The sequence below is a fragment of the Elongatibacter sediminis genome (genome assembly GCF_037892215.1).
Classification (GTDB): Bacteria; Pseudomonadota; Gammaproteobacteria; order Xanthomonadales; family SZUA-36; genus Elongatibacter; species Elongatibacter sediminis.
The window spans coordinates 230,685-288,355 of the sequence record NZ_JAZHOG010000005.1; the positions used below are offsets into that span (position 1 = coordinate 230,685).

Genomic DNA, 57,671 nt, shown 5'->3' on the forward strand with positions numbered 1-57,671 from the left:
ACACAGCTCGGAGATTCCGTGGGCCGCAATACGTTCGCAAATCAGGTCGTCTGGATTACCGGAGCGTCCTCGGGCATTGGCGAGGCACTGGCCGTCGAGTTTGCCCGGCAGCGGGCTCGGCTGGTTCTGTCGGCACGGCGGCGAGATGAACTCGAGCGGGTACGGCAGCGATGCCTGGATACGGACGCCGGCCGTGGAACCATCCTCGTTCTGCCTCTCGACATCACCGACCACGACGCGATGCCGGCCGCCGTCGAAGAAGTCACCACGACAATCGGCCCGGTCGACCTGCTGATCAACAACGCCGGCATCTCACAGCGCTCGAAATGCCTCGACACCGATTTGGCGGTGTACCGCAGGCTGTTCGAAATCGACGTCTTCGGCCAGATCGCACTGACCCGGGCCGTGCTGCCCGGCATGCTGGCGCGCAGCAGCGGCCATATCGCCGTCACCTCCTCGGTGGCCGGCAAGGTCGGCGCACCCTTCCGCACGGGTTACTGCGCCGCCAAGCACGCGGTGATGGGCTTTTTCGATGCGCTGCGTGCCGAGGTTGACGAGCACGGCATCGAGGTCAGCACCATCGTGCCCGGCTTCATCCGCACCAACATCTCCAAAGCGGCAATCACCGGCACCGGCGAGGCATTCGGCCGCACCGACAGCAACATTGCCGGCGGCATGGACCCCGATGCCGCAGCGCGCGTCATCGTCAAAGGCCTGGCGCGCGGCAAAATGGAAATCCCGGTCGGCAAGGGCATGGAAATGCATGCCCTGTGGCTCAAACGCTTCTTTCCCGGACTGGTACTCCGGCTGGCCAGCCGGATTGGCCGGCCGGATGAGTAATTGTCCTCCTGAAACACCAATTCCCAACCTTCCATCAAGCTGAAAGACTGGGTTCTACCCCGGCGCCGGGGAACGGGCTTGCAGGTCCCATTCCGCGCCGGCTCCGCGGTCCCGGCTCTGCGAGCCGTGACTGCCCTCGCGTCCGGGCGCTTTGACGGGGTCGGTCCGACAGGGCATCCTGCCCTGGCTGACCTCGATTGGGCATCCCGCCCAATCGCCCCCTAAGCACCCTCCCGCTCGGCGCGGCCCGGATTGCGCGGAACAGGACCTGCAAGCCCGTTCTTCCACGTTCATGCGACGTAATGCAGCCGCCCGCGACAAGCCTTATTCGTTAGGCAATGTTGAATGACGGGAAAATCGGTTCATCGACATCCGCCCGAGGGATCAAGATCACCGGAAGTTGGATTCGGCTGGTCGGACGCCGGCGCGGAATGGGACCTGCAAGCCCGTTCCCTCTGCGCCAAACGAGGATAATCAGCGATAAAACCAGCCCGCTCCGATCAGTGCAGAGCGGGGGTTCAAAGGTTCAGAACATCGAAGAACTGTCGATTTCCTCTTCCTGGGTCGTCTGATCGCGCGAGGGAATGAAATCGCCGGTGATCATCTGATCGTAGGTGAGGCCGGGGCCGACCATCGGGTACACGCCGGCATCCGGATCGATGATGACTTCGAGGAAGGCCGGGCCCGGATACTCGATCCATTCGCGGATCACGGACGCGACGTCTTCCTTGCGATCCAGGCGTTTGGCGAACTCGAAGCCGTCCGCTTCGGCCGCCTTGATGAAGTCCTTCTTGCGCAGCGACTTGTCACTGGCCGACATGCGGCCCTTGTAGTACAGCTTCTGCCACTGCTTGACCATGCCGTCACCGTAGTTGTTGAGCACGACGATCTTGATCGGCAGGCCGTAAGTGGTGGCGGTTTCGAGCTCACCCAGGTTCATGCGGATGCTGGCGTCGCCATCCACGTCGATCACCAGCCGGTCGGGCCGGGCGAACTGGGCACCGATGGCCGCCGGCAGGCCGAAGCCCATGGTGCCCATGCTGCCCGAAGTCAGCCACAGGCGCGGCTCGCGGAAATCGAAGTACTGGGCCGCCCACATCTGGTGCTGACCCACGCCGGTCGAAATGACGGCGTTACCATCGGCGATTTCGTTGATGGCTTCGATAACCTCGTAAGGCTGAATCTGATCGGATTCACGGTCGAAGTTCATACCGTACCGGGTCTTCAGATCACGGATCTCGCCATGCCAGTCACTGAAGTCCGGTTGTTTGCCGTGACGCTTGCCCCAGGCGGTCAGAATGCCCAGGTCCTCGTTCAGACAGCCCACGTGCGACCAGTCCACGGACTTGACCTTGCCAATCTCGGACGGGTCGATGTCGAACTGTGCGATATGGCGGGCACTGGGCGCGAACTTCGAAGGAACGCCGGCCACCCGGTCGTCGAACCGGGCGCCGATCGCGATCAGAAAATCGCAATCCTCGACCGCGTAATTGGCGCAGGCGGCGCCGTGCATGCCCAGCATGCTCAGCGAGAGGTCGGAGCCGGTATCCACCGCGCCGATCCCCATCAGGGTGGTGGTTACCGGAATATGAAACGTATCGGAGAATTCCCGCAGGGTTTCAGCCGCGTCGCCGTTGATCACACCTCCACCGGCGTAAATCAGCGGACGGCGGCTGGCTTCGAGCATGTCGAAAAAGGACTTGCAGCCCTCCTCGCCCAAACGGTTGTCGCGAATCCGGACCATCCGCTGACGGTAACCCGGAACCGGCAACAGACCTTCCCCGCGGAATTCGCCGGTCCAGTTCTGCACGTCTTTCGGCAGGTCGACCACGACGGGACCGGGACGCCCCGACCGGGCAATCTCGAATGCCGTCCGGATGGTCGTCTCCAGCCGGTCGGGATCGGTAACGAGGAAGGTATGCTTGGAACACGGACCCAGGCAACTGGAGACCGGAGCCTCCTGGAAAGCGTCCGTACCGATCGCCTGAGTCGGCACCTGGCCACAGATCACGACGATGGGCGTGGAATCGGCCATGCAGTCACGCACCGGGGTGACGGTATTGGTGGCGCCCGGACCGGAGGTGACCATGACCACCCCGACCTTGCCACTGGCCCGGGCGTATCCGGCCGCCATGAATCCGGCCCCCTGCTCGTTGGCGGGGACGATCAGTGGCATCGGCTCCGAACCGTCTGCCGCCTGGTTCTCGCTGTTGTAGCGGAACACCGCATCGTAGGTCGGCAGGATGGCCCCGCCGCTGTATCCGAAAATCAGGTCCACGCCTTCGTCGGCCAGCACCTGGATGATCATCTCGGCGCCCGTCATGCGGGTGCCGGCGAGCGGGTGCTGCGCCAGGGTCGTGGCCTTTTCGCTCTGGTTCATTACACTCTGTTGCCTGTCAGTTTCCGTGGTTCACACCGGGCATTGAAGCGAAGCGGATTCAGGTTCCGCCGCGCCTTTCCGGCCGGCCGCGATAGTCCAGTGTCCGGTAATCAAAAGCGCATTGCAATAGGTGGAAAACTGCGCCACCATGGCCGCTTATCGATTCCGCAAGCAATGGGTTCCGGGTTTACCAGCCATGAGGCACATAATTTCCATCCTGCTCCAGAACGAAGCGGGGGCGCTGGCCCGAGTGGCCGCGCTGTTCTCTTCCCGCGGCTACAACATCGAATCACTCAGCGTCGCCCCGACAGAACACAATGAGTTGTCCCGGCTGACCCTGGTGACCACCGGATCCGAAGAGGTCATTGAGCAGATCGTGACCCAGCTGGAAAAGCTGGTTGACGTGGTCAGCATCGCCGACATGACGCAGGACGCACACATCGAGCGGGAATTGCTGCTGTTGAAGCTGCGACTGAACCCAGGCGGCGAAGCCGCCATGGCCCCACTCGTGGATGCGTTCGAAGCCCGGGTCATGGACGACGCCGCTGCAAACTACACGGTAGAACTGACCAGCGCCAACGATCGGATCGACGAGTTCATCGGCAAGGCGGTCAAATGCGGCGAAATTGTTTCCGTGGTGCGCAGCGGCGCCATGGCCGTCGCGCGGGGTCAGCAGGTTTTGCGTACGCGCTGATCAGCCTGGCGGCAACTTGGGGGCCGCACTCCGCTCCCTTACCCGTCGCCGTCACCTACCCCTCTTGCCCGAAACCGGCCGGGCGTACACCGCATATGACGGGTGAATGCCCGTGAGAAATGGCTCTGATCGTGGTACCCGCAATCCAGGGCGATTGCGGCCAGCGACCGGTTGGCGTCCCTGAGCATCACGCAGGCCCGCTCGACCCGAAGTCTCCGCGCCGCCGACCCCAGAGTCTCGCCCGCCGCCTGGCGGAAGCGGGACGCCAACCGGGCTTCGGGCAGTCCCAGCCTCGCGGCCAGGGCGGCATAATCCGGGGCATCGGGAAAGGCTTCCTGCTGCGCCTCCCGTACCGCCGCCACCAGACGGTCATCCGCCACCGGCCAGCCGTACCGCTTTTCCCGCCCCAGGTGGGCCAGGAGGAGCAGCAGCAGGCCACGCAACGCCATTGGCGTATGTGGGTCATTGCGCTGCATTTCGTCCCGCATCTCCAGCACGATGTGCCGCAGCTTCGGCGCCCGAAACGTGCATCGGCGGCGCGGCAGAAGCCGCTCCACGTCCGCGCGGAATTCCGAATCGGGCGCCAATTCCATCTGCAGGCTGCGGACCGCATGCCGGCCGTGCCGAACCTCGTGCCTGTCCCCGGACGGATGCCAGGTCAGATCGTTCGGCGCGCACCGGTTCCAGGTATCCGACCCACCCTCATCGTAGGTTCCGTCACACAGGAACGAGAGAAACGGTTGGGCGTGCTCATGCCATGGCAGGCGGATCCCCGCGCCGCACTCGGTCCATGCGAACCGGGCCGAACCCGCCAGGCCCGTTTGCAGCACGCTGCCGGAGAAATCGCTCATTTCGCGCTCCATCATCCCATTCGTCGCCGAGCATAGCCGGAACGGGGCGGCAGCTCGCCCCCACTCGCGCCGGAACGTGTACGGGGGCCGATGGACGGAATGTACAACCGGTCGCGAATCGTACAAGACGGACAGAGTCCACCCCGGCAGGCTGGGCCTTCGAACCCGACCGCCACGGAGGTCTCATCCATGTACGCCAGTTCCGATCCGATCCACTCCGGCCCCGCCCCGTTGGGCCGCGCCTGCCGATTCATCGCGCTCGCAGTATTCATCGTGACTTCACCACTCGCAGGCGACATTGCCGCCGACGAGGCGCAGCGGCTGATCGATGCGGCGCTCACCGCGCACGGAGGCCGGGCCCGGCTGGAGCGCATCGAATCGATCGCATTTGAACTCGCCGGCTACCGGATCTCCCGCCACCAGAGCCGCCGCACCGAACCGCCCTGGGACCGCATCCCGGTGCGGGGTTTCACCGCGATCGACCTGAAACAGGGTTGGAGCGTGCGCGACGGGGTCGGCAGCTACCCGGGGGGCCTGGTGTTTCCCTACCGGTCCATCATCGGGCCCGAAGGCGAGTGGACCCTGGACACCGGGCAGCGCACCCGTTTCGGCGGCATGGTGATGGCCGGCGCCGATGCCGTGCAGGGCTATGCGACCACCATGATGACACCGCTGCTGGTGACGGAGTTGGCGGACCGCCGGGATTCGCTCGAGCTGGCGGAAGCGACCGAGCTGTTCGGCACCCGCTACCCCACCGTCACCGACGGCGAAACCGACGTTTTGTTTCATCCGGTCACCCACCGGGTGCACGCCACCCGCACACGACGCTGGGACATGACCCGGGCCGGTTCCATCGACATGTTTCGGATCTACCCGGAATACCGCCAACACGAGGGCATCGCCTTCCCTGCGGCGATTTTCGAATACCTGCCGGATGAGCCTGCGTTCACGGCCGACTTCCGACTCACCCGATTGAGCCTCAATCCCGACATCACGCCCTGGCTGAACCTGCCCGGCGATTTCGCCGACGCCGTCAACAACCCGCACATCGGCTACGGCAATCCGGGCGGAATTCAAACGCGCGAGATCGCCGATGGCGTGTGGCTGGCTGGCGATCACGGTACCAACGTGCTGTACGTCGAGTTCGACGATTACTTCGTCGCGATGGAAGCCGGCGGCATGCCGGGCTACGTGAAAGACGTTTACGAGGCCATGCGCCCGCACATGAAAGACAAGCCCCTGCGCTACATCGTGCCCACCCACTACCACGACGACCACGCGGTGGGACTGCGGTTCTATACCCGCATTGGCGCTACGGTTCTGACCACACCCGGGAAGGCGGGCTATCTGCGAGAACTGGTCGGCGCGGTCGACGACGGGGCCCTGCTGGATGAGCTGCGCTTCGAGTGGATCACCGGCCAGGGCCACCGTTTCGAGGATGACACGGGAGTCCTGGACGTGCGGGTCTACGCCGACGCGCCCCACACCGAAAACCTGCTGGTTGGCTGGCTGCCCCGCGCGGCGGCGGTATTCACCGCGGACATTTTCGTCGGCTGGGGCACGACACCGCAGATTCGCCAGGGCGGCGGCTTTGGTCTGCGGCATTATGCGGCCTGGCTCGAGCGCACCGTCGAGGGCGGACTGGACGGCATCGACTGGCATCTGCCGGCGCACGGCCGCCCCTACTCGGCGAACGAGATCGCCGCGATGCTGAGCCGGCCGCGCACCTTTGTCACCCTGCCCGCCGGCGAGGTCGTCAACGCCGACGACTGGTTCCAGGCCTACGGGCTGCACGACGAGACCCTCAGCGGCAGGCGCAATACCTGGAAACCTTTCGACTGACCGGCAAGCCCGGTCGACCGGGAAAGGGCCGAAACGGCCGACTGAGACGCAAAGCCCGGCCGAAGCCGGGCTTTGCGGGAGCGTTCTCCGGGACGGAGACTCAATACCGGATACTGAACTCCACGCCGTAACGCCGTTCGGCGCCGGGGTGATCGAAATTGCCGCCAAATTCCGGCGCGGGGATCACTTCCTCGAGGTAATGCTCGTCGGTCAGGTTGGTGACAAAGCCGGTGACGGACCAGTTATCACCACCGATGCCGACCCGCAGGTCGACAATGGCGAATTCATCCCGCCGTGCGACATCGTACTCGGCGATACCCAGGCCGCCGGCGCCAGGCCCGAAGCCGAGCTCGAACAACGGCATGAAAATGGTTGGACGCTGCCCTTCCTGCACCGTGTGGAACCAGGTCTTGCCGACGAAGCGTGCGTCGGCCCGGGCGATCAGATTCAGGCTGTCGGTGATCGGGTAGTTCATGTCCGCCGCCAGGTTAATGGTGTATTCCGGCGTGTAAGGCGCCTCGTTACCCACGGTATCGGGACGCGTCGTGCTTTGCTTGATCTCGCTGTCCAGCCAGTTGGCGCCGGCGTAGAAACGCCAGTTTTCGGTGGGCGCCCAGTCGGCCGCCAGTTCCAGGCCGGTGATTTCCACCTTGTCGATGTTCGAAACCACGCGAAGCAGGCCGAAGGTGCCGACGAAAAACTCGAAGAACTGCATGTCCGTCACTTCCGTGTAATAGGCCGCGCCACTCAGGCGCAACTGGCCCCCGGCCACCACGCTGTTGAAGCCCAGTTCGAAGGCGTCTGAGGTTTCCTTGTCGTATTCATCCGAGATCACCGGCAAGGTCACGCCGAGCTGGTCTGCAAAGCAGATTCCCAGCGGATTTCCGCAGTTGATGAACCCGTTGATGAAGATGTTCACCGTGGCCGCGCTGCCGGAGTTGTTGAACCCACCGGCTTTGAAGCCCACACCATAACTGCCGAAGATCGACGTCGATTCGGTCACATCCCAGCGTGCCGAGAGCTTGGGTTGCAGTTCGGAAAAGGTCTCGCTCTGATCTGGAATGATGCCATCCGGATTGATCAGGCTGCTCAGCGCCGGGTTCACCGGATCGTTGAAGACACCGTCGAAATTCAGGTCGATGAAGGACTGACGAGCATCAAACGGCACCAGGCTGGAAACTTTGCGTTTTTCATTGTCGTAACGCAGCGCCAGCGCCAGCTCAACCGTGTCGGTCACGTCGTACTGTAACTGCCCGAACAGCGCGAAGACCTCGCTGTCGAATTGATCGTGCACCAATGAGGCGGTGGAGTTCGGGCCAGGCTCCGGCTGGAACAAGCCCCGGATCGGCAGCGCACCGCTGTCACGATTGAGCGAAACGCCCACCTGGCGGTCGATATCGAGGTAGTAGGCGCCAATCATCCATTGCAACCGCGCATCGGTGTCGGAAGCCAGGCGCAGCTCCACGCTCAGGTCTTTCTGGTTACGCAACTGCTCCTGGATGCCATCGCAGGTGGTGGGCGTGTAGGCGCCCAGGAAGGATCCGTTGACCGGGTCGAAAATCACGCCAACGGGGGAATTACCGATGAACTGCGGTGGCAGCAGCGGGTAGCCGGTCAGCTCCGCCACGGTCTGCTGACACATCGGATCACTGTTGTAGAAGCCGAAAGCGGCCGAGGTGCCATCCGACATCAAGTCGTTCTCGATATCGCTGTACAGGAACCAGCCGGTCAGGCTCATGCCATCGAGTTGCTGATCGATCTTGGTCGAGAATTCAAAGGCATCCTGATCGTTGTCCGACACGATGTTGGCGTCGAACTGGAAGTCGAAGTCATTGACGTCCTGATAGGCCTGCGGATTGTTCAGGCCCGCCGCGAACACCGGCAAGGCGAAGGTCGAGTTGAACGTGATCGACGAGGCATTGACCGAACCGACACGCACTTTCGAATCGATGGTCAGGGTGTCGCTGGCCTCCCACACCAGTCGCCCGTGCACGTTCCAGCCTTCGTAGGTATCGACGATGGCGGCACCGTCCTGAAACTGATTGCGGTAGTAGCCGTCCGAATCACGCCAGTCGGCGGACAGCCGAAAGTACAGTTCATCCTCGATCAAGGGTCCGGAAAAACTGGCCTTGGCCAGGTAGGTGCTGTCCCCGGCCACGCTGAGGGTGGCATTGGATTCGCGCTCGTTACCCGGGGTGGTGGTGGTGACGATGATGGCCCCGGCCGCGGCATTACGCCCGTAAATGGCGCCCTGCGGGCCCTTGAACACCTCGATCTGACGCAGGTTGGTGTACTCGCGATTGAACGCGGCGGGATTGGTATAAAGCACCCCGTCCAGAATGAAAGCGAAACTGTTCTCGGCGTCACGGGCACCGTTGATGCCGCGGATATTCACCTGGGTGTCGCCGACTTCAGCCGCGTCGACCATGGAAACGCCCGGGGTCAGGGAGATGAAATCATCAGCGCGCTGCACGCCCGCCCGCTCGAGGGTTTCCGATGACAGGGCCGTGACCGTGCCGGGCACGTCCTGCAGGCTTTCCTCCCGCCGCCGGGCCGTGACGATGATTTCCTCGATGGCACCGGCCGCCTGTTGACCGGACTGAGCGCGCGCCTCACCGTGCCAGAGACCGAACGCGCCCAGCGCGATCGCGATGGATGATGTCAGAATCTGTCGTTGCATGGTCATTTCTCCTATGCCCGATTGTCGATATCCCACACTTCAAGACTAGTCGGCCCGCAGGCCTTGTTCAGGAATGTCCGCTCTAACCGGCCACACCGTCGATCACATCCTCGAGCCGCAACACATCCGCATACTTGGCGTTGAGGTCGAAAAGATTGGCTTCATGGGCCTGCGGATTACGGTCACCCGTCGCCTCGCGCGGCACCACGACCTTGTAATCGTGCTGCAGGCCGTCCACGGCCGTCGCCCGCACGCAACCGCTGGTGGTGAGACCGCAGACCACCAGGGAATCGGCGCCCGCTTCGCGCAGCCGTTCGTCGAGGTCGGTGCCGAAAAAGCCGCTGGCCCAGCGTTTCTCGATCACCGGCTCGCCTTCACGGGGCCGCAGCCGGTCATCGACCCGCACCCAGCGTGAATCTGGGGTAAGAACATTCAGAGCCGGCAAACGATCGCGGAACACACGTGCCTGGCGTTCATCGCGGTAGATGACCGTGGTGTAGAACACCGGCAGCCCGCGATCACGGAACGCCTGCAGCAGACGCCCGCAGGCCGCAACCACGTCATCGGCGGCCGAGCCCAGCGGACATTCGGGATTGGTGAACCCCTCGATCATGTCGACCAGCACCAGCGCCGGGCGCCGGCCCAGGCCCTGACCCTGCCGGTCGAGGTCGCTCATCCCGATTCCGCGCTCGCGGCCCGGATGAAGGTTGGGGTCACCGGCGGATCGAGATGGGTTTCCTCGCGGCAGCGCGCCTTGATTTCCTCGATCGTGCCGCCAAAGTCGAACAATTCCGGCTCGCCGCGTTCGCGGCGGAGCTTCTCGCGAAGCGCCCCGGTCGCCGCCGCATCGACCGAACCGTCATCGGCGATGACGACGCCGTAGCGACGCGCACCCTGCGCGCTGACCAGGCCGCGGTCGACGTCGGCGCACACGGCCTCCGGATCACGTTCAAAGGGGTCGCCCCAACCACCGCCGCCCCAGGTATTGAAGTACAACAGGTCGCCTTGTTTCACCTTGATGCCTTCGGCCTTGGAAGGCAGCCATTCCTCGCTGCCGTCGCCGCGCACCAGGCGCTTGGTCGAACGCATGCCGGGCTCGCCGCCGCGCACACCCCAGGGATAGGTCATCCAGCGCTCATCGTGCACCGAAATCGTGCCATCGGCGAGGAACCGGTACGCCACCGACAGTCCGTTGCCACCGCGATGCAGGCCGGCACCTCCGGAGTCGGGAATGGTTTCATACTGCTCGATCCGCAACGGGAAATACGCTTCGACGAATTCGTTGGGCACGTTGGTGAAACCCGGCCACAGCGAGTGTCCGTCCGGGCCGTCGCCGACCGGGCGTCCGGGAATGCCCCCGAAACCGATCTGGAACAGCTGAAACCATTCGCCCTTGTCGTCGTAACCCGCGTAGAACAGGTGCGGGGAATCCGAAAATCCCGCTGCGTTCATCGCGTCCGGCGCGCTCTGGCCCAGTAAGCCACCCATCACGTCGAATATCCGTCCGAGGGCATGGGTGCGCCCGGAAAGGGCCGCGGGATAGTTCGGTTTGAGCAGCGTGCCCTGCGGTATCCGCACGTCAACCAGTTCGTAGAAGCCGTCGTTGAACAGAATCTGCGGGTCGACCAGATTGATGGTGAACGAGCCGAAGAACATTTTGAACATGTCTTCGTTGAGGTAGAAATTGATCGAGCTTTGCGCCTGCGGGTCGGTGCCTTCGAAATCGAAAATGGCTTTCGAGCCTTCGCGCCACATTTTGCAGCGAATTTTGTAGGGTCCCATGCCGACACCGTCATCGCACAGGTAGTCCTCGAAGACCCGCGGTTCTTCCGGCACGATCATCTCGATGATGGCTTTCATGGCCAGATAGTTGCGCTCTAGCATGACCTCCATGGTGGAATGGAACACATCGTCACCGAAACGCGCGGCCATTTCCTGGCAACGCCGCGCCGCGGTGTTGCAGGCCGCCACCAGCGCGTTCAGGTCGAATCGGTTCCACTGCGGCGTGCGCACGTTGTGCAGGATCAGCTCCAGCACATCGGACTGCAGTTCACCCTTCTTGTAAAGCTTGGTTGGCGGAATACGAATGCCTTCCTGGAAAATGGTCTCGGCCTGGATGGGAATGGAGCCCGGCACCATGCCGCCGTTGTCCGACATGTGGCCGAACATCGCCGACCACGCGATATGCCGGCCGTCCTTGAAGATCGGCACGAGCACGATCCAGTCCGGCAGGTGCGACACGGCCGCGTTGCACATGTAGGGGTCATTGGTCAGGATGACGTCGCCTTCCTCGATGTCGGCGTCATAAGCCTGGGTGAAGCCGTGGATGAACGATCCGAACTGGCCCACCACCATCTTGCCGTCGCGGTTGGCGATCATGGGGAAACAATCACCCTGCTCGCGAATACCCGGGCTCATGGCGGTGCGAAACAGCACCGCGTCCATTTCCACCCGGGCGTTGCGCAGCGCGTTCTCGATGATGTCGACCGTGACCGTGTCGACTTCGATGCGCTGGAAGGGGGCGTCGTTGGTTTCGATGATTCTTGCTGGCATGTCCGATACCTCCTTACGCGACCGGATTGATCAACAGGTTGCCGATCGCATCCACGGTGGCCTCGTGGCCCGGCAACACCACCGTGGTGGAATCCATCTCGATGACGACGGCCGGCCCGGGAACCTGCATCCCCTCGGCCAGTTTGCCGCGGTCGTAGATCACCGCGTCGTGCCATTCGCCCTCAACGTAAATGCGTGAGTCGTGCACTTTGCACTCCGCCAGGCTGCCACCCTTGCCTTCGGCGCCGGCTTCGGCGATGTCCCGCGTGCGTGCCCGGACGATGGCGCGAATCATCACCAGTTCATGATCTTCACCCAGGGCGAACGTAAAGAGTTGTTCGTGTTCCCGGTCGAAGCGCTCGGTGAGCAGCGCCAGACCATCGGCCATCAGTTCCTCACCGGTGAAGTCCATGGTCAGTTCGAACGCCTGACCGGCGTAGCGAACGTCGGCCTGGTAGGTGACCTCCTGGTTCTCGGCCGCGATGCCGTCGGTATTCAGTGACACCGCGGCGCGGTCGCGCAGTTCCTCCAGATCAGCCAGCAACTGCTCCGGCGTCAGGTCGTCGGCCCTGGAAACGTAGGTGCGCGAGGCCTCGTCCTGCACTGCAGTGGTAGCATCGCCGTAGGCGCACAAGACGCCCGGCCCCGGCGGCACGATGACCGGCCAGGACTGCGCCAGCTTGCCCATGGCATTGCCGTGCAGCGGCCCGGCGCCGCCAAAAGCAACCAGCGCGAAATCACGCGGGTCGAAGCCCTGTTCGACCGAAACCAGGCGCAGCGCGCCGAACATGGATTCGTTGACGATCTTGATGATGCCTTCGGCGGCTTCCATCAGGCCGATACCCATGGCGTCGGCGATTTTCTGCACCGCGGCTTCGGCGGCCTCTTTGTCGATGGCCATGGCGCCGCCGAGCTGAACGTCGGAGGGGAGATAGCCCAAAACCACATTGGCGTCGCACACCGTGGGTTCGGTGCCGCCTTTCATGTAAGCCGCGGGCCCGGGTTCGGCGCCGGCGGAGTCCGGGCCGACCCGCAAGGCTTTGGTCAGCTCGGGCACGAACGCGATGGAGCCACCGCCCGCGCCGACCGTGCGTACGTCCACCGAAGGGGCGCGCACCGTGACGTCACCCACCCGCGTCTCGCGACGAATGCGCGCCTGTGCATTCTGGATCAGAGCCACGTCCGTGGACGTGCCACCCATGTCAAAAGTCAAAACGTCATCGTGACCGGCCCGGCTGGCGAACCAGATCGCGCCGGCCACCCCGCCTGCGGGTCCGGACAACAACAGATTGACCGGCGAGTCGGCGGCCGCCCGGGAACTGGCGAGACCACCGTCCGAGCGAAGAATGGAAAGCTGCACGCCGTCACCCATTCGCTCTTCCAGCGACTGCTGCAGGTTGTTGATGTAGCGTGAAACCTCCGGCCGCACATAGGAATTGACCACCGTCGTCTCGGTGCGCTCGTATTCCTGCATCTCGGGAACCACGTCGGACGAGATGGAGATCGGAACGTCGCCAAACACTTCCTGTGCCAGTTCGCGCGCCTGCTGTTCGTGTTCCCCGTTGACATAGGCATTGATGAAACAGATGGTCAGCGCCTCGACTTCGCCCCGATCGCGCAAACGCTCCAGATCGGCGCGCAGCGATTGCGTGTCCAGCGGCCGCACAACCGAGCCGTCGGCACCGATTCGCTCATCCGCTTCGATGGTGAGTTCCAGCGGCGCCAACAGCGGCTTCTTCACGTAGCTCACCCACCCCCCCAGACCACCGGGACAGAACGAACGAGCCACCTGCAGGGTCTGCTTGAAGCCCCTGGTGGTGACCAATCCCACCCGCGCACCCTTGCCCGTCAGCACGGCGTTGGTCGCCACCGTGGTGCCGTGCATCACGCGATGTATTTTCTTCGGATCCACACCGGACTCCGTGCAGATGCGTTCCACGCCATTGAGTACGCCGATGGAGGAATCCTGCGGGGTGGAAGGCACCTTGGCGGTTCGCGTCTCACCGGTCGCCTCGTTGATCAGCAACAGATCGGTGAATGTTCCGCCGACATCGACGCCCAATCGATAACTCATCGTGTTCTCCCTTCGGGTCTTCCGTCCGCGCCGTCCCCGGGCGGACATGCCATTTCTATTGCGATTGCGATCCCGGTGCGCAGGTTCATGCGGCCGCCCGGCGTTCCAGGTGTCGCTTGAGCCAGGCCATCGAGCGGCCACCGGGTGCCGTGCCCGTCAATTCCCGGGCCCGTTCCGCCGCGTCGACCAGCGCCGCGAGATCAATGCCGGTGGCGAAACCCATCTGCTCCAGCATCATCACCACGTCCTCGGTGGCGACGTTACCGGTGGCGCCCGGCGCGAACGGGCAGCCGCCCAGACCACCAATTGACGCGTCGAATCGGCGGACACCGGACTCCAGGGCCGCGAAAACATTGGCCAGTCCCATGGCACGCGTGTCGTGAAAATGGCAGGCCAGGCGCTCCGGTCCGTGGTCTTCCACCAACCGGTCCATCAGGCCGCGCACCTGCGCCGGATTGGCGGCGCCAATGGTGTCCGCAATCACGAACTCGTCGACGCCCTGCGCCAGAAAGTCGGCGGCAATGCGTGCGACCACATCCGGATCGGTGGGCCCGTCGAAAGGGCACTCGAAGGCAACGGCGATGGTGGCCGCCACGCGCACCCCGTCCGTCCTGGCACGCTCGAGAATGGCCGTTGTCGCCTCTTCCGCCTGCTGCAGACTCATGTTGACGTTTTTCCGGGCCATGCCGTCACTGCCGTACAGCACCATCGCGACATGCCTCGCCCCGGCAGCCGTGGCCAATTCGTAGCCCTTGAGGTTTGGAATCAGCACCGAATAGTCGGCGCCGGCGACCTGTGGCAGACCCGCGATCACCCGGTCGGCTCCGGCCATGGCCGGTACGGCGCGGGGCGATACGAACGCCCCCACCTCGATGTGGCGCACGCCCGCCGCCAGCAAAGACTCGATCAGTTCAAGCCGCTGTCCGGGCTCCAGCACCTTCGACTGGTTCTGCAGCCCGTCGCGCGGACCCACATCATTGATAACGACCCACTCACTCATCAGGCGATCGCTCCTTCAGCGCGCAGCCGGCCGATGGTTTCCTCGTCGTAGCCCAGCAGACCACCCAATACGCCGTCGGTATGCTGGCCGACGTGCGGTGCCGGGGTGAACTCTTCGGCCGGAGTCCGCGACAGTTTGATCGGATTACCCGGCCCACGCGTCGATTTTCCGTCCGGGTGTTTCAATTCCACCACCATGTTGCGGTGCACCACCTGCGGGTCGCTCAAAGCCTGGCTGAAACGGTTCACCGGGGCACAAGGGATACGCTTCGCTTCCAACTGCTCCACCCAGTAGGCCGTGGTGTTTTCCTTCAGGATGGCGTTGAGGCGTTCCTCGATCATCGCCCGGTCAGCCCAGCGGCCCGGCTGCGTGTCGTATTTCGGATCATCGAAATCCGGGCACGATACGACGGACTTCAGGTTCTGCCAGAAGTTGTCGGTAATCACGGCGATGACGACGAAACCGTCGGACGTTGTAAATGTATTGTATGGGACGTGTACGAAGTGTGAATTTCCGATGGGATACGGATCTTCCCCCGACAGGAAATACATGGTCGCCATGTAATTGAGCATCGAGATCTGGCAATCCAGCATGGAGATGTCCACGTGCTGACCACGCCCGCTCCGCTCCCGCTCGTACAGCGCGGCCAGGATACCCATGACACCGAACATTCCGCCACCGAGATCACCGATGGGAATGCCGGAACGCACCGGATGATCCCGGTCCGGGCCGGTGATCGACATGCCACCGCCCGTGGCCTGGGCCACCTGGTCGAACGCCGGACGTTTCGGCCTGGGGCCGTCGGAACCGAAGCCGGTGACCGTGCAGGTGATGATGCGCGGATTGATCGCGCTCAGCGATTCGTAATCGATCTTCAGCCGCTCCGGCACACCCACGCCGAAATTGCTGACCACGATGTCGGCCTGGCGCACGAGGTCGTAGAATACCTCCCGACCCTTCTCGCTCTTCAGGTCGATGGCCACGCTGCGCTTGTTGCGGTTGAGGGTGATGAAATACGCACCGAACCCGTCGAGCGAATTACTGGGGTCGGAGGCCAGAAGTTTGCGGGTGCCTTCGCCCTGCGGGGGCTCGACCTTGATGGTCTCGGCCCCGAGATCCGCGAGAATCATGGCGCCATAGGGACCGGACAGCATGTGGGTCAGGTCCAGGATGCGGACGCCGGCCAGTGGTGTTTTGGATCCGGAAGTCATGGTCTACCTGTTGGCTTGCGGATGGGTCAGGCGCATTCCGAGCAACAGGAATCCGCACAACCCGAACCATGATTGTATACAACGATTGAAGATAATCCAATATTTTTGCCGGATTGCCCATTCTTTGCATACAATTAGCCGAACGGAATTTGTCTTCGCAGGATGCCGATATGGCCAAAGCCTCTGAAAAAGCCTATGAACTGGTCCGTCGACGCATCATCGACGGCACGTACCCTCCGGCGTCCCGCCTGACGGAGAAAGAGATCGCCGACTCGAGCGGCGTCAGCCGTACGCCGGTGCGGGAAGCCCTCCAGCAATTGCAGTCCGAAGGCTTTGTTCAGGTTACGGCCAACCAGGGTGCGGTCGTCGTCGACTGGACTGCGTCCGACGCCGTTGAAGTGTACGAAATCCGCGGACTGCTCGAGCCCTACGCCGCGGCCCGGGCGGCCGAGCGCGCCACGATCGCCGATATCGAGGAACTGCAGGCACTCGCGGAGGCCCAGAAGAATGAAACCGAAAGCCGGGAACCCGGCCACATGGAGCGTATCGGCGCCCTGAACAGTCAGTTCCACCGCAAGCTGCTCGATTGCGCCCGCAGCACGCGCCTGTCCATCGTGATGCCGATGCTGATCGAGGCTCCACTGATCATGCGCATGTTTACCCGCTATTCCGACCGGCAGTTGGTACGCAGCGCCGAACACCACATCGAAATTGTGGCCGCTCTCCGCGCCCGCGACCCGGAATGGGCGGCGGCCATCATGCGAACCCACATCTACGCCGCGCGAACGCGGGCGCTTCCCGACCAGTCCAGAGAGGAACACCTGCAGGACTGAATGTCAGCCATCCGTCATGAATTCAGGCTGTGGCGGCCTGGCAGGCACTTCCGCACGTAACACCACGGAATCGGCACGAAAAACAAAGGGGCGAGTTCATCCCCCTTCCTGAACGAACTGGAAATTGATCCCGAACAGATCGTCCGGATCGACGTCCATGACCCGCCAGTCGTCCAGGCCCTGGCGCGCTGAGTTCTGCAACATCCGAAACCCGGCGGATTCCGCGGCGCGGGCGGCGTTCTCAACATTGGCGACCTCGCACGACAACAGGAAGAACCCCTCGCCGTGTTCCTCGAGAAACCGACCGGGAACGCTGTCGGACACCCTCGGGCAGACCAGCACCAGCCAGATCCCGCCCAGGTTGAAGCGAACGATTTCCACACCCCGTTGAGACAATGACTCGACCGGGCCGGCCGGAACACCGAGCAGGCGCTCGAAGCGTTCAGCCGCGGTCACCAGGTCGCGCACGATGAAATTGAGGTGGTGCATGCCTTTGATCACGGCGACACTCCCGCTTCAGGCCCCGCGGCCGGGCGAGCGGCACCCTTGCGGTTCAGGCTCAGCAACACCAGTGCCGAGGCAAAGAACGGAACCACGCGCTCGGCCACGTCACCGGGCGCGTTGGGCAGCAGGAACAGAACCACCGCCAGGGCAAACCCCGTGACTATGGAAGCCAGCACAGCGACGGGCGCGATGCGGCGACCGGTCAGGCGCGCGAACACCGTTGGGCCGAACGCCGCGCCCAGCGCCGTCCACGCGAACAAAACGCGGCTGAAGATCCGCTCCGGGAGAAACACCGCGACGGCAATGGCCAGGACCACCAGCACGACCACGGCCAGCCGCGAGACCCACAACCCCCTGCGGGCGCGGCGGCCACCGACGCCGAGATCGTGAACCACCGCGGAGGCCGCGACCAGAAGCTGGCTGTCGGCGGTGGACATGATGGCTGACAGCACCGCGGCCAGCAGCACCGCCCCGACCACGGGACTGAACAGCAACTCGATCAGTTCGAAGAACACCGTTTCCGGATTTCCGAGATCACGCATCATCACGTGTCCCGCCAGTCCGAGCACCATCATTCCAACGAACACCACGGCGTACCAGACCACGGTAATGACACGGGCCTGGCTCAGGGCCCGGTCGTCGCGCAGCGCCATGAAACGCACCAGCAGATGCGGCTGCCCGTAGGTGCCAAAGCCAATGCCCAGTCCGCCCAGGATAATCCCCGCGGCGACCCATCCCGCATTTCCGAAAGTCAGGCTCAGCTGTTGTGGCGTACCGACCTGCTGCAGACCTTCGACCAGCCCCCCAAAGCCCCCGGCCTCGATGACCGCGGCGGCCGGCAGCAGAATCGCCGTCGCCGCCATCAACGACCCCTGGATCGTATCGGTCACGCTGACGGCCCAGAAACCGCCGAGCAGGGTGTAAATCATGATGATCAGGCCGCCCAGAACGATGCTGGACGACATCGACATGTCGAAGGTGGCCGAAAACGTATTGCCCGCCCCCTGGAACTGTGCGGCCACATAGAAGACAAAAGAGAAGACGATAATGACCGACGCCGCGGCGACAATCAGTCGGCGCATCCGGCCGGTGGCGTCCTGGACGAGAAAGTCGGTCAGTGTGATCTGGTCGTGGATGCGGCTGTGGTGCATCAGGCGACGGCCGATCCAGAACCAGGCAACGAGCATCCCGGTGAACGAGCCGAGGGCGATCCAGATCACGGAAACGCCCAGCACGAATGCGGCGCCGCTGACGCCCAGCATGGTCCAGGCAGACGATGCGCTGGAGGCGTAGCTGATGGCGGCGACGACGGGACCGAGTTGGCGGCCGCCCAGAAAAAAGTCCGCGTGATCGCGGTTGCGGCTGCTGGCCCACAGCCCGATACCGATGAGCACCAGCTTGTAGGCCACCAGGGTAACGGCGATGACGGTGAGTTTGTCCATGGGTTCCGGCAGCGATGCAGGTCCGGTGATTATACGGTCTCACCGCCGGCCCGGTTCCTGCACGCAACCTTCACGCCGCTGCCGGCAGGCTTGTCGGCACCGGAACCGATGACCCGACCGGTAACCCGGCCGGGCCGATCACCCGGGAGCCCGGATTCGGGACAGAATGTAAAAGGAACACCATGCGATTTCTTCTACCGACGCTGCTGGCCCTGTTTGCGACCACAACCGTCGCGGCCGAGGACCGTTATCGGGTCACCTTGGAGCCGGCCTGGCGGGACGGCCCCGCCGCGGTTTCCGTTGAGGTCTGTTTCGATGGGGATCCGCCTCACGAGTTGCACCGATCGTCCGCGGCCGCCGCATTCACCATCCGGATTACCGGACCCGGGGGGCCGATACTTAACCACGACCGACACGGCCGTCTGCGGCTCGGCGAGCTGCCGGACAACGCCTGCGTATCGTGGCAGGTCGACCTGGCCCGCGCCGCGGCGGAAGGCGATTCCCGCCTGGCCCTGAACGCCGCAGGCGCCGTTGTCAGCGACGGCGACCTGTGGTTCTGGCGCGACGGCGACCGCCGCCGGGTCCGGGTCGACGTCAGCGCGCCACCGGGCGTGCGCTTCTCCACACCCTGGCCCGAGATCGCAGCCCCGGAAAAGTTACCGCCGGCCGCAAACACGACCCGCCGGTTCGCACCGGAGCCCACATCGGCCTGGTGGACTTCACGCATCGCGATTGGCCGCTTTCACGAACGACGGCTGGCGGTGCCGGGCGGCCATCTGCGGCTTGCCGTACTGGGCGTGGACCATGCCAGCGATGTCGACCGCTACGCGGCCTGGATCCGGGAGACCGCATTATCGGTCGCCTCGGTCACCGGAGCGTTTCCGCAGAAGAATCCGCAGGTTTTGATCATCACGCTTGGCCCGCAAGGCGAGCCCGTTCCCTGGGCGCACGTTATCCGCGGCGGGGGCGTCGCAGCCGAACTCTTTGTCGACCGCTCGGCCTCGCTGGATACCCTGCGCGCCGACTGGACCGCGACCCATGAACTCAGCCACCTGCTGCTGCCCTACGTGACCCGCCGCGACCGCTGGCTATCCGAGGGCCTGGCCTCTTACTACCAGAACGTGCTGCGCGCCCGCGACGGCCGACTGGACGAACAGCGCGCCTGGGAAAAGCTCAACAGTGGTTTCAAACGCGGCGAGCGGGCCACGCGCGGCGGCACCCTGGCCAGCGCCACCCGGGCAGGCCGCAGCGCGACGATGCGCATCTACTGGAGCGGCGCGGCGATGATGCTGAAAGCCGATGCACGCCTGCGCGCGCTGAGTAACGGACGCCAATCACTGGATACCGCGCTCGCGGCGCTGCATGAATGCTGTCATGACCCCACCCGGCGCTGGAGTGCGCACGAACTGTTCACCCGGCTCGACCGTCTGACCGGTCACCGGGTGTTTGCGGATCTGTATGATGAGCACGTCATGGATGAAGCGTTTCCCGACGTCAGCGAAACCTACCGGCGCCTCGGTGTCGTGCCGGGTTGGCGTGGACTGCGCCTGGAACCCGACGCCCCCTGGAGCCGCATCCGCCACTTCATAATGAATACCCCGGGGATGAACACACAGGAACCCGGCGCGCCGGCGGACCCGCATCGCGAGCGTGCCAGCGAAGGACCGTGACGATGACCGATCTGCACGAAGCCGACATCGACTGCCCGTACTGCGGAGAAAACATTACGGTACTGATCGACCCGTCGGTCCCGGTGCAGCGTTACACCGAGGACTGCTCGGTCTGCTGCCAGCCGATCCTCGTCGAAGCCGCCATCGACGCGGCCGATCAGACCACGGTCCGGGTCACCCGCGAGAACGACTGAGCCGGGCTAACGTTCGATCAGCATCGCCGCGCCCCCGCCCCCGGCCCCGCTGGCCGAGACGATGCCGCGCCGCAGGTCGCGCCGTTCCATTTCATCGAGCAGGGTGCCCAGCATGATGGCGCCGGTGGCGCCCAGCGGATGTCCGAGCGCGATTACGCCGCCATTGACGTTGAGTTTCTCAGCCGGAATGCCAAGGTCCCGCCGGGCCTTGACCACCGTGGCGGCGAAGGCCTCGTGAATTTCGAACAGGTCGACATCGTCGACCGACAGGCCATTGCGTTCCATCAGTTTGCCCGCGGCCAGAACCGCGCCGGAAAGCACCAGCAGGGGATCGTCCGCGGCATTGACGGCATCGCGGATCACCGCCCGTGCGCTTCGGCCCAGCGCCCGACCGGCCGCTTCGGAGCCGACCAGCACCGCCGAGGCCGCATCGCACATCGCCGGGGAATTGCCCGCCGTGTGGATGTGGCGGATTTCCTTGAGTTCCGGAAAAGCCGCGAGCTGTGCCGCATCCGGGCCCATCGCCCCGAGCTTGGCGAAGGCCGGCTCGAGCTGACCCAGGCTTTCCAGGCTCACGTCGGGCCGGATGCACTCGTCCTCGGTCACGGTGATGCCCTTGACCGGGTTTTCCACCGGCACGATGGAGGCATACCAGCCTTCCGCCCGCGCCCGCGCCGCCCGCTGCTGGCTGTCGACGGCCACCTGGTCGGCTTCCTCTCGCGACACGTCGTACAGGCTGGCGATCAGGTCCGCGCCGTTGCCCATCATCAATATGCGCGAACGGGCCGCCAGCTTCGGGTCCATGAAGGTCGCCGCCTGGTCAGACAGCATCGGCACGCGCGACATCATCTCGACCCCGCCGCCGATGGCCAGATCCTCCTGCCCCGCCGCCACCTTGAGCGCGGCGAAATTGACCGCGTCGAGACCCGACGAGCAGAACCGGTTGACGGTAATGCCCGACAGGCTGGCCGGCCAGCCGGCGTACAGGGTGGAGGTTTTGGCGATGTTGCCCGCCTGCTCGCCGTGCTGGGTCACGCAGCCGAGGACGACTTCCCCCACGGTGGCCGGGTCCAGGCCCGTGCGCGCTTCCAGCGACCGGTACAGCGAGCCCATCAGGTCCAGCGGGTTCAGATCGTGCAGACCACCGGTTTCCTTGGCCCGGGTGCGGGCCGTGCGGATCGCGTCGTAAATGAAGACATCGGCCATCAGCCGACTCCCACGACGAAGCTGGCGCAGGTCGTCGTGCTGCCGCCCACATTGAAGGTGATCAGGTTTTCGGCATCCGGAATCTGGCAGTCGCCGGCGTGCCCGCTGACCTGGCGGGCGCAGTCCAGCACCATGCGCACACCGGTCGCGCCCACCGGGTGCCCGAGCCCGATCAGGCCGCCGCTGGGATTGATCGGAAAATCACCGCCCGGTGCGATCCGGCCCGACTCGATGGCCTGCCAGCTCTGGCCGGGCTCGGTGAGGCCGGAATGATCGATGGCCATGTATTCGGTCACGGTGAAGCAATCGTGCGTCTCCAGGCCGTCCAGGTCGGTGATCGAGTCCATGCCGGCGCGCTGAAGCGCGTCGTCGAAAGTCGCCCGCGCGTGCGGGAACAGCAGCGGCTGGTCGGCACTCAGTTCCAGCTTGCGCTCTAGCAACAGCGTCGACGAGCGGTGACCCCAGCCCTTGATGCGGGGAATATCCCGCAATTGTTGGCCGGTGGCCCGGGCATGTTCCTCGGCCACCTTGCGGCTGGCCAGGATGATGGCCGCCGCGCCGTCGGTGATCTGGCCGCAGTCCATCTTGCGGATGCGGCCTTCGACCGGCGGGTTGGCTTCGTCATCGTCGGTGAAGCTGGCCTCGGTGAAGGTCCAGTTGCGTGACTGCGCCTGCGGATTTCGCCGGGCGTTGTCGAAGTTGATGCGCGCGATGGTCTTGAGCTGGTCGCAGTCGATACCGTGACGGCGATCGTACTCTTCGAGAATGCGGTCGAACATGTGCGGCCAGGGAAACTGGCAGTCGGTGTCTTCCGTGCCATGCCAGGTGGCGGCTCCGAGGTAGTCGGCACCGGTGCTGCCCGGCACATTGCGCATCAACTCGAGGCCCACCACGGCGGACAGGTCCACGTGGCCGGCCAGGATTTCGTTCATCGCCGACAGGATGGCCATGGACCCCGACGCGCAGGCTGCTTCGTGCCGCGCGGTGGGAATGCCGTTCAGTTCCGGGTAGACATGACCGAAGAACCCGCCAAGCAGGCCCTGGTGGGCGAACAGATCGCCGACGAAATTCCCGACGTGCCCGGCCTGGATGCGATCGGGCGCGACTCCGGAGTTCTCCACCGCGCCCTGCAGCGCCTCGGCGAACATGTCGTATATCCCCAGTCCCTCGCGGGCCCAGTTGCGGGCGAAGTCGGTCTGGGATCCGCCCAGTACGTAGATTTCGGTCATGCGGTTTTCACCTGTAATTCCAGCTCGTGACGCTGGACCTTGCCCAGCGGATTGCGCGGCAGCGCCTCCAGGTAATGAATGCGTTCGGGCAGCTTGAATTTGGCCAGCCCCTGGTCCAGCAGAAAGGCATTGATGGCCTCCAGCGCCGGCGGGTGGTGGGGATCGGCCGGCACCACGCAGGCACACACCCGTTCCCCGTAATCCCTGTCTGGATAGCCGCAGACCGCGCCGTCGGTCAGTCCGGGAAAGCCCTCCAGCAAAATGTCGATCTCGGTCGGCGAAATTTTCATGCCGGCCCGGTTGATGATGTCCTTGCAGCGGCCCACGATGCGGTAATAGTTCGGCGGCTCACCACAAATTTCCACCAGGTCACCGGTGCGGAACCAGCCGTCTTCGGTGAACACCCCGTCATCGTTGCCCCCCAGATAGCCGTCAAAGACCGTCGGCCCGGCGAATTGCAGCTCGCCCGGCTGCCCCGGCTCGGTGATCAGCTCGCCCGTCTCCAGGGCCACCACCCGGTTGCGCACGTAGTCGTGCGCGATACCCGACCAGGGCATGTTCTCGCAGCCCAGCCGCGGGAACATGGTGGCTCGCACGTCCGGTTCCACCGAGGTTTCCGGGGTCGAGAACAGGCTGATGCCCTCATTGGAACCGTAGAAGTTGACGATCGGCTTGCCATAATCGCGGTCGAACACCTCGACCATCCAGGGCGACAGCGGCGCCGACCCGGAGCCGATGCGCCGCAGCTCCGAGAAATCGAAGCGGTTCCAGCTCTCCGTGTCCCTGGCCAGATGATTGAGCATGGCCGGGGGCACAATGGTGAAGTTGATGCGCTCATCCTGAATCTGGGTCAGGAACAGGCCCGCCTCGAACGGCTGATGCAGCACCAGCGAGCAGCCGTTCAACGCCATCGGAAACAGGAACCCGCCCAGCGCCGCCATGTTCACCAGCGGGAAGGGGTTGAGCAGCCGGTCGCCGGTCCGGTAGGCGGCGGCCTCGCTGCTGGTGCGCCCGGTCGCCAGCCACATATTGTGCGAGCGCGGCACCCCCTTGGGCGTTCCGGTGGTGCCGGAAGTCCAGACCACGGTCAGGATGGCGTTGGCGTCGGCGGGATGCGCGGCCAGGTGGGCATCCACCGCTTTGCGGGCGGCATCGCCGCACTGGCCTGTCACGGTCAGGATGCCGTCGGATTCAGCGGCACCCGCGAATCGCAACACGGGCACGCCAGGCAGGGCCTTGGCGGCGCGCTCGGCGAGCGGAACGCCCTTGACCTGGTCGATGGTCAGAACCGCCGCGGGCCGAAGCACGCGGGCGGCCGTTCCCAGTTCGTGCGCGCCGTACTGAACCGGCAGCGGTGACAGCACCGCGCCGACCAGGCTGCTGGCGAAGTAACTGACCACCAGTTCCACGACATTGGGCAGTTGCGCGATGAGTACATCGCCGGGCCGGATGCCGCGGCCAAGCAAATCGGCCGCCAGCGCGCAGGCCGCGCGCTCCAGTTCCGCGAAATCCAGCCGCAGCTGGTCACCTTCGGTAAAAGCCGCACGGTTCGGCGGATCGGCGACCGCCAGTTGATCCGGCCGATCGAGCGCCTGTTCGCGCAGCAGATCATGCAGGGTGGTGGTGCCCCATTGGCCGGCGGCCGTCAGGCGATCGATACGCGCTTGTTCAGTCGTTCTCAAGACCGGCACCCGACCCCGGGACGACCGGAACCTTCACGCCGGGCCGGCCCGGTGAACGCTACCGGCCGATTCTGTGCAAGATCCTGTGTTTGTTCTAAGTTCATTTATAAAAGCCTCTGATCAAAGACTAGCGATGCAGGGCCGTGCATTCAAGTCCTTTTATGAAACATGGCGCAGGACTTTTTGGTATCGTGAAGGGCGAATCCCCCACCTGCGAAAACCGGCAACTCCCAGGAAAATGCATGAGTAAGCTCATGGAAACCCGCGCCAGTTCGATCAATCGCGCGCTGGACCAGATTGGCGACAAGTGGTCGCTGCTCATCATCGGAGACGTCATGTGGGGGATCAAGACGTTTGGCGAGTTGCTTGCGGCGACCGGAATGTCCCGCGGCGTACTTTCGGACCGTCTGAAATGGCTGGAATCCATCGACTGTCTGCAAAAGCGCTACACCGACGAAAACCGCCGGCGTCCCACCTACCACCTGACCCGGAAGACCATCGATCTGTACGACACCGCGATGATGTCCCTGAACTGGGAGCGACGGTTCTACAGCGAGCCCGAAATGGACGCCATCCAGCTCGTCCACAAGGATTGCGGGAACATCTTCACACCCAAGATGGCGTGCCGGCACTGCGGCCGCGACGTGCTGGCCGCTGACGTCGAGTTCCATGACGGCCCGGGCGCCACACGCGATCTGCGAAAAATGAAGGTGCGGCGCCGTTCCTCCAAGTCGATTCGCGACATACCCAGCGGCCGGGCCCAGTACAAGAACCTGATTCACCTGATCGGGGACCGCTGGACCGCCAACGTGATCGCGCTGGCGTTTCACGGGCTCAAGCGTTTCGAGGAATTCCACCGCGAACTGCCCATCGCCACCAACGTCCTTTCCGACCGGCTCAAGTTTCTGACCCAGGAGGGCGTATTTCTCGCGGTCCCGTACTGTGAGCGACCGCTGCGTTTCAATTACGCCCTGTCGGAGAAAGGCCTGGCCCTGTTCCCGTTCTTCCTGGCCCTTCTGCAGTGGGGCGACACCTGGTGTGGCGACGGCAGTGGCCCGCCCATGATGCTCATCCACACCACCTGCGGCGAGCCCCTGCACGGAGAGGTCCGCTGCGATGCCTGCGACGGGCGCATTCTGGCCTACCGGGTGCACCAGGAATTGCTGCCGATTCCCGCGGAAACCTCATGAGCGATGCCTCCCTGACCGGCGCCTGGACCTTGTGCTCCTGGACCATCCGAACGCCGGGCGTCATGCGCGTTTCCGAGCCGTTTGGCGCCTCACCGCAAGGCCTGCTGATGTATTCCGCTGACGGCTGGATGAGCGCCACCGTTTGCCGGCCGGAGCGTCCGCTCCTGCCCGGAGGAAGCCCGCGACGGGCACCGGACGCGGACCTGGCGGATGCTTATCGCTCCTACTTTCACTATGCCGGCCCCTACCGGGTCGAATCCGGCCACGTAATCCATTCCGTTCATTACAGCCTGAATCCGGCCATGGTCGGCACCGAGCAGGTGCGCGCCATGCAATTCCGGGACGACCGCTTGATCCTGACCGGCGAGGAGCCGCTCGGTACGGGCGTGCGCCGGCATGAACTGGTCTGGCGCCGGACTGACACCAGGAAATCCTGAATGCACACATTGCTCGAAACTCACCTGCCCACCCTGAAGCAGGCATCCGATGCCTGCCGGACTCGTGCCCAGTGGTCCGGCTTCAAGGAATCGCCCAGCACGCGGCTGCACGGCGAAGAGGCACCGGCGGCCGGAAAGCGGGCTTTCGAGTCTCTGCTGGGCCAGCCGTTCGAACTGGAACTGCCGGGCGTCACCGGCCACCTGGGCGAGGAAGTCTCGCCCTATACCCGGGAACCCCTGGGCATCGATTACCCTGTTGCCGATCCCGAAATTTCCTGTCGGGCCGGACTGGAGGCGATGCGATCCTGGCGTCGGCTGGACCCCGACCAGCGCGCCGCGCTGTGCATCGAAATGCTGCGGGCGCTGGAATCGGTCTGTTTCGAGAGCACGCATGCGACCATGCACACGGCGGGCCAGTCGTACATGATGGGGTTCGTGGGCAGCGGCGCCAATGCGCTGGACCGCGGTCTCGAAGCGGTGGTCTACGCCCACCGGGCCCTGACCGATCTGCCCGGCCACGCGGTTTGGCGCAAGGCCTTCGGCAAGACCGATGTCGCGCTGGAGAAACGTTATCACTTCGTTCCGCGCGGCCTGGCCCTGGTCATCTGCTGCGCGTCCTTTCCCACCTGGAATGCCTACCCGTCCATCATGGCCAACCTGATGACCGGCAACGCGGCCATCGTCAAACCGCATCCAGGCGGCATTTTGCCGATGGCCATCGCGGTACGCGAGATGCGCCGGGTACTCGCCGCCAACGGGCTCGACCCCAACATGGTGCTCCTGGCGGTGGATACCCGGGACGAGCCGGTGGCGCAGCGCTACCTGGAGCGCGGCGAGGTCGCCATCGTCGATTTCACCGGCAGCCAGCGCTTCGGTTCCTGGCTGGAACAGAACCTCGGCAACAAGCGTATTTACACCGAAACCTCGGGCGTCAATTCGATCGTCATCGAATCCACGGACAACCTCGACGGCATGCTGGACGCGGTGGCGCACAGCCTGTGCCTGTTCTCCGCGCAAATGTGCACCTCGCCGCAGAACATCCATATCCCCGCTGGCGGCGTGGAGACCGATCAGGGCCGCATCGGGCCGGCCGATCTGGCGCTGGCCCTGGCGGGACGGGTGGATGCCCGGGTCGGGAACCCGGCACAGGCCGCCGGACTGTGCGGGGCCCTGCAGGCGCAAAATACCGTAGAACTGCTCGCGCGCCTGGCCGACCGGGCCGCCGACGTCGGAGAACTGCTGCGTGCTCCGGAACCCTACGCTCATCCGGAGTATCCGAACGCGCGCACCGCGACACCGTTGATTATCGCCACCGAGCGCCCGGGGCAGGACGTGCTGAAAGAAGAACACTTCGGCCCGGTGTCGTTCGTCATCACCCACGCCGACCCGGACTCGGCGCTGGCCAGCGCGGCCGCAACGGCCGCCACCCGTGGCGCGATTGCCACCCACGTGTATTCGGTCGACAACGATTATCTGGATGCGGCCGAGCAATCATTCGTAGACGCCGGCGCGTCCCTGACCTGCAACCTGACCGGACCCATGCCGTTGAACTTCGCCGCGGCCTACAGCGACATGCACGTCACCGGCCTGAATCCGGCTGGCAATGCCTGCCTGACCGACCTCGCCTTCGTCGCCGACCGGTTCCGTATCGTGCAGTGCCGCTGGCCGCAGGGAACCCGAACCACCACCTGAAATCCCCATCCCCGGGGCGTGTTCGGACCCTAATCGAAGCGGGTGCGTTTCAGCCGCATACCGGCCGCCTCGCGATCCCAGGTATCGTCGGTAATCCCCTGCTCGCGGATATCGACCTTGCGCACCTTGTTGGTGGGGGTACGCGGGAGTTCTTCCAGCGGCCGGATGTAACGCGGCACCATGTAGTGCGGCATGCGCGGCACGAGGTATTCGGCCAGCGCACGAGGATCTACTTCGGACCCGGCCTTCGGCACCACGGCCACGAGGATTTCCTGATCGCCGTGCGGGCTTTCGATGCCGACCACGGCGGCGTCGGCCACCCCGTCGAAGCCGAGCACTTCCGCTTCGACCTCGATCGACGAAACGTTCTCGCCCCGCCGCCGCACGGCGTCCTTTTTGCGGTCGACAAAGAAGAAATTACCGTCGGCATCACGCCGCACCAGGTCGCCGGTATGGAACCAGCCGTTGCGCCAGGCCTCGGCCGTCGCCCCGGGCCGGTTGAGATAACCCATGTTCACGGTCCAGGGCTGGTCCGTGCGCACGATCAGTTCGCCGGCCTCGCCGGCAGGAACCTCGTAATCGTGGTCGTCCACCACCCGGCACTCACAGCCGGGGCGGGGCCGGCCGATGCTTCCGGGCACCTTGCAGTCGAGCTCGGTAATCAGCGGCCCCGACAACTCGGTCATGTTGAAACCGGACAGATAACCGAAACCGTACCGCTCGGCCACTTCGATGGCCTGCTCGTTCAGCATCAGGGTGATCATGCGCAGCGGGTTGTCACGATCGTTCTCCGACGGCGGGGCCTTGGCCAGGAAACTCGCCATCGAACCGATGAGACCCGAGGTCGTGGTGACCCCGTGCTCCTCCACCCGCTGCCAGAAGGCATCGGTCTTGAAGCCGGGGTAGACGACGATCCGCGCCCGGTAGGTAAGGGCCGCCATGATCGGCGCCACGCCGCCGACGTGGAACGCCGGCAGTTCGACCATCATGCAGTCGTCGGCGTTCAGGTATCCATAGGTGGCCACCCCGGTCATGTACATGTGGCCGTAGGGACACATCACCCCCTTGGACGGACCGGTGGTACCCGACGTGAAGATCACCATCTGCAGATCCCAGATGTCCACGTCGGCCGGTTGTTCAACCGGAGTGCCGGCATCCACCAGGTCGGTGGCGATCACGGGAACGTCGTGTTCCCGCAGATCTCCGGGCGACGCCCCCACGCAGAACACCTGCCTCAGCGGCAGTTCATCGACGAGTTCCAAGCGCTCCAACAACTGGGGATGCAGCACCATGGCCACGGCGCCGGACTCGCGGATCGCGTGCTGAAGAATCGCGCCGCGGTAGTCGACGTTGATCGGCACGACCACGGCGCCGAGGTAATTGAGGCCGAACCAGGTACGCAGCATGGACACCCCGCTGGGCATCCAGGCCAGCACCAGGTCACCCCGCTGTATGCCATGGTGGGCGAAAAAACCGGCACTGCGCCGCGCCTGCTCCACGGTCTCCGCGCAGGTCCAGGCCTCGCCGTCGTCGAAACGGATCTGCTCCCGGCCGGGCGTTTCCCGGGCGTTGCGTTCCAGAAGCCAGGGCAGCACGCAGTCGTCCCGATGCGGACGGCCAAGATCCATCAGCGGGGTGTAGAACGGTTTAGCGGTCACCCGTTCAGAAGTTCACCCGCAAATCCACGCCGTAAGTGCGCGGCGCGCCGAACTGGCTGACTTCCTCGCCGAAGAACGGAATCACACCGGTGCGGTACAGCTCGTCGGTCAGGTTGTTGACCCAGGCCGAAACGGACCAGACCGACTGCGGCGGCTCGTAGGTCAGGCGCGCATTGATCAGCCCGTAGGCGTCTTCCTCGTTCAGGTTGGCCGGTTGCCAGTACAGCATGTCCTGCCAGTAATAGCTGGCGTTCAGGCGCAAGGAATCCGCCAGCCTGCCGGTACCGAAGGTCCAGTTCACACCGAAGTTGAACTGGTTGTCCGGCGTCCGCTGCAGGGAATTACCCGAGCTGTCGACGCCACTGGCTTCGACAAAGTCCACATACTCGGTATCCAGCATCGAACCGCCTGCGAACAGGATGACGCCGGCTCCGACGGCCCACTGCACCTCGACTTCCAGGCCCTTGATCTCGGCGTCCGACGCATTGTCGGTGAGATTACACAGGCAGTCCTGGTTGGTCTGCTGCACCTGCAGGTCTTTGTAGTCCATGAAGAACGCAGTCGCGTTGAAGCGCATGCGGCCATCGAGCAGCGTGGCCTTGAAGCCGGCTTCGTAGTTGGTCACGGTTTCCGGATCGAACGGAATCGTGGCCGCGATTTCGTTGGCCGGCGTGTCTTCATAACCACCACCCTTGAAGCCGGTGGAAATGCTGCCGTACCAGTACCAGTCCTCGGACGGCTGGAACTCGAGAATGCCCTGGGGGGTGAACTCGGACCAGGTGTCGCCATAAGAGGTCAGGAACGGCCGGGTCAGGGGTGTGGCCGGAGCCGTATCTCCCGGGGTGAAACGGTCGCCTGTCGCAACCTGGATACCCTGCACGTCGCCGCCCTTGTCATCCTCGGTGTAGCGGCCGCCGACAGTCAGCTTCCAGGCCTCGTTGAACTGGTATCCGACCTGGGCGAACACGGCCAGGCTGTCGTTCTCGCCCTGGTTGTCCCAGTGGCTCTCACCGCTGAGCGTGGGCAGCGCACCGGTAATGCTCTCGGCGATGAAACGGTCGAATTTGTCGACCTCGTCGTGCTTCCAGTAACCACCGACGATCCAATCCCACTTGCTGTCGGTATTCGAGGTCAACCGGATTTCCTGGCTGAATGCCTTGATCTTGGCGTCTTCACGCACCGGCTCGGAAAACAGCAGCACGGCGCCCAGCCCAAGATCCCTGCCCGCCGCGAAGGCCAGATAGTCGTTGAAGTCCGCCAGCGTATCGAAAACGTCCGGGCCGGCGCCGGTCTGGTCGTACATCTGGCCGGAGTCGACGTCGCGGTAGCCGGTGATCGAGGTCAGGTCGAAACCATCGAAGGCCCATTCGAGATCGAGCGTCACACCCCAGCTTTCGCGGTTGAAATACTGCACCGAGTCGAAATCGTCGCCCGCGTAACGCGACACTTCGGGCACGCTGACCCGCGGATCGGTCAGCCCGAGAAAGGCGCGCAGGCCGCTCCAGGGCCGGAAGCTCGACCGTGACGGGCTGGCCTCGTAGGGGTCGGCGATGGCCACGCTGTTGATGCCATCGGTCGAATCGTCGTTGTAGTCGAAGATGACGCGGGCGCGGAAGTCGCTGTCCTTGGGTTCATACAGAAGCTGGCCGCGGACCTGCGCCGACTCGATGTTTTCGAGGTCGCGTCCGCTAAGCAGATCGTAGGCGAAACCATCACGATTGCGGCTCTGGAAGGACAAGCGTCCGGCCAGTTCATCGGTCAGGGCGCCCGTCGTCCAACCATTCACCAGGATCGAATCGTAGTTACCCACAGACACCATCACCTGGGAGGCGCGTTCAAACTCGGGCTGGCGGGTGTAGACGCTGAGCGCGCCGCCGACCACGTTCTTGCCCAGCAGCACGCCCTGCGGGCCGCGGATGATTTCGATGCGTTCGATATCGTAGAAATCGACGTTGATGTCGCCAGTCCGGCCGATGAAGACATCGTCGACGAACAGGCCCACGGACGGGTCGGCCGTCGGCGCGTCGAGGCGGGTGTTGGTGACGCCGCGGATGTTCAACTCGAGGTCCAGGGGCGTCAGGGCCGTCAGCGAAAATGACGGGGTCGCCGAAGCGAGATCGTACACATTGAAGATCCGGTTATCTTCGATGGTGCTGCCGGTCACGGCGCTGATCGCCACCGGCGTGGTCTGCAGGTTCTCCTCGCGGCGCTGCGCCGTGACGATGACCTCTTCCAGCAATCCCAGCTCCGCTTCCTGGGCCATGGCACTCGGGACGGTCCCACAGCAACCGACGGCAAGGACTGCCACGGTTCGTCCCAAGGTTACGAGCAAACGGCTTTTCTTGGATTCACATCGTGCATGGTTCATGGTGATCTGCGCTCTCTGGATGGTTTTTGGGTGTCAATACTCGATTCTTGTCGTTATGTTGGTCCTGTCTATTACCCTTGGGGCTTCGCATGCTGCCCCACATGCTTGCATAATTAGACTAGACTCAATTTTCGGTTCTTGCAAGCAAAGGAGTCCGCCACGATGAAGGCACTGATCTGCCGCGAATTCGGTCCGATAGAAAATCTCGCCCTCGAAGAGGTGCCGGATCCTCAGCCCGGCACGGGCGAAGTTTTGATCCAGTCACGCTTTGCCGCGCTGAACTTTCCGGATGCGCTGACGGTGCAGGGGCGCTACCAGTTCCGCCCGGAACTGCCGTTCGTTCCGGGTGGCGAGAGCGCCGGCACCATTGAGGCAGTCGGAGCGGACGTGGAAGGCCTCGCCCCCGGCGACCGCGTGATTGCGATGGGGCTGAGCGGCGCTTTCGCCGGGAAGCGGGTCGCGCCGGCGGCCGATGTGCTGCCGATACCCGACGACATGCCACTGGACGCCGCGGCGGCGCTGATGGTCGCGCACGGCACCTCGTACTACGCGCTCAAGCAATGCGGCAAACTGCAAGCTGGTGAAACCCTGGTGGTGCTGGGCGCGGCCGGCGGCGTCGGCCTCGCGGCGGTGGAACTCGGCGTCGCCATGGGTGCCCGGGTCATCGCCGCGGCGTCGACCGACGAGAAGCTCGAACTGGCCGGTGAGGCCGGAGCCGAAGCCGGCATCAACTACAGCACGGCCGACCTGAAGGCGGAAATCAAGCGTCTGACCGACGGTCGCGGCGCTGACGTGGTCTACGATCCCGTGGGAGGCGAGTATTCCGAACCGGCGCTACGCGCCACCGGCTGGGACGGGCGCTTCCTGGTGGTCGGTTTCGCGGCCGGCGACATCCCGCGCATTCCGCTCAATCTGGTGCTGCTGAAGAACAACGCCATCCAGGGCGTGTTCTACGGCGTCTGGGCCAAGCGCGATCCGGCGGGCAACGACGAGAATAACCGGGAACTGTTCGACTGGTTCCGCGCAGGACAAATCCGGCCGCGGATCACCGCGACCTATCCGCTCGATGCATCTGCGAAAGCCTTCGAAATCATGGGCAGCCGGCGCGCGATGGGCAAAATCCTCATCGACCTCGCCTGAACCGGCGCGGTGCCCGGTTTCAGGCGAACAATGCCTTCGCCTGACCGGTGTCCAGGTATTCCTCGAGCTCGGTGATGCGGCCGTCCTCCACCTTCACGATGGCACAGGCCTCCAGCCCGAACGGCTCGCCCGATTTCAGCGTGCCGCGCAGCACGTGCTGCTGCACGAAGCCACCGGGAATGGGGATGCGCTGCTTGATGTCGTAGTTCAGATCGCTGAGCTTGCTGTGCACGAACTTCATCGTTTCGATGTTTTCTTCCACCGGCTGCAGCTTGTTGTCGAAGTTGTGCCAGATCTTCGCGTCGGGCGCATAAATGCCGCGCACCGCATCGGCATCACAGTGGTTGAGCGCGTCGATGAAGCGCTCGGCCACGGCCATCGGCTCATTGGTATCGGTCATATCGGTCAATCCGCCTTTTTCTGGTTCATTTCAAAGTAATCCCGCCAGGCCGCGATCTTGCCGTCGCGGAATTCGAAGATACCCATGTAGGGATGGGCGATCATGTCACCGGTGCGGGTGTCCCGGTATTCCTCGTAGCCCTCGACGAACAGGTGGTCACCGCTTTCCGCGTGCCGGTCGATGCGCCATTTCACGTCGGCTGCGATTTCGCGGTATTTGGACATGAATTTGCGCACCCAGTCCTTGCCGTTCAGCGGGCGCGAACCGACGTGGTAGTGGTACTCGATGTCGTCGGTGAGGAAGGACAGGAAGGCCTCGTCGTCCTGCGCTTCGGTGGCTTTCATCAATTCCCGTATGACGTCCATTTTGCTTTGCATGGGTGGTTGGCCTCTCCTCAGAATTTCCATTGCCGCGCGACGAGGTCGCGCAGTACTTCCGGCGTTCCGCCGCCCAGCGCGAATATCCGCGACTCGCGAAAGATCCGCTCCAGGCGCGGCGCGCCCTGGTAAGCCGATCCGCCCAGCAGGTGCAGGGCCTCGCGCGCGCAGTGTTCGAGCACGGCGCTCGCCTCGATTTTCAACAACGCCAGATCGGCCACCGCGGTATCGCCCGCCTCCAGCCACTCCACGCAGGCATCGAGATAGCTGTAGGCGGACCGGATGCGGCCGGCCAGTTCCACCAGGCGATGGCGCACGACCTGGTGGTCGACCAGGCGCTGGCCGAAGGTTTCCCGCTCCCGTGTGAACGCCAGCGCCTGCGCCACGGCGGACCGGGCGAGTCCCAGCGCCGCACCCACGCCGCTCAGGCGTTCGATGTTGAACTGCTCGGCCAGCGCGCGAAAGCCACCGCCCTCATCGCCGATCAGGGCATCCGCCGGCAGAACGGCATCCTCGAAACGGACGGTGCCGATGCTGGCGTTGTACCAGGCCAGGCCTTCGACGGGTTCACGGGACACCCCGGGGCCGTGCGCGTCGACCAGGAACAGGGAAACCCCACGCTCGGCCGTGTCGGTGCGCGCGGCGACCAGGATGGAGTCGGCCCGCATGACTCCGGAGATCAGCGTCTTGGCGCCGTTGAGGCGCCAACCCTCGCCTTCGCGGGAGGCCACCGTGCGCAGCCGCGACAGGTCCGAGCCCCCTTCCGGTTCGGTCACTGCGAATGCCACCCGGTGCTCACCCGCCAGCACGGGCCGGACGACTTCCCGCTGCAGGCGCTCGCTGCCGGCGCGAACCACCGGCGGCAATGCAATCCAGTGGGTGGCGAGGTCGGCATAGACGACGCCGGAACCGAGGCGGTGCATCTCCTCGGCCATCGTGATCCGGTCGTACAGCCCACCGCCCGGTCCGGACCCGCCCACATCCTCGGCGAATCCCAGCCCCAGCAGCCCGGCCCGCGCGGTCTCCCCATAGAGCGCATCCGGAAACGTTCCCGCGCGGTTCCAGTCATCCAGGTGTGGCGCGATGTGCCGGTCGACGAAGGCCCGAACCCGTTCACGCCAGGCTTCGTGCGCGGTGGTCAACCGGGCGCAGGGCGGCCGCAGGCTGTCGAAATCGGGCGGCAGGGAAGCCTCCATCAGGCGACTCCAGGCCGCAAAAAGCGTCGTGGGAAACGGAGAATAACGGTCATAGGCCAATTAACTTGCATAATTGAACTGTTTGTTCTTAGCATGATAGCAGAATCCGGCGCGACGGCCGCGGCCCCGCCAAACCACCGCGCGAACCCTTTCTTCAACATAAGGAGTACCGTTAATGAGCATCAGTGAAGCCCGCCTGGAAGCCGCCCTGTCCAGGCTCGAAATCCAGGACGTGATGATGCGTTACGCCCGCGGCGTGGACCGCGCCGACGAAAAAATGCTCAAGTCGTGCTACCACGCGGATGCCATCGAGGAACACGGCAGCGCCTACGCCGGACCCGCCCACGCCTATATCGAAGGCGCCGTTGGCCGCATCCGCAAAATGGGCGCAATGGCCCACTACGTGTGCAACATCCACATCGAATTCGAAGGCGAACGGGACGGGGTCGAGGTGGCTTACGTCGAGGCCTATGTTCTGACCTTCCTGCGCGTCGCCGAGGACGAAGGGGACTGGGACACCCTCACCGGTGGCCGCGTTTGCGACCGCTTCGAGCGGCGCGACGGCGAATGGAAAATCGCCCACCGAAAAATCGTGTTCGACTGGAACCGCGACATGCCCAGCAACCAGGGCTGGTGCCGCGGCGTCCTCAATCCCGACGACCCGAAAATGGTCATGGCCACCAAAGGGGCCGACGACCTCAGCTACCTTCGGTTCTGACGCCACCGGCCGCGACGACCTCACGCTGGACAGGCTTCAGTCGCCCTTGCTGCACAGGGTTTCCAGCCATTCGGGAAAATCTTCCTGCGCTTTGGCTTTGGCGATGAGACCCGTATCCACGTAGTCGCGCCAGCCGCAGACGCGGCCGTCGCGTAATTCGAAAATACCCATGTAGGGCGTGCGGATCCGCCGCCCTTCGGCGTCCACGTAATCGTCGATGCCTTCGACCAGGATCTTGTTCCCGGCTTGGGCATGATTGACGATCCGCCAGCGGATATCGGTCTGGCCGGTGCCGAATTTCTCCAGGAAGCGCCGCACCCACTCATGCCCCACCAGGGGCCGCTCGCCCACGACGTAGTGATACTCGACGTCTTCGGTCAGATGCGCGAGCACCCCGTCGATGTCGGTTCGCTTCCACGCCTCGATGATTCCATTGACCACGTCAATCGGTTCTGACACAGCGCTTCCTCCCGGAGTTGCTTGCCCCTCTGGCCGCCGACCGGGTGGCGGGCGCGCTCGGCGCGACCGTTCCGGCAACTTGCCAAGCGCGGGGCGTGCTGGTAACTTTCACAAATAGACTTACTCGATAGATTTGCACGGGCCGGGGCGGATGTCAATTCGACGCCTGCGGGTCCGCCGCTCCTTGAAGCTGATGAGAATTTTCATTGCCCACCATGATTGACAGCCGGCCACCCGCGGTGAACGAACACCCGAGACCGTCCACGGGCGAACTGCCGGAAATGCGGCTCGATTTGCGCGCTGATGACGACGGCACCGTGCACCTGCGCTATGCCGAACCCCTGGCGGCCTTCGATCCGGCCGTGATCCGCCATCTCGCTCGCCACGCGGTTCAGACGCCGGATCGCCCGATCTACGGCCAGCGGCGCCGAGGGGCGGACGGCGCACCGGGCGACTGGCAAACCGTGAGCTTCGCCGAAGCCCACGCCGCCGCGACCGGCATCGGGCAGTGGTTGATCGACCAGGGTCTCGGACCGCGCGACACGGTCCTGATCGCCTCGGGCAATTCCATCGGCCACGCGTTAATGCGGCTGGCGTGTCTCGCCGCCGGGGTAACCGCCTGCCCCGTCAGTGCCAACTACGCCCTGATGGGCGGCGGTTACGAACGCCTGCGTTACGTGATGGATCTGGTTGAGCCACGCGTAGTGTTCGCCGAGGATTCCGGCCGCCTCGGACCGGCCCTGGAGGCCATTGCCGGCGACGGGACGGAACACATCGCCGTCACCGCCGACCCCTCCGGAATCAATGCCGATGCCGTCGCCTGGGAGTCCGTGCGGGAGTACCCGGCCGGCGAGGAGATTCGCGCCCGCATCGCGGCGACCGATGTCGACGAGCATGCCGTTTACGTGCTCACCTCCGGATCAACCGGCATGCCCAAGGCCGTGGTGCAGACGCAGCGCATGCTCACGACCAACCTGTTCCAGGCCTACCAGGTGCTGGGCGGCATGTCCGGATGGGACGACGTAATGCTCGACTGGCTGCCCTGGAGCCACGTGTCCGGCGCATTCAACCTGCTGGCCGCGGCCGTGTTCGGCGGCACTCTGTACATCGACGAGGGTAAACCCGCTCCGGGGCTGTTCGAAGAAACCCTGCACAACCTGCGCGAGATTTCAGTGCCCTACTTCTGCAACGTTCCGGCCGGTTTCGCGATGCTGATCGACGAACTCGAAGCCGACGAGGAATTGCAGAAGCGCTTTTTCGCCAAACTGCGCATGGTGCTGTACGGCGGCGCCGGCCTGCCGCAGCCCCTGCTCGACCGCCTGCAGCGGATGGCGCAGGCCCAGACCGGCCGCAGCGTATTCACGACCACGGGCTACGGCGCCACCGAGACAGCGTCCGGCTGCATGGCGATCTATTTTCACACCGACAAGGTGGGCATCGGCCTGCCCATGCCGGGTCTGGATGTAAAACTGGTGCCCCACGGCGACCGCTACGAAATCCGCCTGAAGGGTGACAACGTGATGTCGGGCTACCTCAACAACCCGGAAGCCACCGCGCAGTCCTTCGACAAGGACGGCTTTTACCGCACCGGCGACGCCGCCCGCTTCCACGACGAGGCGGCCCCGGAGAAAGGCCTGTACTTCGCCGGCCGGCTGGCCGAGGAATTCAAACTCGGCACCGGCACCTGGATATACGCCGGCCAAGTGCGTGCCCGCGTCATCGAGGCCCTGTCCCCGGTGATCACGGATCTGCTGCTGTGCGGGCTCGGCCGCGACTACCTCGCCGTACTCGGCGTACCCAGTCCGGCGGGCCTGCGCGAAATCGCCGGTCAGCCGGAGGCCGCGCCGGACACCCTGGTGACCAACCCGGCGGTGATCGCCCACGTCCGCCAGGCGCTCGAAGCGTGGAACGCGGGCAACCCCGGCAGCAGCACTGCCATTCGCCGTTTCGCATTCATGCGGGAGCCGCCCAGCGCGGCCCGTCACGAGCTGTCCGACAAGGGCACGGTCAACCAGTTGCTGGCGGCCGAGAACCGACCCGAAGAAATCGACGCCCTGTACGCGGAATCCCCGGACCCACACGTGATCGTGATCTGAATCCGGCCCAGGCATGCACCACAAGGAGAAATCAACATGAAGGTAGCGGGATCCACCGCCATCGTCACCGGCGGCAACCGCGGCATCGGCGAGTCCTTCGTCCGCTGCCTGCTCGACGCCGGCGCCGAACGGGTTTACGTCGGCACCCGGCGCCTGGAAGGCGCGGCCCACCTGGCCGGGGACTATCCGGACCGGGCCATTCCGGTCGAACTCGACGTGACCCGGGATGAACAGGTGGCGGCGGCCGCGGCATCCTGCGGCGATACGTCGATTGTGATCAACAACGCCGGCGCGTTCCACGACCTGACCCTGATCGGCGCCCCCGACATGACCGCCGCACGCGATGAAATGGAAGTGAACTACTTCGGCGTGCTGTCCATGTGCCGCCACTTCGCGCCGGTACTCGCCAGCAATGGTGGCGGCAGCATCATCAACGTGCTGTCGGCGGCCGCCATCGTGCCGATCCCCAACATGGGCGGTTACTCACCGGCCAAGTTCGCCGCCCGTGCGCTGACCACCAGCGTGCGCGCTGAGCTGGCCGATCAGGGCACCCACGTCGGTTGCCTGATCGTCGGCTCCATCGATACCCGCATGGCGGCCCACGTCGAGGGCCGCAAGGAGCCGCCGGAAACCGTGGCCCGCGCCGGGATCAAGGCCATCGAGCACGACATCTCCGAAATGGACACCGACGCCTTCGCCGTCAACGTGCGGGCCGCACTCGCCCGCGATCCCGGCCGCATGGAAAAACAGATGGCCGCCCTGCTCAAGGCGGAAACCCTCAACACGGGGCGTTGATCCGTGATCCGGCCAAACCTTTATGGAAACCGCGCCCATGAATGAAATCACACAGATTCTGCTGACCAACTTCGCCATCATCATGGCCTGCATGGTCGTTCTCTGGCTGATCAGCATCCCGCTGCGCGATGTTTCCTACATCGACAGTTTCTGGGCCCTGGGCTTCGTCATCGTCGCCGTCGCGACGTGGACCCTGACGGGCGGCGACACCCAACGGCGCAATCTGATGCTGCTGATCACCGCGGTCTGGGGGCTGCGACTGGCGACCTACCTGTTCCTGCGCTGGCGGCGCGAAGGGCCGGACGGCCGTTACGTGGCGCTGTTGAAAAAAGCGCCCGGCAACGTCCACGTGCAAAGTCTGACCAAGGTCTTTCTGCTGCAGGGTCCGATACTCTGGGTGGTGTCCCTGCCGCTGCAACTCGGCCAGATTCCCGACCAGCCGGCGCAACTGGGCGCTCTGGGCTGGGCCGGCGTGGTGCTGGCCGCCATCGGCATCTTTTTCGAGTCCGTGGGAGACCACCAGATGGCCGCGTTCAAGTCCGACCCGGCCAACGAGGGCCAGGTCATGGATCGCGGCCTGTGGCGTTATACCCGGCATCCCAACTACTTCGGCGATGCCTGTGTCTGGTGGGGCCTGTTCCTGATCGCGGTCGAGGTGCCCAACGGCATCTGGAGCATCTTCGGCCCGCTGCTGCTTACCTGGACCCTGGTCAAGTGGAGCGGCGCCGCGCTGCTGGAGCGACGGCTCAAACGCAGCCGGCCGGGCTACGAAGACTACCTCCGCCGTACCAGTTCCTTCATTCCGTGGCCGCCCAAGCGGTCCGGCAACGGCGCCTGACTGCCGCCGCACCCGAATATTCGAGAGTGATACCCATGAAAGCAAACCGAGTGAACCACGTCGAACCCACCATCGCGCCGAACGAGCACCCATACATGAACGGTGCATGGACGCCGAACTACGACGAATGGGACGCCACCGACATGGAAGTCATCGGCGAAATTCCCTCCGACATCGATGGCGTCTACGTGCGCAATACCGAGAACCCCGTGCACGAGCCCATCGGCCGCTACCACCCGTTCGAGGGCGACGGCATGATCCACGCCATCAGCTTCCGCGACGGCAAGGCCGAGTACCGCAACCGCTTCGTGCGCACCCAGGCCTTCATGGCCGAACAGGAAGCCGGTCACTCGCTGTGGGCGGGGCTGATGGAACACCCCAGGCGCTCGATCCGCCCGGGCTGGGGCGCGCACGGCAATCTCAAGGATGCCTCCTCCACCGATGTGATCGTGCACGCCGGAAAGATTCTGTCGACGTTCTATCAGTGTGGCGACGGCTACCGGCTCGACCCGTATACCCTGGAGCAGTTCGGCATGGAGTCCTGGACGCCGCTGGACGGTATCTCGGCTCACCCCAAGCTGGACGAGAGAACCGGTGAGCTGCTGTTTTTCAACTACGGCAAGTACGAACCCTTTATGCACTACGGCGTGGTCGGTCCGGACAACGCCGTGAAGCATTACATCCCGGTGGAAATTCCGGGTCCGCGGCTGCCGCACGACATCGCCTTTTCGGAGAACTACACCATTCTCAATGACCTGCCGGTGTTCTGGGATCCCGAACTGCTCAAGCAGGACATCCACGCCGCCCGCTTCTACCCCGATATTCCATCGCGCTTCGGCATCCTGCCGCGATACGGCGATCCGTCCTCGATCAAGTGGTTCGAGGCCGCACCGACCTACGTGCTGCACTGGCTGAATGCCTGGGAGGACGGCGACGAAGTGGTGCTGGACGGCTACTTCCAGGAAAACCCCGTTCCCGGCAAGTACGAAGGCGCGCCACCGGAACTGGAACGCATGATGGCCTTTCTCGATCAGTTCCTGCTGCAACCCAAGCTGCACCGCTGGCGCTTCAACCTGAAAACCGGTGAAACCAGAGAAGAGCGCCTGGACGACGAAATCCTCGAATTCGGCACCATCAACCAGCGCATCGCCGGCCGGCGCAACCGCTACTGCTACAGCGCCGTGCCGAAGAAGGGCTGGTTCCTGTTCACCGGCGTCGCCAAGCACGACTTCGACACCGGCCGCAGCTGGGCGCTCGACCTCGGCCCCGAACGGTATGGCAGCGAGCCGGCCTTCGCCCCGCGCGTCGGCGCCACCAACGAAGACGACGGCTATCTCGTGACCTTCGTCACCGACATGATCGAGGATCGTTCGGAATGCGTGCTGATCGACGCCTCGGACATTGAAGCCGGCCCGGTCTGCCGCATCATGCTGCCGCACCGCATCAGCAGCGGCACCCATGCGACCTGGGCGCACGGCGAGGACATCCGCGCGGCCGCGGCCCGTGACGCCGCCTGACGTTTTTCACGCAGCGCCGCGACGCGAGCCACGAAGCGAGGGGCATCCCAGCGATGAGCACACTGATGCAACGTACCGCCGACCTCGAAACCCGGGGCAATCCGTACCTGGAGGGGCCCCACGCCCCGGTGGACCGTGAGATCGACGCGTTCGACCTGGAGGTGATCGGCGACCTGCCGGAAGATCTCGAGGGCCTGTACCTGCGCAACGGCCCCAATCCGAAGTTCAGCCCGAAGGGCGTGCACCACTGGTTCGACGGCGACGGCATGCTGCACGGCATCGAGGTTTCCAACGGCCGGGTGAATTACCGCAACCGCTGGGTGCGCACCCGCGGTTTCCTGGCCGAGAACGATGCCGGCCAAACCCTCTGGCCGGGTCTGATCGACCGGCCCGACCGTTCGCTGGAACAGGCCTGGGGCGCCGACCGTTTCCTCAAGGATTGCGCCAACACCGACGTCGTGTTTCACAACGGCAAGGCCGTCGCGACGTTCTACCAGTGCGGCGAACCGTACCTGCTGGACCCGGTCACCCTTGAAACCCTGGGCCGCATCGACCTGCCCGCGTCCGGGGCGCGCTTCATGTCGGCGCACAACATGGTCGACGAGCACAGCGGCGAGATGATGTTCTTCGACTACGCGACCGCAGAGCCGTACATGACCTACGGCGTGATCGATGCGGCCGGCAGCCTGACCCACTTCACGCCCATCGAATTGCCCGGACCGCGCCTGCCGCATTCGCTGGCCATTACCGAAAACCACACGATCCTGATGGACCTGCCGCTGTTCTGGGACCCCGAACTGTTGCGCCAGGACGCCCACAAGGTGACGTTCCATCCGGACATGCCCAGCCGCTTCGGCGTCATACCGCGACACGGTTCCGGGGATGCCATTCGCTGGTTCGAGGCCGAGCCCACCTACATCTACCACGTGATCAACGCCTGGGAGGACGGCCCCTGGGTGATCATGGACGGCTGCCGTCTCGGCCATCCTGAACCGTCCCGGGAAGTGCGCCGCCAGTACGCCGGCCCCTACGCCAACCTGCTGGCCTGGATGCGCCTGGACGCCACCTACCACCGCTGGCGTTTCAACCTGGAAACCGGCGAATGCCGCGAGGAAGCACTCAGCGACCTGATCAGCGAATTTCCCATGATCAATGCCCGCTTCCTGGGCCGGCGTTCGCGCTATAGCTACCACGTGAGCTTCGCGCCGGAAGATACCGTGCTGTTCGACGGCCTGGTTCGCTACGACTCCGAGACCGGCCGAATCCAGCAACACAAATACCCCCGGGGGCACTACGGCAGCGAGGCGCCGTTCGCGCCGCGCTCCGGCGCGACCGAAGAAGACGACGGTTACGTTGTAAGCTTTGTCAGCGTGCCCCACGAAAACCGCGCCGAGTTCCAGGTATTCGATGCCCGCTATCTGACCCGGGGGCCGCTGTGCCGGGCACAAATCCCGCAGCACATCCCCAGCGGCTTCCACGCCTGCTGGGTGCCGGGCACCCCTGCCGGCTGAACGACCGGCACGAACCTTTCACGAGCGTACAGGAGAGCACCATGACCGGGCCGCTTCACAACCGTACCTACATCATCACCGGGGCCGGCAAGGGATTGGGCCGGGCCTACGCACTGCACCTGGCCAGACTCGGTGCCAGTCTCGTCGTGAACAACCGCAAGCACGAAGGCGAGCGTGAATCATCGGCCGAACGGGTCGTGGGCGAGATCACGGCGGCCGGCGGTCAGGCCGTGGCCGAGCACAGCGACGCCGAAGACCGGGCCTGTGGCGAGCGCCTGCTCGAAACGGCCCTGGAGGCATTCGGCCGGGTGGACGGCCTCATCGCCAACGCGGGCGTCTCGGAAGGGCGCAGCTTTCACAAGCAGTCGCTGGAAGAACTGCACCGCACCCTGGACATCAACCTGGCGGGCACCCTCAACGCGATTCACCCGGTGTTCCGGCACTGCTACGAGCAGAGCCGGGGCGCATTCATCGTCACCACTTCGGTGGCCGGCCTGTACGGCGAACACGGTCTGCCGGCCTATTCGACATCCAAGGCCGGCCTGATCGGCCTGGCCCGCGCCATCGGCAAGGAAGGCGGCCGCCACGGCGTCCGGGTCAATGCACTGGCCCCCTACGGTGCCACCCAGATGACCGAGGCCCAGCTGTCGGATGACCTGATCGAACGGATGCGGCCGGAGCGAGTGGCCCCGGTGGTCGCCTGGCTGCTCAGTGACGACTGTCCGGTGAATGGCGAAGTGGTGATCGCCGGCGGCGGCCGGCTCGCCACGGCCGGCGTGCGGGAGCCCTCCCCCGTGGAGATCGCCGACGACGCCGATTTCAGCACCGTGGCCCGCGCCTGGGACGAACTCACCCAACGGTCACTGGAACGCCACTACGGCGGCGCGCTCGATCATTTCGCCGGCTACCTGGGCGACTGACTGGCCGAAGCGGTCGCCACCGGGCATCCGTCCCGGCCGCCCGATAACCGGGCGGCCGCCCACGAGCCCTCCCCGACGAAAATCCCAAGTCATGGATTTTTAATCGGATTTTCCCTCCGTTAACTCGTTAACGAAACCGTTTTCTTTACATTCCTCACTTGTCTGTTTTCGTACGCCCCTGCGATGCTTGAGCGCAGCCGGCTTTAACCCACCGACAGACACGAGGCTTTCATGACACGACCCGATCGACGATCAGCATGCGCGGCCTGCGCCTGCGCCCTGCTGTATTGCGGCCTCGTGCCGGCCCAGCCCAGTTCGGAGGACGCGCTTGAAGAGGTACACGTCACGGCGCGCAGCATCGAGGACACCATTCCGCTGGATCTCGCCGAGTACGGCAATCGGCTGGAAGTGCTGCCCTACGGGGAAATCGAGCTGAAAGGCTATACGGAAGTCAGCCAGGCGCTGCAGATGCTGGTGCCCGGGCTGCACGTGCGCCCCAAGAACGGCGCCTTCGACTACGTCGACGTTTCATTGCAGGGATCGCGCCGCGAGGAAATCCTGTGGCTGATCGACGGCGTGCGCATCAACAATCGTCTGTACAACGGCACGTCGCCGCTGGACACCATCCCGAGCCACATGATCGAGCGCATCGAGGTGCTCAAGGGCGGCCAGGGCATTTTCTACGGCACGCAGTCGGTCGGTGGCGTCGTGAACATCTTGACCAGGACCCTGCAGGACGAACCGGAGGGAGCAGCGGGACTGGGCGTCAACAGCAACGACGGCTTCAATGCCCACGCCTACTATCGCGGATCCGCCGGCCCGCATCGCTTCCTGGCTTACGCGTCCCGGGACGAGGCCGACGGCTTCCAACCCTATCGCGACGAAGACATCCAGCCCAGCGCCGCCGACCGCGAGCGCGGCTACGAAGTCAATGTGGGCGGCCTGAAGTATGGCGTGAACCTGGGTGAGAGCACCACCCTGACCGTGCAGTATCAGCGCACCGACAACGAACTCGACTTCGCGCGCCCGATGCTCAATGCCCGCACCACCAATGAACGCAGCGAAGACATTCTGATGGCGCGCCTCGATTACCTGCCCTCCGACTCGTTCGGCCTGTACGTCAAGGCCTACTATCACGACTGGGACACGCACTACACGCGGATCTACAACGTGCTGGACGACGACGGCAATGTGACCGGCGATCAGCGCGTGGTCAACGATCGGTCGTTCTGGGGTTACGAGGACTACGGGCTCAACGCCATGGCCGAATTCAGGCTGCACCGTGGTTTCGAGTACGTGGCCGGCTTCGACCACCAGCGCTATTCCGGCGAAGACGACGTCTGGCGAATCGCCGACCAGGAGGAAGAAGTCAACGCCCTGTACCTGCAGGTCCGTACCACCCCGGAGCTGTGGCGCGACACCCGCCTGGCGTTCGGCGTCCGCTACAACCGCCCCGACACCATCGCGAGCGCGACCGTCTGGAATTTCAGCGGGCGGCATGAGATCAACGACCAGTGGTACGTTCAGGGCACCCTGGGTACGTCCTTCCGCCTGCCCGATGCCGAAGCTCTTTTCCTCAACGAAATCTACGACGAGAACGGCGACGGCGTGCCGGATTTCTTCTTCTCGGTGGGCAATCCCGACCTCGAGCCGGAGGAAAGCCGCAACCTGAATCTCGGCGTGGGAGCGGAATTCGACCGGTTCCGCTTCGAACTCACGGGCTATGTCCGGGAAATCACCCACTACATCCAGTCGTACGTACCGGTGGAAATCGCCGGGGTGGAAGGCGAGAGTTTCACCAATTCGGATGACGAGGTGGATGTGGTCGGCATGGAACTGATTACCGCCTACGACCTCGGCCAGGGCTGGGCCGCGAACCTGAGTGTCAACTTCAACGAATCAGAGCTGAACGAAGACGGCGTGCAACTGACCGGCATCCCCGAGTCCGAAGTCAAAGCCGGTTTGAATTACCAGGCCCCGGAGCGGCCCTGGGGTGCGTCGCTGACGGCGGTCTGGGTCGGCGATCTGAATGCCCGGCCGGGCGTGGAGCGGGGTGATTACCTGGTCGCCGACCTGGCGGCCTGGTACCGGTTCGGCCGCAGCGAACGCCACCGACTCAGTCTCCGGCTCGAAAATTTAACCGATGAGACGTACGCCACCCGGGTGGATGTGGCCTCGGCGGACCGGGGTGGCAGTTACTTCTACAACAGCCTCGGAACCCCCCGCACGCTGCACCTGTTCTACGCATTCGGCTTCTAGCACTGATGCACTATCCAGGCTGGCTGTGAGCGGCCCGGTACTCCGCCTCCAGTCGATCCACCACGTTCCCGATGGGCTCGATTTCGTGGATCGTGCCGATCCCCTGCCCGGCCGACCAGATGTCTTTCCAGGCCTTGATCTTGGTGCTGGACCCGGTCAGGTCCATGCGGCCCTTGACCGGCAGGTTGTCCGGATCCAGCCCGGCCGCCACGATGCTGGGGCGCAGATAATAGGCGTGCGCACCGGTGAACGAGCTCGACAGCAACAGGTCGTCGAACGTCGACTCCACCACCATCTGCTTGTACGGCTCGAACGCGATGGACTCCTCGGTGGCGATGAACCGGGTACCCATGTAGCTCAGCTCGGCGCCGAGAATTTCGGCGGCGCGAACCGCGCGGCCGTCGCCGATCGCGCCGGCCAGAATCAGGATGCCGTCGAAAAATTCACGCACCGCGGGCACGAAGGCGAAACCGGCCATCTGACCGGTGTGGCCTCCGGCGCCGGCCGCGACCAGGGCGAGGCCGTCCACGCCGGCTTCGGCCGCCTTGCGGGCGTAAGCGACGTTGTTGACGTCGGCGATCACCAGGCCGCCATAATCGTGCACCACCTCGACCACCGCGCGCGGGCTGCCCAGGGCGGTGATGACGATGGGCGGCCGGTATTTCTGTACCAGGGCCAGTTCCGCGTCCAGGCGCTCGTAGGTGCTGTGCACCACCAGGTTCTGAGCCCACACCGGCGTCGCGCCAACCTCACCCTGGCGCTGCATCGAATCAAGTTCGCCGGTGATGCGGTCCAGCCAGGCTTCGAGATCGTCCAGGGTGCGGGCATTGGGCGCCGGGAAGGAACCGACAATGCCGGACCGGCACGCGCCGATCACGAGATCCGGCCCGGAAACCAGGAACATGGGCGCGCATACCACCGGCAGGCGCAGGGTCGCGCGCAAGGCGGCGAAGCGGTTTCGCGCTTCGGTCTGACTCATGGGTGACTTCCCTTGTTTGCGTCTAGTAACTTTCATTATTAGACTATCAAATCCCCCTCAACGCAACCGCTCCGGCGACAAGGTGCCCACCCATGGAATTGCTGACCCCCGGCCTGCTCACCGTCATGGCCGTCGCCTTTGCCGTGGGCATCGGCGCCGTATTGCTGCTGTGGCTCATCAGCATCCCGATCCGCGACGCCAGCATCATCGACATGTTCTTCGCGGTCATCCTGATGGCGATCACCGCCGCCTGCCTGCTGCTCGGTGACGGCTCGACCGAGCGCAAGGGACTCATCGCCGCCATGGTCGGACTGTGGGGCGTACGCATTACCTGGCACCTGATCCGGCGCAACTGGGGCCACGGCGAGGATCCCCGCTACACCAAGCTGAGGAGCTGGGTGCCGGACGACCGCAGTTTCAACCTGCTGGCCCTGCGCCAGGTGTTCCTGCTGCAGGGCATCGTCCTGTGGTTCGTGTCGCTGCCGATTCAGTTCGCCGCCGCCCAGGCCGCCCCGGCGCCGGGCCTCCTGGCCTGGGCCGGTGTGGCGTTGTGGGCCCTGGGTTTCACGGTCGAATGGGTCGCCGACGTGCAATTGCGCCGTTTTCGCGCCGACCCCAGCCGCGCCGGCACCGTGCTGAACACGGGGCTGTGGCGTTACTCCCGTCACCCCAATTATTTCGGCGAACTCTGCGTGTGGTGGGGCATCTTCCTCGTCGCGGCCGAAGTGCCCCTGGGCTGGCTGACCGTGATCGGTCCCATCGTGTACTCTTACCTGGTGATCAACGTGACCGGCCAGCGTACGCTGGACAAGAAGCTCGCGCGGGAAAAACCCGGTTACCGGGCGTACATGGAGTGCACCAGCGGCCTGGTACCCTGGCCGCCGCGACGCCGCTCGTAATTGCCGCCCGGCATCCCCATCTCTGAACCGGAATCCCGACACCCATAAACCCCACATGGCTTCTTCCAAACACGACCCCGATCCGAGAACTCCCGTTGACTCGGACCTGATCCTGAACAGTGCGGTGGCGCGTGCGATCACCGTCATTGGAGATCGCTGGGTGGGCCTGATCCTGCGCGACGCCTTTCTCGGCATCCGACGTTTCGAGGAATTTCGGGCGCGCAGCGGCGCGGCCCGGGGAACGCTGACCTCCCGCCTGAAAGCCCTGGTCGAGCACGGCGTGCTGCGACAGGTCGTGTATCAGAAATCGCCCCGGCGATTCGAGTACCGGCTGACCCCGATGGGGATCGACCTGTACGCGTTCATCCTCGCAGTGTGGGACTGGGAAACCCGCTGGAGCGAGGAACGCGATATTCCCCAGAAGCTGGTGCACACCGGCTGCGGCAAGCTGATGCGCCCGGAAATCCACTGCCAGGCCTGCGACGCGCCGGTGCGCATGCGCGAGGTGCGGTTCGAGGCGCGCGAACCCTCGGCCGAAGCCGGGAACATCCCGGCGCGTTTCCAGCGCCGCTCAACCGGCACCCGGGCACAGTCAGCCGATGTCGATCACCGCTTTTTCCACGTGCTGGACGTCATCGGCGACCGCTGGACCGGTCTGGTTCTGGCCGCGACCTTCTTCGGGCTCTCACGTTACGACGAAATCGCCCGCGCCATCGGTATCTCGACCAACATCCTGTCGAACCGGCTGAAACTGCTGGTCGACGCCGAGGTGCTTTCCCGTGAACCCTACCAGAAGCGCCCGTTGCGTCACCGCTACCGGCTGACCTCCAAGGGCGCCGACCTGTACCTGACCACGCTGGAGATGCACGCCTGGGCGGAACGCTGGCTGATGGCCCCGGACGAGCGCCCGTTGGTGCTGCGGCATCTGCCGTGCGGTCACCTGCTGGAAACCCGCACCGTATGCAGTGCCTGTGGCGACCCGCTGGACGTGCACAACGTCACATTCGAGCGCGACGCTGACGACTGAATCAGCCGGCGGCGGTTTCCTTCAGTTCGCCTTCCAGGTACTCGACCAGCTCGTCGATGGTGCACTGCGATTTGTGGGTGAAGGCGTACATGTGAGTCGGGCGCGGTTTGCGATCGAACCACACGGTTTCCTCGCCGATGGGGGGTTGCGCAGCGACCAGCCACAGAGCGGTGTCCGCGCCCTGGCGCGGCGTGCGCAGAATGAAGTTCTGGATTTTCCAGAAAATCGGCAGTGCGGTTTTTACTCCGGGCGTCTTCGACCAGCCCGGATGGGTGACGTAACAGCGAATGCCTTCGCCGCCCCATTTTTTGTTCCAGTGCACGGTCAGGGCCACCTGGGCCCGCTTGGCATAAGCGTAGGAAACCTTGCCGTTGTACTTCTCGGGACTGGTGGTGTTCAGCCCACGATAGCCCAGTGGAGCGTTGTACATGCCGCCGGAGGTCATATTGACGATCACTGCCCGATCGGCCAACGCACCCGCGTCATGCAGGCCTTCGGTGAGCTGGTAATGGCTCAGTACATTGGTGACGAATGAACTTTCCTTTCCTTCCGGGGTAATGGTGAGCTCATTGAGCAGCAGGCCGACATTGTTCTGGATCACATCGAACTTCGCTCCCGACTCCACCAGGCGCCGCTGCAGATCCGCAGTGCCGGAGACCAGCGACATGTCGGCCGTCTCCAGCTGTACCCGTTGCTGCGCGTCCGGCTTCAGTCGGGCCCGGGCCGCCTCCAGCCGCTCCTGGCTGCGCGCCACCGCGATTACCCGCGCGCCGCCCTCGGCCGCGACTTTCATCATCGCGGCGCCCAGGCCCAGTGACGCTCCGGTCACCAGCCAGGTCTGCCCGCTGAAATCCAATTTCGGACCGGCGCCCCAGAACGGCCGACGGGCCCAGTAACCGATCTTGGTGTAATTGGGCGTGAAACGCCCGTAGAACGTGATGATCTTGACCAGGTCTCGTGTTGTCATGGTAGGTCGTTCCTGTTGGTGTGTTGCCGTAGCGGGATTTTTCGATGACGGCCCGGAAGGCACCCGGCGGTACTCCGATGCCCTGCAAGCGAATCCGGCCGCGCCTGCGCTAATGGCCCCGCCCGCCGGGGCAGCGTCCCGACGCCCGCGCCGCGAGTGCTTACGTCGCGAAATCGCCGCCCGCGATAGAAACTTGCATAATCGAACTTAAAATACTCAATGTCGCCGGGGCCGTCAATCCGCGGGAGCGGCGGCGGCTCAGCGAAACCGGTGGCCGCCGGACATCCGGACATCGTTCCCAACCACTTTGATGGGCCACCGGCAGCCGTTTGACCCGCCCGGAACGGCGCGCTATCTTCAAGTTCAATAATGCAAGTGAAGAGTTGTCGACATGGAGCCAGAAACCCGCCACGCCATCTGCCGCTTCTGCCACGCCATGTGCGCGGTGAAGCTGACCCTCGAAGACGGACGGGTGACCCGCATCATCGGCGACAAGGACAACCCGGTCTATCACGGCTACACCTGCATCAAGGGCCGCAACTTCCACGAGTTCCACTACGCTCCGAACCGGGTGCTGCATCCGCTGGCCCGCGGCAGCGACGGTGAACTGCAACCCCTACCGCTCGATGAGGCGTTGGATGGCATCGCCGGCAGACTCTCGGCCATCATCGCCGAACACGGTCCGCGTTCGGTCGCGATCTACGGCGGCACCTTCAGCAATTTCTGCCCCGCCGGGGTAATGACCCGGCACGCCTTCATGGACGCGATCGGTTCACCGATGCGCTTTTCCAATGCCACCATCGACCAGCCCGGCAAGCCCATCGCAATGGCCCTGCACGGCCGCTGGGGCGCCGGACCACAACCGTTCGACAGCGCTGATGTATGCCTGGTGATCGGCGCCAACCCACTGGTCTCGATGTGGGGCGGCGTGCCGCCGTTCAATCCCGCCCGGCGCCTGCATCAGGCACGCAAGCGGGGACTGAAGCTCATCGTCATCGATCCGCGACGCACCGAGACCGCACGCAAGGCCGAGCTGCACCTGCAGTGCCTGCCCGGCAACGACGCCGCCATCCTGGCCGCAATGATCCGGGTGATCCTCGACGAGGATCTCCACGACGCCGGATTCGTCGACGCCGAAACCCAGGGGTTCGACGCCCTGCGTGACGCGGTGGCGGCGTTCACGCCGGAAGCGGTGGCGGCCGTCGCCGGGCTCGAACCGGAAGCCATTCGTGAGGCAGCCCGCCTGTTCGCGGGCGCCAGGCGCGGCATCGCCACCGGCGGCACCGGCTCGAACATGGCGCCCTTCGGCACGCTGATGGAGTACCTGATGCTGGTGCTCAATACACTGTGCGGCCGCTGGATTCGGGCCGGGGAGACCATTCCCAACCCCGGCGTGCTGTTCCGCATGTCCACCGGCAAGGCCCGGGCCGAAAAGCCGCGGCCCGCTTACGGCTTCGGCGAGCCGATCAGGGTACGTGGCCTGGCGGATACAGCGGCCGGAATGCCCACGGCTGCCCTCCCCGACGAAATCCTGACGCCGGGTGAAGGACAGATACGTGCGCTGTTCGTGGTCGGCGGCAACCCGATGGCCAACTGGCCCAACCGAAGCAAGGTCGAACAGGCGCTGAAGTCACTGGATCTGCTGGTGGCCATCGACCCGCAGGTGGGCGCCACTTCACGCCTGGCCGACTACGTGATCGGCCCCAAATTCGGGTTCGAGATTCCGGCCACTTCATTCGCCAGCGAAGGCATCACGTTTTATGGCCTGTCCCTGGGCATGCCCGAGCCCTGGGCGCAGTACCAGCCGGCGCTGATCGACCCCCCCGAAAATTCCGAGGTGATCGAGGACTGGCGCGTGTTTTACGAACTGGCCCGCCGCATGGACCTGGAGCTGTCCTGGTTCGGACAAGCCTACGACATGACCCGGCCACCGACCACCGACGACCTGCTGGAGCTGTTTCTCAAACGCGCACCGGTACCGCTGGACGAAATCAGGGACTACCCCGGCGGGCGCGAGTTTCCGGAACAGGCGGTGCCCGCGGCGGCCAAAGAATCCGACTGGCCGTTCCGGCTGGAACTCGGCCATCCGGACATGATGACCGAACTCGGTGCGCTGGCCGACGCACTCGGCCACCCGTCCGCGCTGGCGGCGTCGATCACCGGATTCGACGGGCGCCCGCTGCTGCTCACCAGCCGCCGCCAGCACGAGGTCTACAACTCGGTCGGCCAGGACCTGCCGGCCTTGCGGCGCAAACGACCCTACAACCCGGTGTACCTGAACCCCGTGGACGCGGGTGCCATCGGGGTCGGCACCGGGGATGCGGTCGAACTTCAGACGGCCGCGGGCTGCGTACCCGGCATTGCCGAGCTCGCCGAGGACGTACGCCCCGGCGTGGTGTCAGTGGCGCACGGCTTTCCCAATCGGGACGCCGGTGAGGCCGGCGCCGGCGGATTCGCCGGCACCGCGGTCGCCGAACTGCTGGACGATGCCGTCGGCTACGACCGTTTCAGCGGACTGCCGGTGATGAGCGCCGTGCCGGTGGTGGTGCGGGCGGCCGGGCCGGCCGCCGCTTGAGGCTTTGTGTCGTCGGTCAATGCTTGCGCGAGGTGTGTTCGTGCACGATCTTCCAGCCATCCGGGCCGCGGTGCCAGACGTGGCTGAATCCGCCGTCGATGGTCTGATCGGGAAACACATGCTGGAAATCACCGCTGGCGATGGCCACGTCCGGGCCGGCGAAGCGCACCGCGACCGTACCGGTGGCGAAATCCCCCATGGCTTCTTCGGTGGTCCATGACGATGTGAACAGGTCGTGTATTTCCTGCCAGCTGCGCAGCGCCTGGCCGCCGAACAGCAGCGAGGTGTCGGTGCCTTCGCGATAAGCCGCCAGGTAGCCCGCCATGTCACCCCCATTCCAGTCTTCCTGCAGTTTGACGGTCAAGCGCAGGATCTCCGCCGTATCGCGGGCTTCGCGTTCCTCGGCGGTCGGCGGTTCCGGGGTCAGCGCTTCGACCAGCGAAGCGTGGTCGTAATACTCGCGCCATTCGGTCACCAGGCCGTTTTCAATTTCGAGCACACCGACCACCGGCACCCGTGAGTGCTTGCCGTTGTAGACGAAATCGTCGGTGCGTTCGAGCACGACGGCATCCCCGACCACACCCTGGTTGCGAATCTGCAACTCGATCGCTTCAATCCCCGGCGCGAGCTGACCGAGGCGTTCACGAATCGCGGCCCGCCCGACAATCGGCTCCAGCATCACGCTGTGCAGCACACCGTCCTCGGCGAACAGGGCGTACACCCGCTCCCAGTCCTGATCGTTCCAGGCCTGCACCATGGCCTCGGCCACCTCGAGCTTTTCCTGGCCGGCGGGGGGCGGTGGTGCGCAGGCGGCCAGCATCACGGGGAGGGCGAACGGCAAGGCGGTGCGCAGAACAGAGCGGAAGAGCTTCATGTCGGACTCCTGGAACAGTGGCTGGATCAAGCCGGGAACCGGACGTTGCGCCGGGCGCACGGCCGGAAATCAGGCTTACTTGCATAATGAGACTTTTGTAGTCTAGGCTAGCCGCTGCAAGCAATCAACGCTGCCCGCCGGGGCGCACAGGGAACACGGGGAGCGAAACCACCGATGCGCCACTGCACCAGCCTGACCATCGAAGCGGAATGCAGATGAGCGATTCGGACTCTGCGGCAACAGCGCCACCCGCACCTCCTTCCGGCCCGGCCGGCAATCCGACCCGGGAAGCGCCCTGGCCGAAACCGGTCTACGCCTGGTACGTCGTCGGCGTGCTGATGCTGGCCTACACCAACTCCTTCATCGACCGGCAGATTCTCAGCCTGCTGATCGAACCCATCCGCCGCGATCTGCAGATCACCGACACCCAGATCAGCCTGCTGGCCGGCATTGCCTTCACCATTTTCTACACCGTGATGGGCGTGCCCATCGCGCGGCTCGCCGACCAGCGCAACCGGCGCCGCATCATCACCTTCGGCCTGGCCTTCTGGAGCGTGATGACGGCCACCTGCGGCCTGGCCCGAAATTTCTGGCACATGTTCGCCGCCCGGGTCGGAGTCGGCGTGGGCGAAGCCACCCTGTCGCCGGCGGCCATGTCCATCATTTCCGATTACTTCCCGGTCGGAAAGCTGGCGCGCGCCATCAGCATCTACTCCATGGGCGTGTATTTCGGTGCCGGCCTGGCGCTGATCATTGGCGGCCTCGTCGTCCAACTGGTCTCGCAGGCGGGCAGCGTGACCCTGCCCGTGGTCGGGGAGATCTTTCCGTGGCAGATGACATTTTTCGTCGTCGGCCTGATGGGTCTGCCGGTGCTGCTGTTGCTGATGACGGTGCGCGAACCGGTGCGGCGCGGGGTTGCGGCCAGCGGCTCGGCGGAAGCGGCCGCGGCCAGTTCCCTGCCGGCGCTCAAAGCCTTCATCAGGCGGAATGCCCGCACCGTGGTATTCCACTTCGCCGCCTTCTCGTGCATTGGCGTCGGCATTGCCGGCTTTCTCGTTTGGACGCCGACCCTGTTCATCCGCACCTGGGGGTTCGAAGCCTCGCAGATCGGCTTTATCTACGGTTTCATTCTGTTCATTGGCGGCACCTCAGGCGTTTATGCCGGCGGCTACGTTGCCGACTGGCTGCAGAACCGCGGCCACGACGACGCCATCCTGCGCGCGGCGTTCTACTGTTCCGTCGCCGTGGTTCCCTTCGCGGTGCTGACCCCGTTGGCGCCCAACCCGTCTCTGGCCATTGCCGGCCTCGCCGTGACCGCTTTCCTGCTGGCGTTCCCGCAGGGGCTGCCGGCCGCCGCGCTGCAGGTGATCACGCCCAACGCGCTGCGCGCGCAGATGACGGCCGTGTACTTCCTGGTCGGCAACCTGATCGCCAACGGCTTCGGACCCACCTTGTATGCGCTGGTGACGGATTACGTGTTCAAGGATCCGGCCATGCTGCGCTACTCGATGGCCTGGGGCAGCGGCATCGTGCTGCCGCTGGGCGCGCTGTTTGCCTGGCTGGCGCTCAAGCCCTACCGGGCCAGCGTGATCGCTGCGCGCAAGACCGCCGCCGAGTACGCATCCGGCTGAATCGGCGAGGAGTCGGAATCGCTCAGTGTCGCTCGGCCTCAGGCGCTGGGGATGCGGGCGTGACCGGCCGCGTTGGCGCGGCTCCGAAACCAGGCGGCGATGCGAATGAATATCGCGGCCGCCATCAGTACGACGAACGCAATGTAGACTCCGTTTTCCTCGTGCCCGCGCAACGCCAGCAGCATCGTGAACAGGAATGGCAATCCAATCCAGTAAAGCCCGGCGGTGTGCAGCCGCTTCCAGTGGCGCGGACCCAGCGCCCGGGTCGGGGCATCCCAGGAAGTGATCAGCATCAGGAATATGAAGGCGTAGGCGACCACGCCGAGCAATACCGTCAATAGCTGCAGCCCGTCACCGGTGACGCCGAACTTGAGCCACAGAATCAGCACCAGATGCACCGTCATGACCGCTGCGAACGCAATACCCAGGTAGCGGCGATTACGCATCAGCCAAAGCGGCACCGGGCCGCGCCGCAGCACCTGCAATGGCCGCGCGACGAAGATCAGCAGGTAGATCAGCAGGGCCAACTGGGCAGTCAGCCGCAGCGCCTCACCCAGCGAAGCCTCGCTGATGCCCGCGAGACGAATGCCGGCGAACGTCGCGCCTCCGCAGACAGCCAGGGTACCGATCAGAACAGACGTGTTGCGTTGGTTGTTGTTCACGACCTCTCCCTCCTGTTGCCAGCATAGCAGCAAACCCGGCCGATCCCGGACGCGACCGATCCCACGCCGACGCGCTCAACCGCTCTTCGTGGCTCCCAGGGGGCGGATTTGCTCTTCCAGCGACCGGGTCTTGTCCGTGACCACACCCCCGGTGTGACGGGTCGACTTGCGCTCGATCAGCATGATCAGGCATTCCTCGTCGGCAACCGGATTGTGCCGCACGCCGCGCGGCACCACATAGGCATCACCGGATTCCAGTTCCACCGTCGCCTGCTCCATTTCGATGCGCAATCGTCCACGCAGCACGTAAAACAATTCGTCCTCGTCATCGTGGGCGTGCCAGGCCAGAGTGCCCTTGACTTTGGCCACCTTGACGTAGGAGTCGTCCAGTTCGGCAATCACCCGCGGCGACCAGTATTGCTTGAGGCCGGCGGCGAGCTGTTCGGGTGAAACCGGTGCTTTCATGATGTTCTCCCCGGGCGCCTGGGCAAATGCCCCTCACGAAACGCCGATCAGGTAGTGCAGACCCTGGCCCACTGCAAAAGCCAACGCGGCGGCGGCCGAGCCGCTGGCGAGCGTGCGCAACCCGGAACGCAAGGGCCGGCGGCCGAAGGTAAACCCCTTGGCCATGCCGATGGCGAAGAATGTGGCGCCGGCGATGATCGCGCTCAGCAGGAACTGCCGTTCGAGTGGCACAGGGGCCAATAGCGGCAACAGTGGCATCGTGCCGACCGCCACGAACGCACCGAAGGTTGCGAGGGCCGCATACAATGGCCGAGCGGTGGCGCGTCCAACACCGTATTCTTCGGCCAGCATGGTATCGACCCACAAGTCCGGATTCGAACAGATCGTATCCACGACATGCTCCAGCACCTCGCCCTCGAACCCCTTGCCGGCGAAAATCTGCCGGATCTCTTCCCGCTCACCTTCGGGCACGCGTTCGATGTGGCGAAACTCGGTACGCCTCAGATCGTCGACGTATTCGCGCTGCGCCTGGATGGCCTCGTAGTTGCTGACGGCCATGCTGAATCCGTCGGCCAGCAAATTGGCGAACCCCAGAACCAGGGCCACGATCGGAGCGAATCCGGCCCCCACCGCACCCGCGACGATGGCGAAGGTGGTCACGCAGCCGTCAATACCGCCGAGTACCGCATCGGACACGTAACGCACGCGTGGTCCCGTCTGCAAACGCCGCCGAATGGCGGACGGCTGGTGGTCACGCGCCAGGGTCACGTCATCCGCGTTTTGCGCCGCGGTGGAATCGTGGCTGGACGAATGGGCCATGCCACACAGAATATCAGGTACGCAGCGGAACCGGCGCCAGGGCCTCAGGCGGAGGGTTCGGAACAGGGGCGGCTAACCTGGGAGTCGCCGGCCACCCGGAATCCTTCACATCACGACGCGGCCGCCGCCGGCCGGACCGGAACCGATTCAGCCCGCCCGGCCGCCGTCAGTGCCACGAATTCTCCTTCCAGGCGACCCACCAGACGGGTTCCGAGGTGCAGTTCGGAAACCACCGTGATCCGGCCCCGCCCGCGACGTTCCAGCGTGCGCTCGAACCGGCTCCAGGCGGCTTCCGCCGGCCGGCTGGCCCGGGCCGT

48 protein-coding genes (1 of these 48 only partly in view) are annotated in these 57,671 nt (G+C 64.6%); 22 read left to right on the forward strand and 26 right to left on the reverse strand.

What is annotated here, in order from left to right; genetic code table 11:
* Positions 1-18: 18 nt before the first annotated feature.
* On the forward strand, positions 19-840 hold the full coding sequence (locus V3330_RS09480) for an SDR family oxidoreductase (protein WP_354695170.1): 822 nt from the start codon (positions 19-21) through the stop codon (positions 838-840).
* 526 nt (positions 841-1,366) lie between these two features.
* Here the strand turns inward: V3330_RS09480 and ilvB are convergent.
* Entirely contained in the window at positions 1,367-3,220 is a 1,854-nt protein-coding gene (gene ilvB, locus V3330_RS09485; protein ID WP_354695171.1) for a biosynthetic-type acetolactate synthase large subunit, read from the reverse strand.
* 196 nt (positions 3,221-3,416) lie between these two features.
* On the opposite strand from ilvB, the gene ilvN reads away from it, so the two are divergent.
* Positions 3,417-3,914: an acetolactate synthase small subunit gene (gene ilvN, locus V3330_RS09490; RefSeq protein ID WP_354695172.1), complete on the forward strand. Its 498-nt coding sequence runs from the start codon at positions 3,417-3,419 to the stop codon at positions 3,912-3,914.
* A gap of 38 nt (positions 3,915-3,952) precedes the next feature.
* On the opposite strand, the gene V3330_RS09495 is transcribed toward ilvN, so the two are convergent.
* Positions 3,953-4,765, reverse strand: coding sequence for a helix-turn-helix domain-containing protein (locus tag V3330_RS09495; protein ID WP_354695173.1), 813 nt, complete (start codon positions 4,763-4,765; stop codon positions 3,953-3,955).
* 189 nt (positions 4,766-4,954) lie between these two features.
* Between V3330_RS09495 and V3330_RS09500 the strand changes: the two genes are divergently transcribed.
* Positions 4,955-6,607: an MBL fold metallo-hydrolase gene (locus V3330_RS09500; RefSeq protein WP_354695174.1), complete on the forward strand. Its 1,653-nt coding sequence runs from the start codon at positions 4,955-4,957 to the stop codon at positions 6,605-6,607.
* Between the two features lie 100 nt (positions 6,608-6,707).
* On the opposite strand, the gene V3330_RS09505 is transcribed toward V3330_RS09500, so the two are convergent.
* The 6 genes from V3330_RS09505 to V3330_RS09530 form a co-directional block, all read right to left on the reverse strand.
* Positions 6,708-9,287 carry a TonB-dependent receptor gene (locus V3330_RS09505; RefSeq protein ID WP_354695175.1) on the reverse strand — a complete coding sequence of 860 codons (2,580 nt, stop codon included), beginning with the start codon at positions 9,285-9,287 and terminating at the stop codon, positions 6,708-6,710.
* An 82-nt stretch (positions 9,288-9,369) separates the two neighbouring features.
* Complete coding sequence (locus V3330_RS09510; protein WP_354695176.1) at positions 9,370-9,963, reverse strand: isochorismatase family protein; 594 nt, start codon at positions 9,961-9,963, stop codon at positions 9,370-9,372.
* Complete coding sequence (locus V3330_RS09515; RefSeq protein ID WP_354695177.1) at positions 9,960-11,840, reverse strand: hydantoinase B/oxoprolinase family protein; 1,881 nt, start codon at positions 11,838-11,840, stop codon at positions 9,960-9,962. Before V3330_RS09515 ends, V3330_RS09510 begins: the two co-directional genes overlap by 4 nt.
* A 13-nt stretch (positions 11,841-11,853) precedes the next feature.
* On the reverse strand, positions 11,854-13,914 hold the full coding sequence (locus V3330_RS09520) for a hydantoinase/oxoprolinase family protein (RefSeq protein ID WP_354695178.1): 2,061 nt from the start codon (positions 13,912-13,914) through the stop codon (positions 11,854-11,856).
* Between the two features lie 85 nt (positions 13,915-13,999).
* Positions 14,000-14,914, reverse strand: a complete 915-nt coding sequence (locus tag V3330_RS09525; RefSeq protein ID WP_354695179.1) for a hydroxymethylglutaryl-CoA lyase — start codon at positions 14,912-14,914, stop codon at positions 14,000-14,002.
* A complete protein-coding gene (locus tag V3330_RS09530; protein ID WP_354695180.1) occupies positions 14,914-16,125 on the reverse strand; it encodes a CaiB/BaiF CoA transferase family protein in 1,212 nt (403 codons plus the stop codon). The genes V3330_RS09525 and V3330_RS09530 overlap by 1 nt, the downstream gene beginning before the upstream one ends.
* 170 nt (positions 16,126-16,295) lie before the next feature.
* Here V3330_RS09530 and V3330_RS09535 point away from each other — a divergent pair, with 170 nt between their 5' ends.
* A complete protein-coding gene (locus V3330_RS09535) occupies positions 16,296-16,958 on the forward strand; it encodes a GntR family transcriptional regulator (protein WP_354695181.1) in 663 nt (220 codons plus the stop codon).
* 96 nt (positions 16,959-17,054) lie between these two features.
* Here V3330_RS09535 and V3330_RS09540 read toward each other — a convergent pair whose 3' ends face one another.
* Positions 17,055-17,459 carry a VOC family protein gene (locus tag V3330_RS09540; protein WP_354695182.1) on the reverse strand — a complete coding sequence of 135 codons (405 nt, stop codon included), beginning with the start codon at positions 17,457-17,459 and terminating at the stop codon, positions 17,055-17,057.
* Positions 17,456-18,904, reverse strand: a complete 1,449-nt coding sequence (locus tag V3330_RS09545) for a sodium/proline symporter (protein WP_354695183.1) — start codon at positions 18,902-18,904, stop codon at positions 17,456-17,458. Before V3330_RS09545 ends, V3330_RS09540 begins: the two co-directional genes overlap by 4 nt.
* 182 nt (positions 18,905-19,086) lie before the next feature.
* Between V3330_RS09545 and V3330_RS09550 the strand changes: the two genes are divergently transcribed.
* Positions 19,087-20,574, forward strand: a complete 1,488-nt coding sequence (locus V3330_RS09550; RefSeq protein WP_354695184.1) for a M61 metallopeptidase family protein — start codon at positions 19,087-19,089, stop codon at positions 20,572-20,574.
* 2 nt (positions 20,575-20,576) lie between these two features.
* Positions 20,577-20,768, forward strand: coding sequence for a CPXCG motif-containing cysteine-rich protein (locus V3330_RS09555; protein ID WP_354695185.1), 192 nt, complete (start codon positions 20,577-20,579; stop codon positions 20,766-20,768).
* A gap of 6 nt (positions 20,769-20,774) precedes the next feature.
* Here the strand turns inward: V3330_RS09555 and V3330_RS09560 are convergent, their stop codons facing one another.
* The 3 genes from V3330_RS09560 to V3330_RS09570 are packed head-to-tail and all read right to left on the reverse strand — an operon-like array spanning position 20,775 to position 24,885.
* Positions 20,775-21,974 (reverse strand): acetyl-CoA C-acyltransferase, encoded by a 1,200-nt coding sequence (locus tag V3330_RS09560; RefSeq protein WP_354695186.1) that lies wholly within the window; start codon positions 21,972-21,974, stop codon positions 20,775-20,777.
* Positions 21,974-23,203, reverse strand: coding sequence for an acetyl-CoA acetyltransferase (locus V3330_RS09565; protein WP_354695187.1), 1,230 nt, complete (start codon positions 23,201-23,203; stop codon positions 21,974-21,976). Before V3330_RS09565 ends, V3330_RS09560 begins: the two co-directional genes overlap by 1 nt.
* Complete coding sequence (locus V3330_RS09570) at positions 23,200-24,885, reverse strand: class I adenylate-forming enzyme family protein (RefSeq protein WP_354695188.1); 1,686 nt, start codon at positions 24,883-24,885, stop codon at positions 23,200-23,202. Before V3330_RS09570 ends, V3330_RS09565 begins: the two co-directional genes overlap by 4 nt.
* A gap of 242 nt (positions 24,886-25,127) precedes the next feature.
* On the opposite strand from V3330_RS09570, the gene V3330_RS09575 reads away from it, so the two are divergent.
* Genes V3330_RS09575 through paaN form a run of 3 tightly spaced genes read left to right on the forward strand, consistent with a single transcriptional unit; the run spans position 25,128 to position 28,204 of the window.
* Positions 25,128-26,075 carry a winged helix-turn-helix transcriptional regulator gene (locus V3330_RS09575; RefSeq protein ID WP_354695189.1) on the forward strand — a complete coding sequence of 316 codons (948 nt, stop codon included), beginning with the start codon at positions 25,128-25,130 and terminating at the stop codon, positions 26,073-26,075.
* Positions 26,072-26,512, forward strand: a complete 441-nt coding sequence (locus V3330_RS09580) for a lipocalin-like domain-containing protein (RefSeq protein ID WP_354695190.1) — start codon at positions 26,072-26,074, stop codon at positions 26,510-26,512. Before V3330_RS09575 ends, V3330_RS09580 begins: the two co-directional genes overlap by 4 nt.
* Positions 26,513-28,204 (forward strand): phenylacetic acid degradation protein PaaN, encoded by a 1,692-nt coding sequence (gene paaN, locus V3330_RS09585; RefSeq protein ID WP_354695191.1) that lies wholly within the window; start codon positions 26,513-26,515, stop codon positions 28,202-28,204. It begins immediately after the preceding gene.
* Positions 28,205-28,233: 29 nt separating this feature from the next.
* Here paaN and V3330_RS09590 read toward each other — a convergent pair whose 3' ends face one another.
* Both V3330_RS09590 and V3330_RS09595 read right to left on the reverse strand, forming a co-directional pair.
* Complete coding sequence (locus tag V3330_RS09590; RefSeq protein ID WP_354695192.1) at positions 28,234-29,862, reverse strand: AMP-binding protein; 1,629 nt, start codon at positions 29,860-29,862, stop codon at positions 28,234-28,236.
* Between the two features lie 4 nt (positions 29,863-29,866).
* Positions 29,867-32,125, reverse strand: a complete 2,259-nt coding sequence (locus V3330_RS09595; RefSeq protein ID WP_354695193.1) for a TonB-dependent receptor — start codon at positions 32,123-32,125, stop codon at positions 29,867-29,869.
* Between the two features lie 267 nt (positions 32,126-32,392).
* On the opposite strand from V3330_RS09595, the gene V3330_RS09600 reads away from it, so the two are divergent.
* Positions 32,393-33,370, forward strand: coding sequence for an NADPH:quinone oxidoreductase family protein (locus V3330_RS09600; RefSeq protein WP_354695194.1), 978 nt, complete (start codon positions 32,393-32,395; stop codon positions 33,368-33,370).
* Positions 33,371-33,389: 19 nt separating this feature from the next.
* Here V3330_RS09600 and V3330_RS09605 read toward each other — a convergent pair whose 3' ends face one another.
* The 3 genes from V3330_RS09605 to V3330_RS09615 are packed head-to-tail and all read right to left on the reverse strand — an operon-like array spanning position 33,390 to position 35,343.
* Entirely contained in the window at positions 33,390-33,770 is a 381-nt protein-coding gene (locus V3330_RS09605; protein ID WP_354695195.1) for a nuclear transport factor 2 family protein, read from the reverse strand.
* A gap of 5 nt (positions 33,771-33,775) precedes the next feature.
* Positions 33,776-34,147 carry a nuclear transport factor 2 family protein gene (locus V3330_RS09610; RefSeq protein ID WP_354695196.1) on the reverse strand — a complete coding sequence of 124 codons (372 nt, stop codon included), beginning with the start codon at positions 34,145-34,147 and terminating at the stop codon, positions 33,776-33,778.
* A gap of 17 nt (positions 34,148-34,164) precedes the next feature.
* The gene (locus tag V3330_RS09615) at positions 34,165-35,343 is read right to left on the reverse strand and encodes an acyl-CoA dehydrogenase family protein (RefSeq protein WP_354695197.1); all 1,179 of its coding nucleotides are present in this window, start codon (positions 35,341-35,343) and stop codon (positions 34,165-34,167) included.
* 175 nt (positions 35,344-35,518) lie between these two features.
* On the opposite strand from V3330_RS09615, the gene V3330_RS09620 reads away from it, so the two are divergent.
* The gene (locus V3330_RS09620) at positions 35,519-36,061 is read left to right on the forward strand and encodes a nuclear transport factor 2 family protein (RefSeq protein ID WP_354695198.1); all 543 of its coding nucleotides are present in this window, start codon (positions 35,519-35,521) and stop codon (positions 36,059-36,061) included.
* Positions 36,062-36,097: 36 nt separating this feature from the next.
* Here V3330_RS09620 and V3330_RS09625 read toward each other — a convergent pair whose 3' ends face one another.
* Positions 36,098-36,520, reverse strand: a complete 423-nt coding sequence (locus V3330_RS09625) for a nuclear transport factor 2 family protein (RefSeq protein WP_354695199.1) — start codon at positions 36,518-36,520, stop codon at positions 36,098-36,100.
* A gap of 215 nt (positions 36,521-36,735) precedes the next feature.
* Between V3330_RS09625 and V3330_RS09630 the strand changes: the two genes are divergently transcribed.
* From V3330_RS09630 to V3330_RS09660, 7 genes are all read left to right on the forward strand, one after another.
* Positions 36,736-38,616: an AMP-binding protein gene (locus V3330_RS09630; protein WP_354695258.1), complete on the forward strand. Its 1,881-nt coding sequence runs from the start codon at positions 36,736-36,738 to the stop codon at positions 38,614-38,616.
* A gap of 36 nt (positions 38,617-38,652) precedes the next feature.
* Positions 38,653-39,411 (forward strand): SDR family oxidoreductase, encoded by a 759-nt coding sequence (locus V3330_RS09635; protein WP_354695200.1) that lies wholly within the window; start codon positions 38,653-38,655, stop codon positions 39,409-39,411.
* Between the two features lie 37 nt (positions 39,412-39,448).
* A complete protein-coding gene (locus V3330_RS09640; protein ID WP_354695201.1) occupies positions 39,449-40,249 on the forward strand; it encodes a DUF1295 domain-containing protein in 801 nt (266 codons plus the stop codon).
* A gap of 35 nt (positions 40,250-40,284) precedes the next feature.
* Positions 40,285-41,766: a carotenoid oxygenase family protein gene (locus V3330_RS09645; RefSeq protein ID WP_354695202.1), complete on the forward strand. Its 1,482-nt coding sequence runs from the start codon at positions 40,285-40,287 to the stop codon at positions 41,764-41,766.
* Positions 41,767-41,831: 65 nt separating this feature from the next.
* Positions 41,832-43,277 carry a carotenoid oxygenase family protein gene (locus V3330_RS09650; RefSeq protein WP_354695203.1) on the forward strand — a complete coding sequence of 482 codons (1,446 nt, stop codon included), beginning with the start codon at positions 41,832-41,834 and terminating at the stop codon, positions 43,275-43,277.
* Positions 43,278-43,318: 41 nt separating this feature from the next.
* Positions 43,319-44,197 carry an SDR family NAD(P)-dependent oxidoreductase gene (locus V3330_RS09655; protein WP_354695204.1) on the forward strand — a complete coding sequence of 293 codons (879 nt, stop codon included), beginning with the start codon at positions 43,319-43,321 and terminating at the stop codon, positions 44,195-44,197.
* A gap of 231 nt (positions 44,198-44,428) precedes the next feature.
* Entirely contained in the window at positions 44,429-46,456 is a 2,028-nt protein-coding gene (locus V3330_RS09660; RefSeq protein WP_354695205.1) for a TonB-dependent receptor plug domain-containing protein, read from the forward strand.
* 10 nt (positions 46,457-46,466) lie between these two features.
* On the opposite strand, the gene V3330_RS09665 is transcribed toward V3330_RS09660, so the two are convergent.
* Complete coding sequence (locus V3330_RS09665) at positions 46,467-47,435, reverse strand: NAD(P)H-dependent flavin oxidoreductase (RefSeq protein WP_354695206.1); 969 nt, start codon at positions 47,433-47,435, stop codon at positions 46,467-46,469.
* 92 nt (positions 47,436-47,527) lie between these two features.
* Here V3330_RS09665 and V3330_RS09670 point away from each other — a divergent pair, with 92 nt between their 5' ends.
* Positions 47,528-48,334 (forward strand): DUF1295 domain-containing protein, encoded by an 807-nt coding sequence (locus V3330_RS09670; protein WP_354695207.1) that lies wholly within the window; start codon positions 47,528-47,530, stop codon positions 48,332-48,334.
* Positions 48,335-48,389: 55 nt separating this feature from the next.
* Positions 48,390-49,361: a winged helix-turn-helix transcriptional regulator gene (locus tag V3330_RS09675; protein WP_354695208.1), complete on the forward strand. Its 972-nt coding sequence runs from the start codon at positions 48,390-48,392 to the stop codon at positions 49,359-49,361.
* Between the two features lies 1 nt (position 49,362).
* On the opposite strand, the gene V3330_RS09680 is transcribed toward V3330_RS09675, so the two are convergent.
* Entirely contained in the window at positions 49,363-50,328 is a 966-nt protein-coding gene (locus tag V3330_RS09680; RefSeq protein WP_354695209.1) for an SDR family NAD(P)-dependent oxidoreductase, read from the reverse strand.
* Positions 50,329-50,719: 391 nt separating this feature from the next.
* Here V3330_RS09680 and V3330_RS09685 point away from each other — a divergent pair, with 391 nt between their 5' ends.
* The gene (locus tag V3330_RS09685; protein WP_354695210.1) at positions 50,720-52,903 is read left to right on the forward strand and encodes a molybdopterin-containing oxidoreductase family protein; all 2,184 of its coding nucleotides are present in this window, start codon (positions 50,720-50,722) and stop codon (positions 52,901-52,903) included.
* A gap of 16 nt (positions 52,904-52,919) precedes the next feature.
* Here V3330_RS09685 and V3330_RS09690 read toward each other — a convergent pair whose 3' ends face one another.
* A complete protein-coding gene (locus V3330_RS09690; RefSeq protein ID WP_354695211.1) occupies positions 52,920-53,777 on the reverse strand; it encodes a nuclear transport factor 2 family protein in 858 nt (285 codons plus the stop codon).
* Positions 53,778-53,992: 215 nt separating this feature from the next.
* Here V3330_RS09690 and V3330_RS09695 point away from each other — a divergent pair, with 215 nt between their 5' ends.
* The gene (locus V3330_RS09695) at positions 53,993-55,408 is read left to right on the forward strand and encodes a spinster family MFS transporter (protein ID WP_354695212.1); all 1,416 of its coding nucleotides are present in this window, start codon (positions 53,993-53,995) and stop codon (positions 55,406-55,408) included.
* Positions 55,409-55,446: 38 nt separating this feature from the next.
* Here V3330_RS09695 and V3330_RS09700 read toward each other — a convergent pair whose 3' ends face one another.
* The 4 genes from V3330_RS09700 to V3330_RS09715 form a co-directional block, all read right to left on the reverse strand.
* Positions 55,447-56,070: a ferric reductase-like transmembrane domain-containing protein gene (locus V3330_RS09700; protein ID WP_354695213.1), complete on the reverse strand. Its 624-nt coding sequence runs from the start codon at positions 56,068-56,070 to the stop codon at positions 55,447-55,449.
* Positions 56,071-56,145: 75 nt separating this feature from the next.
* Positions 56,146-56,535 carry a cupin domain-containing protein gene (locus V3330_RS09705; RefSeq protein ID WP_354695214.1) on the reverse strand — a complete coding sequence of 130 codons (390 nt, stop codon included), beginning with the start codon at positions 56,533-56,535 and terminating at the stop codon, positions 56,146-56,148.
* A 33-nt stretch (positions 56,536-56,568) separates the two neighbouring features.
* Positions 56,569-57,354: a VIT1/CCC1 transporter family protein gene (locus V3330_RS09710; protein ID WP_354695215.1), complete on the reverse strand. Its 786-nt coding sequence runs from the start codon at positions 57,352-57,354 to the stop codon at positions 56,569-56,571.
* Positions 57,355-57,464: 110 nt separating this feature from the next.
* Positions 57,465-57,671: the 3' end of a YiiD C-terminal domain-containing protein gene (locus tag V3330_RS09715; protein WP_354695216.1), read on the reverse strand. Its footprint extends 291 nt past the window's final position; only the last 207 of its 498 coding nucleotides appear in the window; the start codon falls outside the window, past its right edge; its stop codon occupies positions 57,465-57,467.

What these genes read in the sequence shown, in the direction of transcription:
- V3330_RS09695 (WP_354695212.1), top strand. Translation starts at nt 53,993, where the DNA reads ATGAGCGATTCGGACTCTGCGGCAACAGCGCCACCCGCACCTCCTTCC.
- V3330_RS09705 (WP_354695214.1), bottom strand. Translation starts at nt 56,535, where the DNA reads ATGAAAGCACCGGTTTCACCCGAACAGCTCGCCGCCGGCCTCAAGCAA.
- V3330_RS09495 (WP_354695173.1), bottom strand. Translation starts at nt 4,765, where the DNA reads ATGAGCGATTTCTCCGGCAGCGTGCTGCAAACGGGCCTGGCGGGTTCG.
- paaN (WP_354695191.1), top strand. Translation starts at nt 26,513, where the DNA reads ATGCACACATTGCTCGAAACTCACCTGCCCACCCTGAAGCAGGCATCC.
- V3330_RS09710 (WP_354695215.1), bottom strand. Translation starts at nt 57,354, where the DNA reads ATGGCCCATTCGTCCAGCCACGATTCCACCGCGGCGCAAAACGCGGAT.
- V3330_RS09665 (WP_354695206.1), bottom strand. Translation starts at nt 47,435, where the DNA reads ATGAGTCAGACCGAAGCGCGAAACCGCTTCGCCGCCTTGCGCGCGACC.
- V3330_RS09560 (WP_354695186.1), bottom strand. Translation starts at nt 21,974, where the DNA reads ATGGCCGATGTCTTCATTTACGACGCGATCCGCACGGCCCGCACCCGG.
- V3330_RS09500 (WP_354695174.1), top strand. Translation starts at nt 4,955, where the DNA reads ATGTACGCCAGTTCCGATCCGATCCACTCCGGCCCCGCCCCGTTGGGC.
- V3330_RS09565 (WP_354695187.1), bottom strand. Translation starts at nt 23,203, where the DNA reads ATGACCGAAATCTACGTACTGGGCGGATCCCAGACCGACTTCGCCCGC.
- V3330_RS09550 (WP_354695184.1), top strand. Translation starts at nt 19,087, where the DNA reads ATGCGATTTCTTCTACCGACGCTGCTGGCCCTGTTTGCGACCACAACC.
- V3330_RS09670 (WP_354695207.1), top strand. Translation starts at nt 47,528, where the DNA reads ATGGAATTGCTGACCCCCGGCCTGCTCACCGTCATGGCCGTCGCCTTT.
- V3330_RS09640 (WP_354695201.1), top strand. Translation starts at nt 39,449, where the DNA reads ATGAATGAAATCACACAGATTCTGCTGACCAACTTCGCCATCATCATG.
- V3330_RS09555 (WP_354695185.1), top strand. Translation starts at nt 20,577, where the DNA reads ATGACCGATCTGCACGAAGCCGACATCGACTGCCCGTACTGCGGAGAA.
- V3330_RS09605 (WP_354695195.1), bottom strand. Translation starts at nt 33,770, where the DNA reads ATGACCGATACCAATGAGCCGATGGCCGTGGCCGAGCGCTTCATCGAC.
- V3330_RS09655 (WP_354695204.1), top strand. Translation starts at nt 43,319, where the DNA reads ATGACCGGGCCGCTTCACAACCGTACCTACATCATCACCGGGGCCGGC.
- V3330_RS09680 (WP_354695209.1), bottom strand. Translation starts at nt 50,328, where the DNA reads ATGACAACACGAGACCTGGTCAAGATCATCACGTTCTACGGGCGTTTC.
- V3330_RS09615 (WP_354695197.1), bottom strand. Translation starts at nt 35,343, where the DNA reads ATGGAGGCTTCCCTGCCGCCCGATTTCGACAGCCTGCGGCCGCCCTGC.
- V3330_RS09650 (WP_354695203.1), top strand. Translation starts at nt 41,832, where the DNA reads ATGCAACGTACCGCCGACCTCGAAACCCGGGGCAATCCGTACCTGGAG.
- ilvN (WP_354695172.1), top strand. Translation starts at nt 3,417, where the DNA reads ATGAGGCACATAATTTCCATCCTGCTCCAGAACGAAGCGGGGGCGCTG.
- ilvB (WP_354695171.1), bottom strand. Translation starts at nt 3,220, where the DNA reads ATGAACCAGAGCGAAAAGGCCACGACCCTGGCGCAGCACCCGCTCGCC.
- V3330_RS09690 (WP_354695211.1), bottom strand. Translation starts at nt 53,777, where the DNA reads ATGAAGCTCTTCCGCTCTGTTCTGCGCACCGCCTTGCCGTTCGCCCTC.
- V3330_RS09510 (WP_354695176.1), bottom strand. Translation starts at nt 9,963, where the DNA reads ATGAGCGACCTCGACCGGCAGGGTCAGGGCCTGGGCCGGCGCCCGGCG.
- V3330_RS09620 (WP_354695198.1), top strand. Translation starts at nt 35,519, where the DNA reads ATGAGCATCAGTGAAGCCCGCCTGGAAGCCGCCCTGTCCAGGCTCGAA.
- V3330_RS09610 (WP_354695196.1), bottom strand. Translation starts at nt 34,147, where the DNA reads ATGCAAAGCAAAATGGACGTCATACGGGAATTGATGAAAGCCACCGAA.
- V3330_RS09675 (WP_354695208.1), top strand. Translation starts at nt 48,390, where the DNA reads ATGGCTTCTTCCAAACACGACCCCGATCCGAGAACTCCCGTTGACTCG.
- V3330_RS09575 (WP_354695189.1), top strand. Translation starts at nt 25,128, where the DNA reads ATGAGTAAGCTCATGGAAACCCGCGCCAGTTCGATCAATCGCGCGCTG.
- V3330_RS09545 (WP_354695183.1), bottom strand. Translation starts at nt 18,904, where the DNA reads ATGGACAAACTCACCGTCATCGCCGTTACCCTGGTGGCCTACAAGCTG.
- V3330_RS09635 (WP_354695200.1), top strand. Translation starts at nt 38,653, where the DNA reads ATGAAGGTAGCGGGATCCACCGCCATCGTCACCGGCGGCAACCGCGGC.
- V3330_RS09595 (WP_354695193.1), bottom strand. Translation starts at nt 32,125, where the DNA reads ATGGCCCAGGAAGCGGAGCTGGGATTGCTGGAAGAGGTCATCGTCACG.
- V3330_RS09525 (WP_354695179.1), bottom strand. Translation starts at nt 14,914, where the DNA reads ATGAGTGAGTGGGTCGTTATCAATGATGTGGGTCCGCGCGACGGGCTG.
- V3330_RS09600 (WP_354695194.1), top strand. Translation starts at nt 32,393, where the DNA reads ATGAAGGCACTGATCTGCCGCGAATTCGGTCCGATAGAAAATCTCGCC.
- V3330_RS09535 (WP_354695181.1), top strand. Translation starts at nt 16,296, where the DNA reads ATGGCCAAAGCCTCTGAAAAAGCCTATGAACTGGTCCGTCGACGCATC.
- V3330_RS09580 (WP_354695190.1), top strand. Translation starts at nt 26,072, where the DNA reads ATGAGCGATGCCTCCCTGACCGGCGCCTGGACCTTGTGCTCCTGGACC.
- V3330_RS09660 (WP_354695205.1), top strand. Translation starts at nt 44,429, where the DNA reads ATGACACGACCCGATCGACGATCAGCATGCGCGGCCTGCGCCTGCGCC.
- V3330_RS09530 (WP_354695180.1), bottom strand. Translation starts at nt 16,125, where the DNA reads ATGACTTCCGGATCCAAAACACCACTGGCCGGCGTCCGCATCCTGGAC.
- V3330_RS09505 (WP_354695175.1), bottom strand. Translation starts at nt 9,287, where the DNA reads ATGCAACGACAGATTCTGACATCATCCATCGCGATCGCGCTGGGCGCG.
- V3330_RS09520 (WP_354695178.1), bottom strand. Translation starts at nt 13,914, where the DNA reads ATGAGTTATCGATTGGGCGTCGATGTCGGCGGAACATTCACCGATCTG.
- V3330_RS09645 (WP_354695202.1), top strand. Translation starts at nt 40,285, where the DNA reads ATGAAAGCAAACCGAGTGAACCACGTCGAACCCACCATCGCGCCGAAC.
- V3330_RS09515 (WP_354695177.1), bottom strand. Translation starts at nt 11,840, where the DNA reads ATGCCAGCAAGAATCATCGAAACCAACGACGCCCCCTTCCAGCGCATC.
- V3330_RS09685 (WP_354695210.1), top strand. Translation starts at nt 50,720, where the DNA reads ATGGAGCCAGAAACCCGCCACGCCATCTGCCGCTTCTGCCACGCCATG.
- V3330_RS09630 (WP_354695258.1), top strand. Translation starts at nt 36,736, where the DNA reads ATGATTGACAGCCGGCCACCCGCGGTGAACGAACACCCGAGACCGTCC.